A 55566-nucleotide genomic window follows, 5' to 3' on the forward strand; every position below is an offset into this window, starting at 1 on the left:
CCCGTTCAGGAGGCGTTGCTACGCAACAAGAGAGATGCAAGAAGACTGAGTTGAAACCGTGACCATCAGAGGTCGAATGCGGAGGCGGCGCGGTGGCCGCCGACCAGTCCTTACTTCTCTGAAGGATTGAGCAGCCGGTGCATGTGGACGATGAAGTAACGCATATGGGCGTTGTCGACCGTCTCCTGTGCCTTGGCCTTCCAGGCGACAAGCGCGCTGGCATAGTCCGGGAAAATGCCGACGATATCGAGCTTGGTCAGATCACGGAACTGCACCTGTTCAAGGTTTGACAATTCACCGCCAAAAACGAGATGGAGAAGCTGCTTGTTTTCGTTGGATTCCGTCATGTTTGCGGCCTTTTTCTCATTCCTAGTCTGTTGGGAACCATCTGCGCGATTTCGCCCCAAAGGTCAACTCCGGGGAATTCGGGAGATGTTCTTGAGCAAGGCTGGAAGTAGCTCTCGCGATGCTGCGCAGAGCACCGGATGCGTCACCTCTTGCCTGTTGTATACGAGCGCTTCGCCGTCGAGATCGGTGATCGCCCCGCCGGCACGCGCAAGGATCAGATCGGCAGCGGCAAGATCCCAGTCATGGCTGCTCTTCTTCACCAACGTCGCATCGATGCGGCCGTCGGCCACCAGCGCCAGCCGGTAGGCGAGCGAGGGTATGTGATCGACGCGCTCGATGCGGGGTCTGATCGCCGAACTGAAACTTGCCACCATGTCCTGCGCCGAGGCGAACTTCAGGCTGCCCTCGATGCCGGCCGTCGAGACCGAAATGTCCTGGCCGTTGCGGCGCGCGGGGCCCTCGATCGTTGCGGTAAACTCTTCGCCCAGCGACGGCGCGACCAGAATACCGGCGACGGGCGCTCCCTTGTGGACGACGGCCACCGAGACGCACCAGGTATTCTTGCCTGCGAGGAAAGCCCGGGTGCCATCGATCGGGTCGATGACGAAAAGCGTGTCGCAGGAGAGCCGTGCCGGATCGTCGTCCGTTTCTTCCGACAGCCAGCCGTAATTCGGCCGCGCCTGACGGAGGATCTCCTCCAGGATGCGGTTCGCGGCATAGTCGGCTGCGCTGACCGGGGAGCGACCCTCGTTCTTCCACCAGACCTCGGGCGACTGGCCGAAATGCGCCATTGCCACCTTGCCAGCCTCGCGGGCAGCGTCCGTGATCAGCGCAAGGTCCGCCTGCCAGTCGAAGTGCGGCATGGCCTCGGGCTTTAGATCAGGTTCCGGCAAGGGTCATGCCCTCGATGGCAAGTGTGGGAGCTGCGACACCGAACTTGCGGTCGATGTCATTGGCCACCGTGATCCGCATGAACATGTCCTTCAGGTTGGACGCGATCGTGATCTCGGAGACCGGATAGGTGAGTTCACCGTTTTCGATCCAGAAGCCACTCGCACCACGGCTATATTCGCCGGTGATCATATCGACGCCACTGCCGATCATATCGGTGATGTAGAGACCCGTGCCGACGCTGCGGATCAGTTCATCAGGCGAAATGTCGCCAGGCTCCAGGGCGAGATTGGTTGAAGACGGCGAGACCGAAGTGCCGCCGCGTACGCCACGGCCATTGGTCTTGAGGCCAAGCTCCCGAGCGGCAGACGAGGACAGGAACCAGTGTTTCAGCACACCGTCCTCGATCATCGTCAGCGGCTTGCCTGAGATGCCCTCACCATCGAAGGGGCGCGACGATGATCCGCGGACCTTCAGCGGATCATCGGTGATGTTGAGGCCAGCCTTCAAAACCTGCTGTCCCATCTTGTCGCGCAGGAAGGAGGTCTTGCGGGCGACCGACGCACCATTGATGGCGCCGGCGATCGTGCCCGCGAAGCCTCTGGCGACGCGCGGGTCGAAGACGACGGTGAGGTTGGAGGCAGTCGGCACCTGGCGCGGGTTCAGCCGCCGGATCGCGCGCTCGGCGGCGCGGCGACCGATTTCTTCCGGGCTGTGGAGATCGGCGAAATAGAGGCGGCTGTCGAAATCGTGGTCGCGCTCCATCTTGGTCCCCTCGCCGGCGATGACGCCAACCGAGCTGGAGAAGCGCGAACCGGCATAACTGCCGGAAAAGCCATGTGAGGTGACGAGCACGAGGCCACCCATGCCGGCCGAGGCTCCGGCGCCCAGAGAATTGCTGACGCCGCTGACCGAACGAGCCGCTTCTTCCATGGCGAGTGCGCTTTCGCGCAACTGGTCGCCAGAGACTTCCGTCTCATCAAAGAGCTGCAGGTCGGGAATGTCACGGGCGAGATCGCTCTCGTCGGCAAGACCGGCAAATGGATCTTCGGGCGAGACCTTGGCCATCGCGACGGCGCGTTCGGCGAGCGCCTTGAGGTCGAAGCCGGGATTGGCCGACACGCTTGCTACCTGGCGACCGATGAAGACGCGCAGCGAAAAGTCGTCACTCTCGGATGCTTCAGTCGACTCGACCTTGCCGAGCCGGACACTGACCCCCTTGGAACGAGAGCGCACGACGACCGCATCTGCCTTGTCGGCCCCTGCCTTGACGGCGAGGTCGACGAGTTGCTCGGCGCGTTCGAGGAGGTTGGCGGAATCGATTTGATTGGGCATAGGTTGGCCTTTCCTTCAAGCTCCATTTATTGTGCCTGTGAAGGGGCATCAAGGGTGGATCGGGCTTTTCCGTTCACGAGCCCGGCATAGGTCCATTTCAGGGTCAGCCAGATCCGGCAAAACGAGGAGAAAGAACTCTTGGCCAGCGCAACCGAAGCACTGTTCGCCCAACCCCTGCTTCTCCTTGGAGGGGCTGTCATTGCAGCCCCGATCTTCCGCAAGCTCGGGCTTGGAACCGTGCTCGGCTATCTCGCCGCCGGCGTGGTGATCGGCCCGGTCCTGCACCTGATCGGAGGCTCGGGAGAAATCCTGGCCGTCGCCGAACTCGGTGTGGTGCTGCTGCTCTTCATCATCGGGCTCGAACTGAAGCCCAGCCGATTGTGGCACATGCGACGCGACATTTTCGGGCTTGGGACCAGCCAGGTCGTGCTCACGGGCCTCCTGCTGACGGCGCTGGTCTATGCGGCAGGTCTGCTCGACTGGCGCGGCGCGTTGGTTGCCGGCTTCGGACTTGCGCTGTCGTCGACCGCCTTTGCGCTGCAATTGCTCGAAGACTATGGCGACATGAACAGCCGCTACGGACAGCGCTCCTTCTCCATCCTGCTCTTCCAGGACCTCGCCATCGTGCCACTGCTGGCCATGGTGACGGTCCTGAGCTCCCAGGGTGGCGAAGCGCAGCAATCCCCGCTGATCGAGATCGGGATCGCGGTTGGCGCGGTGATCGGCATGATCCTGGCCGGGCGCTACCTGCTCACCCCGATGTTCCAGATCATCGCGCGGACGGGTGCGCGCGAGGTGATGATCGCGGCAGCCCTCTTCGTCGTTCTCGGATCGGCCTATCTCATGCAGGTGGCTGGCCTTTCGATGGCCATGGGCGCCTTCCTCGCCGGCGTGATGCTGGCCGAGTCTTCCTATCGCCACGAGCTGGAGGCCGATATCGAGCCCTTCCGAGGACTGCTGCTGGCGCTCTTCTTCATCGCTGTCGGCCTGTCGATGGAGCTGCAGGTCATCGTTGACAATCTGGTCCTGATTGCCATTGCGGTACCGGTGCTGATGGCGGTGAAGGCGCTGGTGATCTACGCGATCTGCCGCGTCTCGGGCTCGTCGCGCAACGATGCGATCCGTATCGGCATGTTGTTGCCGCAAGGTGGCGAGTTCGGTTTCGTGCTCTTCACCACGGCTGCGGCCGCCGGCCTCTTTTCGGGCGCGCAGTCATCCCTGCTCATTTCCATCGTCACCCTGTCCATGGCCCTAACACCGTTGACGGCGCTGCTTGGCCAACGCCTGCTGGCGCGCGAAACGTCGGACAAGGAGGAGATGGACGAGGATTTCGAAGGCGCCGGATCGGATGTGCTGATGGTCGGCTTCTCCCGCTTTGGTCAGATCGCCGCGCAAATCCTGCTCGCGAGCGGGCGGGACGTGACCATTCTCGACGACAGTCCGGATCGGGTGCGCCAGGCGGCAACCTTCGGCTTCCGAATCTATTTCGGCGACGGCACGCGCTTGGACATGCTGCGGGCGGCCGGGATCGAAAAGGCGAAGATTGTCGCCGTTTGTACCCACAGGAAGGATATCACCGACAAGATCGTCGATCTCATCCGCTCCGAATATCCCGATGTGCGCCTTTTTGTACGGTCCTATGACCGCATCCACAGCCTGGAACTGCGGGCCCGAGACGTGGAATACGAGCTGCGTGAAACCTTCGAGTCCGGTCTGCTCTTCGGGCGCCGGACACTGCAAGGTCTCGGCGCCACGGAAGACGAGGCCTATGAGATCGGCGAGGACATCCGACGCCGCGACGAGGAGCGCTTAAGGCTTCAGGCGCAGGAAGGCATCCTCGCGGGCCGGGAACTCATGCACAAACGACCGGTCAAGCCGGAGCCGCTGATCAAGCCGAAGAAGCAGATCCACGCCGTCGAAGACGAAGAAAAGGCACCGGCTGCCTGATCCTCACCGGCGGACAAAATCCTCGATGCGGGCGGAAAGATCTCGCTTCAGCGGCTCCTTCATGCGGTCGCAGATTTCAAGGATCTGCCGGGCCTTGAAGAAATCGAGGACCTTGTAGCTGTTGACCTCCGGCCGGATATAGATGTCCGGCTGGCAGATCTTCATCTTCAGCGCTATATGCGACTGCATCATCAGCTGCGATGCCCCGAAGAGACTGTCGATACGGTTCGGCATCAGCGAACCATCGCCTTCCGGCGCGCCGATCACATCAATAGCGACCATGATGTCGACCTTGCCGACGAGGTGGTCGTAAGGCACCGGATTGAAGATGCCGCCGTCGATCATCAGGCGGCCACCGATAGTGACGGGAGCAAAGAGCGCGGGAATGGCGGCCGAGGCAGATAGCGCCTCGTGAAGATCGCCCTCGGTTCGGACCAGTTCGCACTGGCCGTAATAATCGGTGGCGATGACGGTCAGCGGTAGCCGCAGCTCCGCAAAGTTCTCGGGGATCTCAGGCGGCAGGAAGGCGCGCAAAAGCCGCGGCAGGTTGAACTGCCCGAGGCGGACGCCACCGAGCGCCCGAATGCTTGCCGGGCGCATGCCCCAGAAGCGGTTGAGCACAAGGCCCCTGTTGTCGGCAAGTTCGAGCGTATAGTCCCTGATGTCGCGGCCGCTCATGCCGGCGGCATAACCGGCGCCGAGGATTGCGCCCATGGAGGAGCCGGCGATCAGCGTTGGCTTAATGCCGAGTTCGTCGAAGACTTCGAGCACCGGGATATGGGCAAAGCCGCGCGCGCCCCCTGCCCCGAGTGCCAGACCGATGGTCGGGTCGGCCTTGACAGCTTCGGAGGGAATGGGCGTTTCGGCGACGAGATCCATGGGCTGAGCCTTTTTCCGCTGAGGGGATCAGGACTGCCTATAGGAAAAGAAGTACATTTTCGTGTCACCGAAGGTCCGCTCCTCGATGAAGGCGAAAACCGGGTCGACAGAAACCTGAACATCGGCGCGCTCTTCGAGGATGACGAGAGCATCTTTCGCCAGCCAACCGCCCAGATGGGCCGAAAGCAGCGCCTTCTCACCCTGCCCCTTGCCATAGGGTGGATCAGCAAAAACCAGTTCGAAGGGTTCGATGTTGTTGGATGGGCCGAGATCGGTGGCGTCGCGTCTCAACATGCGGGCGCGGCCATGCAGGCCGAACGCATCGATATTCTCCCAGAGCAGGCTGCGACCCTCGACGCTGTTTTCGACGAAAAGCGCCGACTTGCAGCCGCGCGACAGCGCCTCGATGCCGACAGCACCGGTGCCGGCAAAGAGATCGAGGATGCGGGTGCCATCGAGCACGCCCGGATGGGCATGCGCGAGGATGTTGAACAGGCTTTCCCGCGTCCGATCGACGGTCGGCCGGATGTCATTCGACTTCGGCGTGGCCAGGTTACGGCCACGAAACTCACCGCCGACGATGCGCATGACGGCTTACCTCTTGCCCTTGGGCGCGCCCGTGCGGGGACCGGAGGGCTTGCCACCCGGGCCGCCGGAGCGTGGGCCACCTGCAGGGCGTCCGCCCGGCTTGCCGCCGAAGCTTTTGCCGCCACCAGGCTTGCCGCCAAATGACTTGCCAGCAGGTTTGCCAGCCGGCTTGCCGAAGGACTTGCCAGCGGGCCGATCACCAAAGGGACGATCGCCCGCAGGTCTCGCGCCGCGCGGCTTGTCACTGAAAGGCCTGTCGCCGGCCGGACGCTCGCCCCGGGGGCGATCATCACGGGGACGGTCATCACGCGGTCTGGCGTCACGAGGGCGGTCATCACGGGCGCGGTCTGGCGTGAACCGTTCCGTACGCGGACGATCCGGTTTGTCGCCGAAAGGTTTGCGAGGACCACGATCGCCAAAATCCTTGCGGGGTCCGCGGTCGCCGAAGTCCTTGCGCGGACCTCGATCTGCACCCTCGCGACGTGGACCGCCGGGCGCGCCTTCGCGGCGAGGGCCGCGGTCTTCGCCTTCACGACGCGGTGCGCGCTCGGCGCGATCGCCGAAATCGCGCTTGGGGCCGCGATCCGCCCCCTCACGACGAGGTGCACGATCATCACCGTCGCGGCGGGGCGCACGCGCGCCAAAACCACCGGGCTTTGCACCACGATCACCACCGCGACCGCCGGGCTTCTGATCCGGGCCGTCGGCGCGGATCCAATCGCCCTCCTCGTCCCGGGCGCGGGTAATCTGAACGGTGGACGTCGGACGATCGTCGAAGCGTTCGGCAGGCTTTGCGCCGCGCGGATCGGGCTTGCGACGGGCAGCCGCTGCTGCCGCCTTCTCGCCGAGCGGACGAGCGCCAGGCGCCATCCAGACATTGGCGGTGCGGCCCTTGGTGTTGCCTGCCGGGCGCTTCGGCTTGTCGGAGAACTTGTCGCCTGTTTTCGCACCCTCGTCGCGGCGGGTGTCGAGGCGTCCGAGTACCTTCTCGCGGCGGTCGCCCTTGTCGGACCAGTCTTTCGGCGCGCGCTTCTTTTCGGCCGGACGCTCGTCGCGGCCCCAATCCGGCTTCGCCTCGCGGCCAGGCTTCTTCGCCGACGCTGCAGGAGAGTCCTCTTCGTCGATCTCGGCCCCATGGGCATAGATCGGAGCATCGAAATTGGCCTTGGATTCCTCGATCAGGCGCGGGCCCAGCTGGTCGCGCAACATGCGGCCGCGGACTTCGAGCACCTTGCCTTCCGGCAGGTCGCCAAGCTGGAACGGGCCATAGGAGATGCGGATCAGGCGGTTGACCTCGAGACCGAGTGCGCCGAGCACGTTCTTGATCTCGCGGTTCTTGCCTTCGCGCAGACCCATCGTGATCCAGACATTGTGGCCCTGCTTGCGGTCGAGGGTCGCATCGATCGCGCCGTAGAGCACGCCGTCGACGGCAATGCCTTCCTTCAGCGCATCCAATGCCGGCTGGTCGACCTCACCATAGGCGCGCACGCGGTAGCGGCGCAGCCAGCCGGTGGTCGGAAGTTCGAGCACGCGGGCAAGGCCGCCGTCATTGGTCAGAAGCAGCAGGCCCTCTGTGTTGATATCGAGGCGGCCTATCGACATGACGCGCGGCAGCTCTTCCGGCAGGTTCTCGAACACTGTCGGGCGGCCTTCCGGATCGGAATTGGTGGTCACCAGGCCGGCTGGCTTGTGATAGAGCCAGAGGCGCGTGCGCTCGATGCCGCGGATCGGCTGGCCATCGACCTCGATCGTGTCGGCAAGCGTGGCGTTGTGGACCGGGGTCTCCAGCACCTTGCCGTTCACGGAAACGCGGCCTTCCATGATCATGCGCTCGATATCACGGCGCGACGCGACGCCGGCGCGGGCGAGCAGCTTGGAAATGCGTTCGGGCTTCATCGTCTCTTCGCCGGCGGGCGCATCGGCGCGCGGCGCGCGGGCGGGCTTGTCTGCTGCGGCTTGGGACGGCTTGGCGGACGGTTTTCTGGTTTGCGGCTTGCCGCTGCGGTCGGAGGACTGTGCCCCCGGACGCCTGGACTTGTCTTTGAATGTCATTTGTTGTTTGCCTGTCGTTTGGGCTGTCGTATCAGGTCGCGCGGCTCTGGTTAAGTGGAAAGTTCGTGCATGGGGAAGACAAACGGCTTCATGGAGGCGGCCTTCGAGGAGGCGCGTGCGGCCGGCGCGCGCGGCGAGGTTCCCATCGGCGCCGTGGTGGTGCGCGACGGCGAGATCCTCGGGCGGGCGGGCAATGAGTCCCGGGCGCTCAGCGACGTGACCGCCCACGCGGAAATCCTCGCCATTCGCCGCGCGGCAGCAGCTGTCGGAGACGAGCGTCTCATCGATGCCGATCTCTATGTTACGCTCGAGCCCTGCACGATGTGTGCGGCCGCGATCTCCTTTGCCCGAATTCGCCGACTCTATTATGCTGCGCAGGATATCAAGGGCGGCGGTGTCGAGAACGGCGTGCGCTTTTACCAGCAGCCGACATGCCACCATATTCCGGAGGTCTATTCCGGCATTCGCGAAAGCGAGGCCGCGGACCTGTTGCGGAACTTCTTTCAGGAAAGAAGGGATTGATGATCTATGTCCTGCTTCCCGTGTCGATTGCGGCCATGGCTGGTATCGCGATCTGGGCCTATCGCAACGTCGCTCCCGATGCCGAGCGGCTGCCGATGCAGTGGTCTTTACGCGGCGAGATCAACTGGCGGGCGCCGCGCCTGATTGCGATCGCGGTAACCCCGCTGCTGATGCTGGCACTGATCGTCGCGATTTTCATCTTCTCGCGCCATGATCATGCCGAGCGGAACATGGCACTCCTGTGGATCTCCGTTCTGGGGCCGGCGCTTCAGGCCCTGCACATGGCATTGGTGGCGCGGACGGCCGAGAACGGGGAGTGAGCCAACCTCACTCGGCGCCGGCAAAGGCTTTCAGCTTGTCGCCGGCCAGGCGGTAGCGGATCCATTCGTTCTGCGGCTCGGCACCGACAGCGTCGTAGACGCGAATGGCAGGTTCGTTCCAGTCGAGCACGCTCCATTCGAAGCGGCCGCAGCCTTTCGCCACCGCAACCTTTGCCAAATACCGGAGCAGAAGCTTGCCGGCGCCTGATCCGCGGTGATCGGGCGAAACATAGAGATCCTCAAGATAAAGGCCGTTTTTCGCCTGCCAGGTGGAATAGCTGTAGAACCAGACGGCAAAACCCGCCGGGCGTCCATCATGCTCCAGAATCACCGCTTCGGTGACCGAGCCCTCGCCGAAAATCGAGGCGCGGATCGTTTCCTCCGTCGCCTCCACCTCATGGCCCGCCTTTTCATAGACGGCAAGTTCGGTGATGAAGCCGAGAATGATCGCGGCATCGTCTGGAGTTGCTGGACGGATGGTAAAGGACATGGGTCTACCTCAAGCAAAAGGGCAGGTCGTTTCCGCCCTGCCCTGAAATTCACGATGTCGGAGAAAACTTACTGAAAGGGCATCCACCAGGAGCTGCCCTGACGCGCTGCCTTGGCTTCGGCCTTGCGGCGCTTTTCCTTCTTCAGTTCCGGTTCGCCCAGATCGCTCAGAGCCACGTCCTGGGTCTGACGATATTCGGTCGGCGGATCGGAGAGAAGACGACGCTGGTCGATATAGGCGCCCTTCTGCAGCGCGCGCGCATCACGGAAGGCCTGCCATTTCTGGGTCTCGGTCATCGTGCCGGCCGTGCCGTAACCGGCAAGCAACGGCGAGCGATAACGCGGGTTGTCGGCATTGGCGTCGGCCTCGGCAACGAGACGTTCGCGGGCCTCTTCCGGCGATTCAACCCATTCAGGATTATTCTCGCGGCTGGCAACCGACTGCTGCGGCGCGACGAGCCCGGCCGTCTGCGCACCACCCGGTGGCAGCACGAGATCCGGGCGCGGATTGTACTTGGTGCCCTTGTTGGCGGGCTCGCGCGGCGCGAGCGACACGGCCGAGCCAACGTCGTCCACCAGCTGCTCCATCGCCGTCTTGTCGGTGCCATAGGTCGGGCTTCCGACGCAGCCGGACAAGCCTGCCGTGACGCCGAAGAGGCCAACCAGACCGAGGCCAACTCTGAACAGATATGCCGAATTCATGAATGCCTACCAGCCTCGCCGCAGTTTCATCAGTCATGCCGAATGCTAGCGACCAGCCCTGCCGGTCGATTTCGGCCAATTTCAGGCAGTTTTACCGGATGACCCGCAAAAGCGCAAATCATCCGGTCACATTTCCTCAACCTGCCCTTACCCGGCCGTCTGAGCCAGTTCGCGCAGCGCCTGAGCATCACGGGTCGAGACGTCAGGATAGTCAGGATCGGAACCGACATCCCTAGTGATCTTCCAGGAGCGGGCGCACTTGGTGCCTTCGGCCAGCTTCGGCTCAACAGCGACCTTGGTGCCATCGTCCAGACGGAAGGCTTGATCAGGGCCTTCACCCGAGACAACCTGGATATCCGAGGTGATGCAGATCTCGGCGAAGTCGAGACCGTCGAGCGCCTTCAGGAGCTCGGCATCCGCCACATGCACAACCGGGGCTGCTTCCAGCGAGGAGCCGATGCGCTTTTCCTTGCGCTCGATTTCCAGGGCACCAGTGACGGCACGACGGATGGCGCGAACGCCCTTCCACTTTTCAGCAACCGCGTCGTTCGACCAGTCGGCCGGCACGGTCGAGAACTGTTCGAGATGGACCGACTCGGCGTTCGGATCGCGCGAGAGCCAGGCCTCTTCGGTGGTGAAGGGCATCATCGGCGCAAACCAAAGAACCAGGCAGTCGAAGAGCTTGCGAATGACGAAGAGGGCCGAGCGGCGCTTCAGGCTGGACGGGGCGTCGCAGTAGAGCGTGTCCTTGCGGATGTCGAAGTAGAAGGCCGAGAGCTCGACATTGGCGAAGTCGCTGAGAGCGCGGACGATGCGCTTGAAGTCGAATTCGTCGTAACCCTTGCGGACGATCTGATCCAACTCGGAGAGCCGATGCAGCATCAGCTTTTCGAGTTCCGGCAGATCGGCATAGGCAATCTCGTCGCCATGGTCGTGGGCGAGCGTGCCGAGCATCCAACGAACAGTGTTGCGGATCTTGCGGTAGCTGTCGATATTGGTCTGGATGATCGTCTTGCCGAGGCGCTGGTCTTCCCAGTAGTCGGTGTTCATCACCCAGAGGCGCAGGATATCGGCGCCGGACTGGCTCATGACTTCCTGCGGCGTCACCGTGTTGCCGAGCGACTTCGACATTTTGCGGCCGTCTTCCGCCATCGTGAACCCGTGGGTCACAACGGCATTGTAAGGCGCGCGGCCGCGGGTGGCGCAGCTTTCCAGCAGCGAGGAATGGAACCAGCCGCGATGCTGGTCGGAGCCTTCGAGATAAACATCGGCCGGCCACTTCAGATCCGGGCGATCTTCCAGCGTGAAGGTGTGGGTCGAGCCAGAATCGAACCAGACGTCGAGGATATCAGTGACCATCTGCCACTTCTCGCCGTCATGCTCGCCGGCGAGGAAGCGGTCCTTGGCGCCTTCGGCAAACCAGGCATCGGCACCTTCGACTTCGAAGGCTTCGAGGATGCGGGCGTTGACCTTCTCATCCTGCAGCACATTGCCTTCGGCATCGGCGAAGACGCAGATCGGCACGCCCCATGCTCTTTGACGAGAAAGAACCCAGTCCGGGCGCTGCTCGATCATGGCGCGGAGACGGTTCTGGCCACCAGCGGGGACAAAACGGGTCTGGTCGATAGCGTTAAGTGCGCGGGTGCGCAGCGTCGTGCCGTCGGCAAGGTCCTTGTCCATGTAGACGAACCACTGCGGCGTGTTGCGGAAGATGACCGGCTTCTTGGAGCGCCAGGAATGCGGGTATTCGTGCTTGATGCGGCCACGGGCAAAGAGGTTGTTCGCCTTGATAAGAGCGTCCATGACGCGCTTGTTGGCGTCGCCCTTCTTGCCGTTATCGTCAAGCACGCGGGCGGCACCGCCTTCGGCGGACGGGCCGAAACCGGGAGCGTCTTCGGTGTAGAAGCCGGCGTCATCCACCGGGAACGGGATCTTGGTGTCGATGCCACGGGCTTCGAGGGCGCGGACATTGGCCATCCAGGCTTCAAAGTCTTCGCGACCGTGGCTTGGTGCGGTGTGGACGAAGCCGGTACCGGCGTCATCGGTGACGTGGTCGCCGTCGAGCATGGGGACGGCGAAGGTGTAGCCGAGGTCGGCCAGCGGATGGGCGCAGGTGATCGCGCCGAGTTCAGCACCGGTCACATCGCGGACGAGCTTGAAGATCACCTTGGCCTTGGTCGCGGCATCTTCGGCAAGGCGCTTGGCGAAGATCAGCTTCTCGCCCGGCTGCGGGCCGAAATCGTTCGTGGCCTCGGTGATTTCGTAGAGACCGTATTCGATCTTCGACGAATAGGAGATCGCGCGGTTGCCCGGGATGGTCCAGGGCGTGGTGGTCCAGATGACGACGGAGGCGGATTTCAGCTCGTCAGCGCCTTCAACCACTGGGAACTTCACCCAGATCGTGTCGCTCTCGACTTCGGCATATTCCACTTCGGCTTCGGCGAGCGCCGTGCGCTCGACAACCGACCACATGATGGGCTTGGAGCCGCGATAGAGCTGGCCGGACATGGCGATCTTCAGGAGTTCGCCGGCGATGCGGGCTTCCGAGTGGAAGGCCATGGTGGTGTAGGGATTGTCGAAGTCACCCTCGATGCCGAGGCGGCGGAACTCGTCCGACTGGATGTTGATCCAGCCTTGCGCGAACTCACGGCATTCCTTGCGGAATTCGTTGACCGGGACTTCGTTCTTGTCCTTGCCCTTCTCGCGATACTTTTCCTCGATCTTCCACTCGATCGGAAGACCATGGCAGTCCCAGCCAGGCACGTAGTTCGAGTCAAAGCCGCGCATCTGGAAGGAGCGGGTGATGACGTCCTTCAGCACCTTGTTCAGCGCATGGCCGATATGGATGTTGCCGTTGGCGTAAGGAGGGCCGTCATGCAGGACGAATTTCTCGCGGCCGGCGGCAGAGGCGCGCAGGCGCTTGTAGAGACCCATCTCCTTCCACTTCGCCGCCATTTCCGGCTCCTTCTGGGGAAGGCCGGCGCGCATCGGGAATTCGGTTTCGGGCAGGTAGAGGGTCTTGGAGTAGTCGGGTTTCTCAGGGGTATCGGTCATGGATCAGCCATCGGATGGGGCGACCTCAAGCGGTCGCGGAATTATGTCATGGATTGGCGGCAAGCGGGCGATGGGCTTGAAACCCAGCGCCAAAAACCCGGACCTTCCCGCAGCTCTTCAAGCCGCCGGGAGGGCCGGGCCAATAATTCGAATGATCCGGGCCGCCGAAAGATACGTCATGGCCGCGTTCTTTAGGGGTTTTTCGCGCCAAAAGGAAGGGGCAAGATGGGCGAGATGGACAGGTCGACGGGACATGCCTAGACTGTGTTCATCACCCCATGTCAGCGGGCCACACAGGATCAGGGCGGAGATGGCATGACACGCAAAGCGCAGCTCCAGGTCCACCTAGACGCCAAGCTCGCCGATGATTTTGCTGCTGCGGTCACAACCGCACAGACGTCGGAAAGTGAAGTTCTGCGGGAAATGGTGCAGGATTATGTCGAACGGCAGAAGATCGACAGCAACTATCGTCAATTTTTGGAGGCCAAGGTTGCGCGTGGTCGCGACGAAGTGGCAGCAGGAGAGGTCGTCGCGGCGGACGATGCCGAGCGGATGTTTGCGGAGCGCAGGGACCTGGCTCTCAAAGCGAGCCGCTCATGATCGTTCGATGGACGCGCCAGGCCATTCGTGACCGCGCTTCCATCTTCGACTACCTCGTGGCGAAGAATCCGCTGGCCGCACTGTCCATCGACCACAGCTTCGAACAGGCTGCCATCCAACTTGGCCAATTTCCCCATTCCGGCAAAATCGGCCTGATCCCTGGCACCCGCGAACTTCTGCCGCATCCCAGCTATCGTCTCATTTATGAGGTGACTAACGGCCAGCTGGCCATCCTCGCGATCGTCCAGACCTCACGGCAATGGCCACCGACTGGCCGCGACTGACGCAAACCGCCGCTTTTACTCGCCGCCGTCTGCCTCGACGACCGCGCGCAGGGCATCGTTGATGCGGTCCTGCCAGCCGGGGCCGTCCTTCTGGAAATGGGCGAGCACTGCGCTGTCGAGCTTGATCGAGACGAGTTCCTTGACGTCGGGTGCCGCGCGGCGCTCGACCACCGGGGCTGCCGGCTTTTTCACGGGCTTAAACAGTGCCTCGGCGGCATCCTTGGGGTTCACGGGTCTGCGCGGCGTCATGGCCATGGGGTGCCTTTCGGGCTGTCTGAAGTGATTTGCTGGGCCGCACTAGGCGTCAATGTGTCCCGGGCGTCAAGCCGTGATGGCCGCCTTGCCATCCGACCCTCTCAGCTCGACCGGCCGACCGCATCGGCAAAAAAATCTGCCTTGGCGAGCCTACGGGCGATCAGAATGCCGACGAGCAGGGCGGCCACGAAGATGGCGGCCGACGCGTGCCCGAGGCCGAGTACGGGGATCGAGGCGCCGGGGCAAAAGCCGGCAATACCCCAGCCAATGCCGAAGATGGCGGAGCCGCCGATCAGCTTCGCATCGATGGCGCTTGCCTTGGGCAGACGGAAAGACTGGTCGAAGAGCGGCTTCTCGCGCATCCGGAAGAGGATAGCATAGCCGGGAGCTGCGACAGTGAGCGCTCCGGCCATGACGAAGGCGAGGCTCGGGTCGAAGCCACCAGCGAAGTCGAAGAAGTTCAGCACCTTGGCGGGATTCGCCATGCCCGAAAGGGCGATGCCGGTTCCGAAGAGGGCACCGATGAGGAAGACGAGAAGGAAACGCATCAGATTGCGACCCCGAAGACGTGACGGATGACGAAGACGGTGAGCACGGCGAATGCCATGAAGGTGGCGGTTGCTGCAATCGAGCGACGCGACAGGCGCGCCATGCCGCAAATGCCGTGGCCCGAGGTGCAGCCGGAGCCGAAGGTGACGCCGATGCCGGCCATCAGGCCGCCGATCACCAGGGCGGTGGTGGAAACCGGAACCGAATACTCGACCTCATAGCCGCCGAGCGTCAGGGCAAGCGGCGCTAGGATCGCCCCGGCGAGGAAGGCGGCCTTCCATTTCCAGTCCGAGCCGAGCGGCGGAAGGATACCGCCGATGATCGCGGTCATGCCGGCAATCCGGCCCCAGGTGAGCATCAGGAGAAGTGCCGAGAGGCCGATCAGCAGGCCGCCGGCAAAGGACATCAGGGGGGTGAATTCGGTCAAGACAAACTCCGGAATTGCCGTTTCGACACGGGGATCAATCACATAGGGGCATCCATATGTGAGGCAATGCCGGGCGGCAATTCAAATTGGCGAGACCGAGTTGCCTCAGAACGCGATGGCAGCGTCGAGGGCGCCAATTGGCTTGACGCCTGAAAGCAATGCCCTCGCTTCGTCCGCATCCTTGCGGATCTGTGCCACCAGGGGATCCAGCCCGTCGAACTTCCATTCATCGCGCAGGAAGCCGAAGAGCGAGACCGAACAGATTTCGCCGTAGAGATCGCCGGAGAAGTCGAAGACGAAGGTTTCCAGCCAGGGATCGCCATTGCTGGTGACGGTCGGGCGATAGCCGAAGCTTGCGACACCGTCTCGGATGATGCCGTCGGGACGGCGGAAGCGCACGGCATAGATGCCGGGCCGGAGCGTCGCTTCCGGTGGGAGATGCATGTTGGCGGTCGGGAAGCCGAGCGTACGGCCAAGCTGCTGGCCCTTCATGATTTCCGCCTCGACCGTATAGCGATATCCGAGGAGACCAGCGGCTTCCGAAACGTCGCCCTCGGCGATCAGGCCGCGGATGCGGCTCGAGGAGATGACTTCGGTTCCCTCGTCGCGGAAGGCATCCACAAGGCAGACACCAAAGCCGTGACGGCTGCCAGCCTGCATGAGATAGGCGGGGCCGCCTTCCCTGCCCTTGCCAAAATGGAAATCGAAGCCGGTCACGACTTCTTTTGCACCCAGCCAGTCGCCCAGGATCGACTGGACGAAATCCTCGGCCGAGCGCTGCGAGAACTCCCGGTCGAACGGATATTCGATGACCGAATGGAAGCCCATGGCTTCCAGGATGCGGGCGCGAAGAGGCGGCGGCGTCAGACGGAAGACCGGCTTGTCGGGATTGAAGACAGTGCGCGGATGCGGCTCAAAGGTGAGGACCAAGGCGGGAACGCCAAGCGCTTCCGCGCGCTCCAGCGCACGGCTCAAGACTGCCTGATGACCGCGATGCACGCCATCGAAATTGCCGATCGCCACCACGCCACCGCGCAGGGCAGCCGGCACCGGCTCTTTCTTCTCATTGCGGTGAAAGACGGTCATCGCAGGTCCCGCCTCATGCCAGCCTGTGCATCCAGTATTGCGGCGCGACCTTCTCGCGGTCGAGGAAGAGCTTGAGCCTCGCCTCGTCGGTCACGTTGTTCGTCGCGTAGTCGGCGGCGTGGATGCCGCCCGAGATGTAGAGAAGGTCGATGCCTGCATCCACCGCGCCCTTGACGTCGGTCGGCATGCCGTCGCCGATGGCGAGCACGCGGGACTTGTCGAACTCGCCGCGAGCTTCGCGGGCAGCCGCCAGCGTCGCGTCATAAATCGGGCTGTGGGGCTTGCCGGCAATGCGGGTCTCGCCGTCGAGTGCGGTGTAGAAGGCAGCGACTGCGCCAGCGCAAGGGATGATGCGGTGGCCACGCTCGACCACGAGATCGGGATTGGCGCAGATAAACGGCACCTTGCGGGCGACGAAGGCGGTCAGCATGTCGCGGTAATCTTCCGGCGTCTCGACTTCATCGTCGAAGAAACCGGTGCAGACGACGCAATCGGCTTCTTCCTTTGACACCACCTCGACGTCGAGACCGTCGAAGAGCGGCATGTCACGCTCGGGGCCGAGCAGGAAAACCTTCTTCGGGCCGGCGGCAATCAGTGTCCGGGTCACGTCACCCGAGGTGACGATGCGGTCATAGGCGGTATCCGGCACGCCGATGGCGCGCAATTGCGGGATGACGCCGATGGCCGGTCGGGGCGAGTTGGTGATCAGCACCACCGTCAGCCCCTTTTCGCGCGCCGCCGTCAGCGCTTCGCCGGCAAGCGGAAAGGCATCGATGCCGTTGTGCAGCACGCCCCAGACATCACAGAGAATGACGTCATAGGAGCCGGTCACGTCGCCGAGGGTGGAAATGCTGCGGGTCATCGTCTGTCCTGACTGGTCAAAGTGTGACCGTTGACATGGCAAAGGACGGGCGGCAAGGCAAGGGGCAAGCGTGATGGAGATCGAAATTGCTCCGGCTTCTCGCACCGCTTCAGAGCAGGAAACGCGCCGCAAGGCCAAGCGCTGCGGCGGCCAGAAGCGTCTTGCCGATGCCAAGGTGGAAGCGGAAAATCATCACTGCAGAGAGGACGGCGATGACCAATGCCTGCCAATCGAGGGTCGACCAGACGGGTTGGGGTACCGATAGCGTGAGTGGTCCGAAACTGGCGATCTTGGTCGGTTCCACCTGCATGAAGATCACGTGCAGCGCGAACCAGACCGCCAGGTTGAGGATGACGCCGACCACGGCAGCGGTGATGGCGGAGAGCGCTGCGCTGAGGAGCCGATTGCCGCGCAGTCGCTCGATGTAGGGGGCGCCGGCGAAGATCCAGATGAAGCTTGGGATGAAGGTGGCCCAGGCGGCGATCAGGCCGCCGAGGAGACCGCCAATCAACGGGTCGAGCCCGCCGCTTTCGCGGAAGCCGGCGAGAAAGCCGACATAGGAGAGCACGAGCACCAGCGGTCCTGGCGTCGTTTCCGCCAGCGCCAGGCCATCGAGCATTTCGCCGGGTTTCAGCCAGGCATAGTGATCGACGGCGACCTGGGCGACATAGGCGAGCACAGCATAGGCGCCGCCGAAGGTGACGAGCGCCATCTTCGAGAAGAAGCTCTGGATTTCGGGAAGTGCCGTTTCCGGCAGCAGCAGCCACAGAAGTGGCAGGGGTGCGAGCCAGACGGCGACCCAGAAGAGGAGCGTTGCGAGTTGGCTGAACAGAGGCGGACGGACGCCAATCTCTTGCGAGTTCTCTTCCGCCGCAGATGACGCGCCCCGCGCATGGAGCAGGCCGATCAGGGCAGCCGCAAGCACGACGAGGGGGAACGGCACCGAGAAGAGGAAAAGGGCAAGGAATGCACCTGCGGCCAGCCATCGGTGGAAGCTTGTCTTCAGGGCCCGCTTGCCGATGCGGATGACGGCTTCCACGACGATTGCAAGCACTGCGGCCTTCAGGCCGAAGAACAGGCCGGCGACAAGGCTCGCCTCCTGATAGAGCGCATAGAGCGTCGAGAGGCCGAGGATGACGGCGAGGCCTGGCAGAACGAAAAGAAGGCCGGCAACGATGCCGCCGCGCACGCCATGCAAGAGCCAGCCGATATAGGTGGCGAGCTGCTGGGCTTCGGGGCCAGGCAGGAGCATGCAGTAGTTCAGGGCATGGAGATAACGGGCCTCGTCGACCCAGCGTTTTTCCTCGACGCAGATTTTATGCATCAGCGCGATCTGCGCCGCCGGGCCGCCGAAGGACATCAGGCCGATACGGGCGAAGGCGGAGACGAGTTCGGGAAATGTCGGCTTGATGTCGCTGATCTTGTCCGGGGTTCCGACCGCAATGCTCATGGCTTTCCCTCACTGCGCGGACCGCGAACGATCCAGTCATGCTTTTCATCCATGGCGTCACGTGCCCATCGATAAAGGGCATCATAGATCACGAGCCCCTGCTCCAATTGTTGAAGGTCGTTGGCATGAAGCCTCGACAGCCCAAGCGATACCGCCAGCAGGCCGGCGGCCTCCGGCGCGAGATCGAGCCGGTTGGTATCGGCGGCACGGACGATGCGTGCCAGTGTCTGAAGCGCGGGCGTTTCCAGCCCGAATTCGGCAAGCATGGTGTCAAAGGTGCAAAGCTCGCCACGATGGCTCCAGAAGCCTCCCTCCATATCGAAAGGTAGCCCGTCAAACCTCTCGGCAACGGCGTCCACCTCCGAGGGAGACACGAAGAGGAAGCGGGCGAAAGGATCAACGAAACGGCGGATCAGCCAGGGACAGGCGATCCGGTCGATCTTTGGCCGGTGGCGCGTAACCCAGAGTGTCCCACCGGTGTGGATCGGAAGACGCGCCAAGGGAACGCACGGAAGGCCGGCCTCAGCCCAGCCCAGCGTGCCGCCCTCCAGAATTTCTGCAGATATGCCCTGCAGGCGGAGATGGGCTGCCACGCCCTCACTGAGCTTTCGCCCCTTCTGGCAGATGACCACGACCGGGGATTTGATCTCTGTCGCCCAGCGCTCGACCGTCCTGTAATCACGGCGTACGGCGGTGGGCAAAAGGAAGGGATCGGCTTCGACATCCTCGTCGACGCGCACGTCCACGAGAAGGGGCGACTGGGATGATCCAAGCAAGCGAAAGAGTTTGTCTGCGAAAATTGCGCCAAAGGGTGCCATGGTCGAGGTCCGTTGTCTGGAGAAGGACGGATGCGAAATTCCGGCATGGCGCCTCATGGAGGTTTCGCGCACTCCACGACTGAACTTTTTCAGATCTGGATGGGACTGTCAAACAGTTCAACGGCTTGCATGGCCATCGCATTGGCCCTCAGCATCAGGGTGCTGCCGCCCACCGCGTTCGTCGGCTGAAGGCGTCTCAGAAAAGAGCACGGAGCGCGGATGATTTTCATCGACGCGCTTGACTCGTCCGCAGGCTGTTCTTATCTCAGCCTCGCTGGCACTCTCCAGGGGGGAGTGCTAACAAATTCCGATGCGATGCCCTCCAGGGATCGCGAGTGTCATTTGATCGAGGGATTAGACAATGGCAAGCACCAATTTCCGTCCGCTGCACGACCGCGTTGTAGTCAAGCGCGTCGAGTCCGAAGAAAAGACCAAGGGCGGCATCATCATTCCTGACACTGCCAAGGAAAAGCCGGCTGAAGGCGAAGTCATCGCTGTTGGCCCGGGCGCCCGCGACGAAAGCGGCAAGCAGGTTGCTCTCGACGTCAAGGTCGGCGACCGCGTCCTGTTCGGCAAGTGGTCCGGCACCGAGGTCAAGCTCGATGGCGTCGACCTGCTGATCATGAAGGAAGCCGACATCATGGGCGTCATCGGCTGATTTCAGCGCGATCACCCCTCTTCCTTTTTAACCAAGTCAACAATGGGCTAGAAGCCCGGGAGTTTGAACATGGCTGCTAAAGAAATCAAGTTTGGCCGCACCGCGCGCGAAAAGATGCTGCATGGCGTCGACATCCTCGCAGACGCCGTGAAGGTAACGCTCGGCCCGAAGGGTCGTAACGTCATCATCGACAAGTCCTTCGGCGCACCGCGCATCACCAAGGACGGTGTATCGGTTGCCAAGGAAATCGAACTGGAAGACAAGTTCGAGAACATGGGCGCCCAGATGGTCCGCGAAGTTGCTTCGAAGACCAACGACATCGCCGGCGACGGCACCACGACCGCAACCGTTCTTGCCCAGGCCATCGTTCGCGAAGGCAACAAGGCCGTTGCTGCCGGCATGAACCCGATGGACCTGAAGCGCGGTATCGATCTGGCCGTTCTCGAAGTCGTCAAGGACCTTCAGGCCAAGGCCAAGAAGATCTCGACTTCGGAAGAAGTTGCCCAGGTCGGCACGATCTCGGCAAACGGCGATACGCAGGTCGGCAAAGACATTGCCGAAGCCATGCAGAAGGTCGGCAACGAAGGCGTTATCACCGTCGAAGAAGCCAAGACCGCTGAAACCGAACTCGAAGTCGTCGAAGGCATGCAGTTCGACCGCGGCTACCTGTCGCCCTACTTCGTGACCAACCCGGAAAAGATGGTCGCCGATCTCGACGACGCTTACATCCTGCTGCACGAAAAGAAGCTCTCGAACCTCCAGGCCATGCTGCCGGTTCTCGAAGCCGTCGTTCAGACCGGCAAGCCGCTCGTCATCATCGCTGAAGACGTCGAAGGCGAAGCTCTTGCTACGCTCGTCGTCAACAAGCTGCGTGGCGGCCTGAAGATCGCTGCCGTCAAGGCTCCTGGCTTCGGCGATCGCCGCAAGGCCATGCTGGAAGACATCGCCATCCTGTCGGGCGGCACTGTCATCTCGGAAGACCTCGGCATCAAGCTCGAGTTTGTTACCCTCGACATGCTCGGCCGCGCCAAGAAGGTCTCGATCACCAAGGAAAACACCACCATCGTTGATGGTGCTGGCCAGAAGTCGGACATCGAAGGCCGCGTTGCCCAGATCAAGGCGCAGATCGAAGAAACCTCTTCGGACTACGACCGCGAAAAGCTGCAGGAACGTCTTGCCAAGCTCGCTGGTGGCGTTGCCGTCATCCGCGTTGGCGGCTCGACCGAGATCGAAGTCAAGGAACGCAAGGACCGCATCGACGACGCGCTGAACGCAACGCGCGCCGCCGTTCAGGAAGGCATCGTACCGGGCGGTGGTACCGCTCTGCTGCGTTCTTCCACGAAGATCACCGTCAAGGGTGCAAACGACGACCAGGAAGCCGGCATCAACATCGTTCGCCGCGCTCTCCAGTCGCTGGTTCGCCAGATCGCCACCAACGCTGGTGACGAAGCTTCGATCATCGTCGGCAAGATCCTCGACAAGAACGAAGAGAACTACGGCTACAACGCCCAGACCGGCGAATTCGGCGACATGATCGCCATGGGTATCGTCGATCCGGTCAAGGTTGTCCGTACGGCTCTGCAGAACGCAGCTTCGGTTGCTTCGCTGCTGATCACGACCGAAGCCATGATTGCCGAGCTTCCGAAGAAGGAATCTGCTGGCGGCATGCCGGGCGGCATGGGCGGTATGGGCGGCATGGACATGATGTAAGACCCATCGGGTCTTACCATCGGGTCCATCAAAGCCGCCCATCACTCTAAGTGGTTCAGCGCGTCAAGCGCGCTGAACAGGCGGCATGGACATGATGTAGGACCCATCGGGTCTGACATCTGAGCCATCCGGTTCAGTCTTTCGGAAGGGCGGCCCTTGGGCCGCCCTTTTGCTTGGGTGCCGCGCAAATGCCCAAAATTGGAGCGGCGACTATTGGCTCAGTGCGCTTGACACAAAACTGTCCCCTACTTCATGGTACGCACAATCACTCGGAAGAAGTGCCCCCTAACGGGAACGACCTCTTCTCTTAAATCTCTTATTTTATTTTATTCTAATATTTGTCTATATTGCATGGCTCAAGAGTCTTGTGCCAAATTCAGACATGAGCCGTTTTCAGGCGAAATAAATCATGGTATCCATTCTATTACTTCCGGGGCACTCAACGTGTTCTTCTTTGACCTTCTTGTGGGGGAAGGTCAAAAACCTGGCGGGTGCAGCAAGCGTCGCCACGGTCAAAGACATGGCTGCGGTCGGATCAATTTGCGGCGATTGACTTCGTCCAGGTCTGTCGGTCGGTCGGCCGCCGGATCTGGATCACGATGCTGTGCAGGCTCGATCAGGGGCGAGTGGGCACGGTGATTGCGGTGGCCGATTTCACCGCGCGATGACCTGAGAGGCGGGATCGTTCTTTCGGGGGGTGCCGGCCGAGGCCGGATGGGGTTCGGCTGCGGGGTTCACACACTCCGGGCCGGGGAAATTGGGGCCAGCGCTGGCTATCGACTTGGGGAACGCCTTGTTCAAAATAGCAAATGCCAATCTTGCGACCACCTTCAGGGTGAGCGAACAGGATGGAAACGGCCTGCTGGGGCAGCACGCCTGCCGCTTCGGGCTGTCCGAGGACTGGACCGGCGACCTGACCAACGGCCTGCTGAAACTCGGGAACCATGCACGCAACCTGCATGGCCTCGAAAACCATGAATGCGGTCTGCTGACCGTGATGCGCTGCTATGATCAGGCCGATCGCGGCCACATCCTTCGACTGTTCGAGCAGGCGGCCACGCAGCCGTCGCGCTTCTGCTATTCGACGACCATCGTGGCTGGCGCACAGCACCGGCAACCGGTGTTCTGTATCGGCGAATCCTCCGGATTCGAAGGCAGCGGCGGCAACATGGTCGGGCTGTTCATCTTCCCGCGTTTCCAACTGCCAACGACAGCATCCGTCATGCCGAGCTGAGCGCTCGCAGAGATACGGGAGAAGGCGCCGCGTCCGGCACCTTCTCTCATATAGTCAGTCTCGCGCCGGAATGTTCAACCCCTTCTGGCTTGCGGGACGCGCTTCGGCACGCGCCCACCAGTCTAGCACTTGCGGGAAGTCGGCAAGGCCGAGATCGGTTTCACCGGCATAGAAGATCTTGAGCGCACGCACCCAGGGCCATGTGGCGATATCGGCGATCGTATAGTCCTCGCCCGTCAACCACGGTGCCTTTTCGAGCTGAGCCTCCAGCACGCCCAGGAGGCGGCGGGTCTCGTCACGGTAGCGCTCCGCCGGATAGGGATTGTTCTTCACCTTGTCGGCGGCGAACTTATAGAAGTGGCCATACTGGCCGAACATCGGCCCGACACCGCCCATCTGGAACATCAACCATTGCAGGACCTTGTAACGGGCAGCCCCGTCCTTGGGCAGCAACTTGCCGGTCTTGTCCGCGAGGTAGATCAGGATCGCGCCGGATTCAAAGATGCCGATCGGCTCGCCGTCCGGGCCATTGGGGTCGATCAGGGCCGGTATGCGACCATTCGGATTGAGCGAGACGAATTCAGGGCTCTTCTGCGCGTTACTGCCGAAGTCCACCAGATGCGGTTCATAGGCGAGCCCGAGCTCTTCCAGAGCGATGGAGACCTTCACACCGTTCGGCGTCGGCAGGGAATAGAGCTGGATAATGCCGGGATCGGCGGGCGGCCATATGGCGGTGATGGGAAAGGTCGAAAGATCTGCCATGGGGGAGGCTCCGTTGCGGTTTGAACAGGACAGAGGTAGGGAGCGCGGGTGGCGGCGGAAAGGGTTCGCGGAGAACGAAACCGCCGTGAGCGTTTCATTTTTGTGAACGATCAGTCAAAGACTGTTTACCTATGCCTGCGACAAAAAAGCATGCATCAAGGCGGCACTGACTGAGGCCGCCACCGATGGGGGTTTCAGCGTCAACGCTCAACGGAGTTCCCCCATGTCCGCGACCAATAACGGCCTTCTCGTTCTCGTCCGTATCCTTCTCTCCTTCATGTTCATCATGTCCGGCTTCGGCAAGCTGACCGATCCGGCCGGCACTGCCGGCATGATCTCCGGCGCCGGCCTGCCTGCCGCCGACCTCCTGGCCTATGCCGCCGGCCTCTATGAGCTGGTTGCCGGTCTCTTCATCCTCGTTGGCTTCCAGACCAAGGTCACTGCCTGGACCATTGCACTCTTCTGTGTGTTCACCGGTCTCGTCTTCCATTCCGGTACGGTTGCCATCGAAGGCTGGCCGGAAGGTGCTCTCGGCTGGATCAACACGCTGAACCAGATCATGATGATGAAGAACATCACGCTGGCCGGCGGCTATATCGCGCTCGCCATCGTCGGCGCCGGCGCCTACTCGCTCGACGCCCGCCGCGGTTCGGCCCAGGCCGTCGCTGCCTGATATCCCTGCCCCACAAGGCAAAAAGAAACCCGCTGGAGCGATCCGGCGGGTTTTTTTTCGTGTCGTGTGGTTGAAGCCCCTCATCCGCCTGTCGGCACCTTCTCCCCGCAAGCGGGGAGAAGGCAGCTAGCCCGACCGTGTCCGTCAGAGGGTCAGGGTGAGGGGCAATCTCAAGTGAGATTTAAAGCGCGCCGCGCACGGCCTCAACAATCCGCCCGATCATCGCATTACCCTCGTGCTCCGGCTTTCTCGCCCTGACAAGGCAGGCTTCGGAGCGCAGGATCACGCCATCGGACAGCACCTTCAGGTGGTTGGCGCGCAGCGTCGAGCCCGTCGACGTGATGTCGACGATGATGTCGGCCTGGCCGGCAGCGGGCGCGCCTTCGGTCGCTCCTAAGCTTTCGACGATGCGATAGAGCTGGATGCCGTGCTGGCGCGAAAAGTGCTGCTGCGTCAGGCGCCAGTATTTGGTGGCGATCGCGAGGCGCCGGCCATGGCGTGTACGGAATTCGGCGGCGACATCGCCGAGGTCGGCCATGGTGTCGACGTCGTACCAGACCTCGGGAACGGCAACGATGACATCGGCATGGCCGAAGCCCAGGCGGGCGGAGATTTCGACACGGGCGTCTGCTTCGGCAAGCCCCTCGCGGATCAGGTCTTCGCCGGTGACGCCGAAATCGACGGTGCCATTGCCAATCTCGCGCGAGATTTCGGAGGCCGAGAGATAGGCGATCTCGACATCGTCGAAACCTTCGACGCGGCCGCGATAGGAGCGATCATTGCCGACGGCAACGATCTTCATGCCGGCCTTTTCGAAGATGGCGGAGGCATCGTCCTTCATGCGGCCCTTGGAGGGCAGACCGATGGTGATGGTCATGACGCGCTCCTCTCGCTCTCAATTCGATCCAGCCAAAGCGAGAAGCCGACGGCCGGGATATGCGTCTCGGCGCCAAGTAGGGTGAGTAGCCGGTCGAAACGACCGCCACCGGCGAGGACGGCGGGTTTGTCCTTCACCGCCACCTCGAAAACGAGGCCGGTGTAATAGTCGAGCGGGCGACCGAAGGCGGCGCGGTAGGTGATCAGGTCGAGATCGACGCCGGTGCTGGCGAGTGCCGCAACGCGCTCGTCGAAGCGGCTGAGAGCTTGCCCGAGCTTCAGGCCGGCGGCATCGGCAAAGCCGGCAAGGGCTGCGGAGGCATCGGCAAGCGGCAGTTCGAGCGAGAGGAATTCTCGCAGCAGCAGCAGGGCCGCACCATCGAGCCGCGTCTCCGAGAGCTCCAGCTTCTCCTTCAGGCGACGGGCGATTTCGGCGGGCGTGCGGCTGGCATTGGTGAGATAGCCGGTTTCCTGCATGGTCGCATCGATATGGGCGATCAGAGCCTCCTGGTCGCCGCTTGCGAGCAGGGCGGAAACCTCTGGGTCGAGCCCTGGAACCGGCGTCGGGGTCGCAAGCCGGCGCAGGAGTTGGTCGATCTGATCGGGATTGCCAAAGGCCTGGATCAGGCGCTTCTGCCAGCCGGCCGGCAGGCCGAGAGCCTTGACCACGGCTTCGAACACTGACTGATCGCCGAGCGTGACCGCCAGCGGCTTGGTCGGTAGCAGGCGGGTGAGGATGGCGACGCTGTCTGAAATCGCGCGGGCATCCGAGGCGGCAACGGCGATGTCCCCGAGATCCTCGATGCCGGCCTGATAGAATTCCTGGGGGCCTTCGCGGCGCTGGCGGAAGACCTCGCCGAGATAGGCATAACGCTTCGGGGTGCCGGTCGCGGTTTCGATGTGGCGCAGGCAGACGGGGATGGTGAATTCCGGGCGCAGGCAAAGGCTTTCGCCGCGCTCATTTTCGGTGAGGAAAATGCGCCGGCGCAGATCCTCGCCCGCCATGTCGAGGAAGGGGGCAGCCGGCTGGATCACGGGCGTGTCCACCCGCGTGGTGCCGCGCGAGACGAATTCCTGCAGGATGGTGCCGGCGAAATCGGGCATGTCGGTCAGGGGCATTCTTGGCGTCCTGCGATTTGGGAAAGTTGCCCCTCATCCGCCTGCCGGCACCTTCTCCCCGCATGCGGGGAGAAGACGAAGGCCGCAGCGTTCCGGCCAAGCACCTTCGGCGCTTGGGGCACGTCCCCTCTCCCCGCTTGCGGGGAGAGGGTTAGGGTGAGGGGCAAGCTTCGCATAGGGTGCTTTATCCCTTCGCCCGACGACGATCTTCCGCCTGGGCGGCCAGGATTTCCTTGACCTTGGCCACCAGCTCGGCCTCGGCCACGACTTCCTGCGCCACGCGGGCCTCGCGCCATTCGGCGTTGTCGGTGATCTCGCCGGAGAGACGCTTGCCCTCGATCAGGTCCTTGATCTGGACGACGCCTTGCGCGCGCTCGTCGCCGCCCTGGATGATGGCGATGGGGGCGCCACGGCGGTCGGCATATTTCAGCTGGTTGCCGAACTTCTTCCAGTTGCCCTGGTACATTTCGGCGCGGATGCCTTCGGCCCGCAGCTGCTGCGTGAAGCGCTGATAGCGGCCCATGCTCTCGACATCGCCATCCATGACGGTGACGAGGACCGGCCCCAGAACGTCGTCCTGGCCGAGCTTGCCGAGGTTCTTCAGCGCCGTCATCAGACGCGAGACGCCGATGGAAAAGCCCGTGGCCGGCACCGGCTGGCCCATGAAGCGCGAGACCAGGCCATCGTAGCGACCACCGCCGCCGACCGAGCCGAAGACGACCTTTTCGCCCTTTTCGTTTGTGACGTCGAAGGTGAGTTCGGCTTCGAAGACGGGGCCGGTGTAGTATTCGAGACCGCGGACGCAAGACGGATCCAACCGGATCCGATCCGAACCGTATCCGGCGGCCTCGACCAATTGGCCGATGTTGTCGAGTTCCTCAACACCCTGCCGACCAACTTCGGATCCCATTACGGAACCATACAATATGTGGAGAAGGCCGTCGTGATCGCTCCCAATGGGCTCAAGAAGTTTGATGATCCTGTTGATGTGCACTTCGGCTAGTTGCACACCCTTTGTGAAATCACCGGACTCATCTTTTCGACCATCTCCGAGAAGCAGACGGACGCCCGGTTCTCCAAATTTGTCAAATTTATCCATGGCCCGCAGCACGCCCAGGCGACGTCCCGCATTCTCCTCGCCGCCGAGGCCGATGGCCTCCATCACGCCATCCAAAACCTTGCGGTTGTTGACCCGGATCACATAGTCGCCGCGCTTGATGCCGAGCGCTTCCAGCGTGTCGGCCATCATCATGCACATCTCGGCGTCGGACTGGACGCCCGGCGCGCCGACGGTGTCGGCATCGAACTGCATGAACTGGCGGAAACGGCCCGGGCCGGGCTTCTCGTTGCGGAAGACGTAGCCGGCGCGATAGGTGCGGAACGGCAGCTGGATTTCCTGGAAGTTCTCCGCGACATGACGGGCCATGGGCGCGGTCAGGTCATAGCGGAGCGACATCCACTGTTCGTCATCGTCCTGCAGCGAAAAGACGCCTTCGTTCGGGCGGTCGCTGTCGGGAAGGAACTTGCCGAGCGCATCGGTGTATTCAAAGAGCGGGGTCTCGATCGGGTCGAAGCCGTAGCGCTCATAGACCTCGCGAATGGTCTCCATCATCTGGTTGGCGGCGCGGATGTCGGCAGCCTCGCGATCGACGAAGCCGCGCGGCAGGCGGGCCTTCAGCTTCTGGGGCTTCTTGTTCTTATCGCTCATGATGACAACCGGAATTCTCGTTTCAAAAAGGTGCCGGTGTCTTAGAGGATCAAGGATTTGGCGGCAAGGGCGAAGGCGGGCGGGGACGAGGCCCGATGCTGGAAAATGGGCGGGTGCGGTGGTATGTTTGCACGCGAAACCAGAGGCTGGACCGATGAACAAGCGCGTTACCATCCAAATTCCGGGTGATCTGTATCGGGTTATCTCCCGGTATGGAGACCTTCATGGGCTCGATCCGGATGACTACGCGACGATGGCGCTGCAGCGACATCTGGAGGACCTCCAGGATATCGCCGCCGCAGAAGCGGCGATGAAGGCCATTCAGAGCGGTGAAGACCGCGTTGTGAGTTCGAAAGAATTCTGGCATGGCCTGGACGATTGAGTATCGCCAGCCAGTTCGGAAATCACTGGAAAACTTGACCCAGTTTCTCGCAAGCGCATCCGGAAATTCCCAGAAGAGCGCGTGGCCGGGCTCGATGATCCCAGACAAATCGCCGATCGCCTGCAGGGCTCTGAGCTGGGTCAGTTCTGGCGTTACCGTGTTGGCGACTACCGCATCATCTGCGATATCCAGGACGGCAAACTCATCGTGCTTGTGGTCGAGATCGGCGATCGCAGCACCGTCTATCGGTAAGACATGATCCTTGAAGCTCTGAATTACGCCGCGACATGGCCGCTGACCTCGGCTGGCCATCGTCCGTTCATCCGTTCCTCCGTCAATCTCTGGGCGCGTGCCAATCGCTGTCGTGCGGCGTGGGCCGAGCACGAGCGCCGGACGAAGGCGGCCATTCTCGAGGCTGCGCAGGCGTGCCGGCAGCGGCGGACGGTGGTGGTGCTCGGTTCCGGGCTGTTGCGGGATGTGCCAGTGACCGAGCTTTCACGGCTGTTCGACACGGTCGTGCTGGTCGATCTCGTGCATCTAGCCAGCGTAAGAAGCTGGCTCACGGTCAAGCGGTTGAAGAATATCCGGCTGATCGAGCGGGATCTTTCCGGGCTGGATGCGCTGCTTGCCGGCCAGCCTTTGGAGCCGCTCGCGTTTCTCCGACAGGTGCCCTATCTCGATCTCGTCGTCTCAGCCAATCTGCTGTCGCAGATCGGGATCGGCATGAGCCGGCGTCTCGAAGGTCACGCCGAGGAAGAAGCGCTGATCCGTCAGGCGATCGCCGCGCATGTCGAGGGGCTGGCACAGGTTTCGGCCGAGACCTGCCTTGTGACAGACGTGAGCTGCACCGTAAACGACCGCTCCGGAGATGCGCAGGAGACTGTAGACCTGATGCACGGCGTCGATACGGGCGCAGTTCGGGAGCGTTGGGACTGGCCGGTGGTTCCCTTCGGTGAGGAAAGCCGCGACTATCAGATCGTGCATCACGTGATTGCGCATTGAGCGGCGGCACTGTCGGCCTTGTATTCGCCTCGATCCAGCATCATCTTCATCGCATGCAATTGCTCGCCCGCCTCCTGCTGCTGATCGCGGCTTTCGCCTATGGCACCATGCCGATGACCGGCATGTCGGTGATGGCAATGCCCGTGGCACATGCGATGGACGCCAGCGATCCGCATGGGACGGTTTCCGCACCCACGATCCAAGCCATGGTCGATGTCGATTGTCCTCATTCGGTCAGCCGTATGACGGTTGCCGATGGTGGTGATGCTAGTGAGCACAGCTCCAAGCCGATGAAGATAAGCTGGCATTGCTCAGCCTGTCTGACGCTGCCGGCCCTTCCCGTCGTTGCCGACAGCGGAAAGCCGGCGCGCGCCGCCGAAGCAGCCACTCTTGCGCCAAGGCTCGTGTCACAGCTGATGGCACCGCAGACGCCCCCTCCCCGCGCCTGATCCGATACACCGCGCGGCCTTGAGGCTTGCGCATTTCTCTCATCAGATCACTACAGGAGACTTCAATGCTTAGGAACATTCTCGTTGCGGCGTCGCTTGCGACCGCGCTTTCCGCCTCTGTCCTTGTTGCGCAGGACAATACCATGCATCAGGGGCATGACATGTCAGCCATGGGCCACGGCATGATGGATGAAAGCCCATCCTCCAAGGCCTTTGCCGAGGCCAATGCCAAGATGCACAAGGACATGGCCGTGCCGCTCACCGGCAATGCCGATGTCGATTTCGTGCAGGGCATGATTCCGCACCATCAGGGTGCCATCGACATGGCGAAGATCGTACTCGAGCACGGCAAGGATCCCGAGATCCGCAAGCTGGCCGAAGAGGTGATCGCTGCCCAGGAAGGTGAGATCGCCATGATGAAGGCCTGGCTTGCCAAGAACGGGCAGTAAGCTCTCAAACCCATATAGAAACTGTGATGGCGCCTTCGGGCGCCATTGCTTTGCCCGAGAGAGGGAATAGTCTCTCGCTTCCTGATCGAAAAAGGAGGCGTCATGTCCAACCGCCCTGTCTCCGTCATCGGCTTCGACGCCGACGACACGCTCTGGCAGAACGAGCAATACTACAAGCTGACGGAGCACCATTTTCGCAGTCTGCTCTCCGAGTTTGCCGAGGGCGAACATGTGTCCGAGCGCTTGCTTGAGGCCGAGAAGCGCAATCTTGCCCACTACGGCTTCGGCATCAAAGGCTTCACGCTATCGATGATCGAGACGGCGCTGGAGATCACCGAGGGGCGCGTGCCCTCTTCCGTGATCAGCGAAATCCTTGGCATCGGACGCGATCTGCTCAGCCACCCCGTCGAATGCCTGCCGCATGCGCGTGATACGCTGGAGGCGCTTTCGGGCAAATATTTCCTGGTGCTGATCACCAAAGGCGACCTTTTCGACCAGGAACGCAAGCTCGCACAATCCGGCCTCGGCGACTATTTCGATGCGGTCGAGATCGTCTCGGACAAGACGGCCACCACCTATCGGCGGGTCTTCGGTAAACATGGCGAGGGACCTGAGCGCTCGATGATGATCGGAAATTCGCTGAAATCCGACATCGTGCCGGCCATCGCGGCGGGCGCCTGGGGTGTCTTCGTGCCGCATGAACTGACCTGGGTGCTGGAGCATGTCGACAAGCCCGAGGAGGCGCCGCGCTTTCGCGAGATCCCGGATCTCGGCCATGTGCCAGATCTCGTGATGAGCCTTGCCTGATCAGGGACGAACGAGCCGGGAACGAAGTTCCTCGGTCGGCGCGCGACGGCAGCAGCCCTCGATGTGGTCATTGACCAGGCCCATGGCCTGCATGAAGGCATAGACGGTGGTCGGGCCGACGAAGGTCCAGCCGCGTCTCTTCAGATCCTTCGACAGGCGGATCGAGGTGGGCGATGTCGGATTGGCCCTTAGAGTGGCATAGTCCATCCGCTCCGGGCGTTCCGAGGCGTCGGGTTCGTAACTCCAGAAGTAACCAGACAGCGAGCCGAATTCCGCCGTGAGGTCGATCGCGCGGCGGGCGTTGTTGATCGTTGAGACGATCTTGCCGCGATGGCGGATGATGCCGGCATCGGCGAGGCATCGGGCGATGTCGTCATCGCCAAACGCGGCCACTGCGTGAAAGTCGAAACCGGCAAAGGCTGCTCGGAAATTTTCCCGCTTCCTGAGGATCGTCAGCCAGGACAGGCCGGACTGGAAACCTTCGAGGCAGATCTTCTCGAACAGCCTCACATCGTCGGTGACCGGTCGCCCCCATTCCTCGTCATGGTAGTGGCGATAGTCTTCGAGGCCGCCATGCCAGAAGCAACGGTCAAGGCCGTCGTCTCCCCGGATCAGGCCTTCCGCGATCATGTCCATGCGATTCTCTCCGATGCGGAAATTCGTTTACCATTTGTTCACGAGCTTTCCAAACCGGACGCTAACCCTTCCGAAAGGTTTACAGCCTTGATCGCATTTTCATGAACGCCTCTTTACCAATTGGCGGCCTTCGCTCTGGCACCATCGGCTCGAATTGGCGGCATGTTGTGCCGCCGCATCCGGTCCCTAGTTCGTGAGTTGTCCGATGTCGAAGAGTTCCCTGTTACTGGCCTTGCTGACCAGCCTGTCGATTGCCCTGCCTGTCCATGCGAGTGATCGCTACAAGAGCCGTCCGCCTGTGATGGTCAGTCCCGACCTCCAGGCATCCTGGGTCCTGCAACTCGGCGGCGTTCCGGCACAGACGCGCAGTTCTGCCACGCCACAGCGCATGCGTCAGGCCGTTCCGGCAGGGCGTCAGCGGGTGGTGCAGCAGCCGCAACAGGTGCTGCGTCAGCAGCCGGTGCAGCAGCAGCGTCGTCTCGTGCAGCAGCGGCGTGTTCTTTTCCCGCAGCAGCAGCCGGCGCCGCAACAGGTCGCGATGCGGCCGGACAAGCCGGTGCGCACCCAGATCGAGCCGAAATTCCTGCCGCAGATGGTCCAGTACCAGACCAAGCACAAGCCGGGTACGATCGTCATCGATACGCGCGAGCGCTTCCTGTACCTGGTGATGGCCGACGGTATGGCCAAGCGCTACGGTGTCGGCGTCGGCAAGCCAGGTTTCGAATGGGCCGGCACGCACAAGGTGACCGCGAAGCGCGAATGGCCGGACTGGCGCCCGCCGCAGGAGATGATCGCCCGCGAGGCAGCCAAGGGCCACTTCCTGCCTGCCCACATGCCGGGCGGCCCGGAAAATCCGCTGGGTGCCCGCGCGCTCTATCTCGGCTCGACGCTGTATCGCATTCATGGAACCAACGCGCCTTGGTCGATCGGCAACGGCGTTTCCTCCGGCTGCATCCGCATGCGCAACGAGGATGTGACGGATCTCTACGAGCGCGTGAAGGTCGGCACCAGGGTCATTGTGATCTAAGGCACAGGCAATATCACAATACATCGATTAGCGCTTGCTTTGATAGGCGAAGCGGCTAGGCTTTCAGCCCTGAAAATCAGGGGGATTGTCTATGTTCAACACGACTCTTCGCAAGGCGGCGGTGGCGGTCATCGCGCTTACCATCGCCTTGCCGGCGCCCGCCAGCGCCATCAGCCTTAATCGCATTCAGACGACCAGCGATGTGACGCTTGTTGCCCAGCAGCGCAAGGAAGTGCCTGAAAAATTCAAGCGCAAGGTCGTGCGCCTGACAACGGACGAAAAGCCGGGCACGATCATCATCGATACGAACAACAAGTTTCTCTACTATGTAGAAGGCAACAACCGCGCGACCCGTTACGGCGTCGGCGTCGGCCGCGAAGGCTTCGGCTGGTCGGGCGTGGTGAAGATCGGCCGCAAGGCGGAATGGCCGTCATGGCGCCCGCCGGCAGAAATGCGCCGCCGCGAAGCGGCCAAGGGCCATATCCTGCCGGTCGTACAGGAAGGCGGACCGGACAATCCGCTCGGCGCGCGCGCCATGTATCTCTACAAGGGTGGCCGTGACACGATCTTCCGCATCCATGGCACGAACCAGCCCTGGACCATCGGCCTCAACATGTCATCCGGCTGCATTCGCATGATGAACAAGGATGTCGAGCATCTCTACGAGCGCGCCGATATCGGCTCCAAGGTGATCGTGATCGGCCCGGGCAATCGCCAGGGCGACGTCTCCTTCGACGACAAGGGCGTGGACATCCTGCGCACGATCTTCGGCGGCTGAGCCCAAACATTACTCATGAAATGCAGACGGCCGCATCGCCAAGATGCGGCCGTTGTCGTTTCGGTTCGTGTTACTCGGTCAACGCTTGATGTCGCAGAAGATATCACCCTCGTGGGAGAGGATCTGCTCGCCGCCGACGGCGCTGCCCATCTTCAGCTTGACGACTTTCAGGTCGTAGCGCCCCGTAAACCGCTTTGTGGTGCTCGAATTACGGTCGGTGATCATCGCCACAGACACGCGATAGAGCGGCTCCCTTTCCGGGGCAAAGGCATGGATGCTGAAGCGCAGGTCGCGCTCATCGATCCAGTATTGCTTCAGCATTTTCGAGGTGATCTGGAAGCGCTGGAAGCCCGCTGGCGCCGCCTTGTCCTTCACGCCAGCCATGCCGCGGAAATGGACGATCCTTTCCTGATCCTTGTTGCTGAAGCCACTTTCCAGCGACATGTCGAGGATCGGGTCGGAACTGGCGCAATAGATGCGCTCTATGGCTGCAGCCGGCACCGCCATGGGACACAGAAACAGGAATACAAAGGGCAGTGTTCTCTTGGCCATGACGATCTCCCGGGATGCTTCATCCCGGGACAAGTCTTACAGAAACCGCTTAACAATTCGCCTAAACCGCCGTGCGGCGATCCAGCGCTTTCGGACGAGGACCGCCATAGGCCCAGTTCAGAAGCTCGACCGTATGGACGACGGGAATGCCGGTCGCCGAGCCGATCTGGGTCATGCAGCCGATGTTGCCGGCAGAGATTATATCGGGTTTCGTCGCCTCGATATTCTTCACCTTGCGGGCCTTCAGCCTGGCTGAAATCTCAGGCTGCATGATGTTGTAGGTGCCGGCTGAACCGCAGCAGAGATGGCCTTCCGGCGGATCCTTGACCGTGAAGCCGGCCGACTTCAACAGAAGTTTTGGCGCCATCGTCACCTTCTGGCCATGCTGCAGCGAGCAGGCGGAATGATAGGCGACGGTCAGCCCCTTCGTCTCCGCGAGAGGCAGATCGAGGGTCGAAAGATACTCGGTGACGTCCTTGGCGAGTGCCGAAACGCGCGCTGCCTTTTCGGCATAGGCCGGATCGACGCGCAGCATGTGGCCGTAGTCCTTGATCGTCGTGCCGCAGCCCGAGGTCGTGACGATGATCGCGTCGAGACCGCCCGCTTCGCTCGCGCGGGTCCAGACGTCGACATTGCGGCGAGCGCTGTCGAGAGCCTGCTCCTCGCGGCCCATATGGTGGACAAGTGCGCCACAGCAGCCCTCGCCTTGCGGTACAACGACTTCGACGCCAAGACGAGTGAGCAGCGAGATCGCGGCTTCGTTGATACCGGGATCGAGGACGGGCTGGGCGCAGCCTGTGAGGATCGCGACACGGCCACGGCGGGTTGCAGCTGGGGCATGGATAGCGGGCTTGGCGAAGTCGGAGGGTGGCGCGACCTTGGAAGGCGCGAGCCTCAACATTGCGGCCATCGGCTTGAGTGACTTTACCTGATCGAAGATGCCGGCGAAGGGGCGTCCGAGGGCGGCGAGCTTCAAGGCCAGACGGAAGCGGCCCGGATAGGGCAGAACCATGGCCAGCATATTGCGCGTCAGCCGGTTCATCAGCGGGCGGCGATAGGTCTTTTCGATATGGATGCGGGCATGATCGACCAGATGCATGTAGTCGACGCCGGAGGGACATGTCGTCGTACAGGCAAGGCAGGAGAGACAGCGGTCGATATGGGTGACGATCTGGTCATCCGCCGGACGGCCGTTCTCCAACATGTCCTTGATCAGGTAGATGCGGCCGCGCGGGCTGTCGAGCTCGTTGCCAAGCGTCACATAGGTGGGACAGGTGGCAGTGCAGAAGCCGCAATGCACGCATTTGCGCAAGATGGCTTCGGCTTCCGCGACATGGGGATCGGCGAGCTGCTCGGCGGTGAAATTGGTCTGCACGCAAATCCTCCCAAAGCGCGGCCGGCAGGGCCGCTCCCTTCATTCGTTTTCAGATCCACCAGCTGGTGGGACGGGCGATCGGCTCGCCGGCCGAGGCCTTCTGCAGGCCGATGACGCAGCGGACGACGATCCAGATGGCGACGCCGAAAATCAGGATGACGCCGACGGCAACAAGCATCAGGATGCTTGATATCAGCGCATAGAGCAGCCCGATCCAGAAGGTTCTGATGGCATAGGTATAATGGGTGTCGACCCAAGGCTCGCTCTTGCCGCGGTTCACATAGGCCATGATCAGCCCGACGATGCCGGTGAGGCCGACGACGAAGCTGACGAGATAGAGGCAGTAGACCACCTGCACATTCATACGCCCAGGGGAGAACCAGCCCTCGCCGGATGAAACGGGCGGCTGGTAATTCGGATCAGTCATGACAAAACTCCTTCATGCAATCAGTCCGGGATTGAAAATCCCGTGAGGATCGAGTTTTGCCCTGACCCGGCCCGAAAGCAAGGCAACCGCCGGAGCCTGCGGCTCGAAGCTGGCCACTTCGGCGCGGATCTGAGGTGCTGCCCGGAGCAGCGTCGCATGGCCGCCGCCAAGGGTGCGGATGCCATGGCGCAAGACCTCTGCCTCGGGATCAGCCTCCATACGCATCCAGACGAGACCGCCCTGCCAGTCGTAATAGGCGTCGATGCCGGCGCGGAGCCTGAGGCCCGCGACCAGCTTCCAGGCTTGCGACGGAGCCATGGACAGGCGCCAGAGCGGCCGGGCCGTGCCATCGGCATAGGGCATGACATCGCGGATTTCTGCCCAGAGCGCTTTGGTGTCTTCAGCGTCGAGACGGCTGACCGGGCCGAAACCAGCAACGGCGGCCATCAGCTTTTCCGCACGCACGGCTACCGAGGCTTCGAGCCCCTCCAGGCGCATGACCGTGGCCGCACCTTGAGGAAGCTTGCCGCCAATGAATTGGCCACGCACGCTTTCCGGCAGATGGGCCGCACCGGAGACCTCGACGGAGAGCGACAGGGCAGCGGCGAGCGCCTTCATCGCCTGCTCGTCTTCCAGGCCCGAGAGAACGATGGTGGTCGCCGTTTTCGGCACGGGCAGAACCTTGAAAGTGACTTCGGTGAGGAAACCGAGCGTGCCGTGGGAGCCGGCGAGCAGCTTGACGAGATCGAGGCCCGTGACGTTCTTCATCACCTTGCCACCGGCCTTCACGACGTCCCCTGCCCCGTTGACGAAGCGCACACCGAGCAGATGGTCACGGGCGGCACCTGCCGTGAAGCGACGCGGACCGGAGCTGTTGACCGCGAACAGGCCGCCAATGGTGGGCGTGCCCGAGGTGCCCATGGCACCCCGATGGTCCATGGGTTCGAAGGCCATGCCTTGCCCGTTTTCGGCAAGGGCCGCCTCGATCTCCGCAACGGGTGTGCCGGCACGGGCCGTGATGACCATTTCGGCGGGATTGTATTCGACGATGCCGGTGAGGGCTGCGGAAGAGAGAGTGGCGTCTGCGGCTGTAGGATTGCCAAAGCCCGCACGGCTGCCACCGCCGCGGATGTGGAGCGGGGTCTTGCGGGAGGCATGATCGCGGATGACGTCGGCGGCTTCGATTTCGGTCGAGGGGTTCAGCATACTCGTCATCATCCTCTCCCCTCCAGCGGAAAGACCTTCGACGGATTGAGAATCCAGTCCGCATCGAACGCCGAGCGCACGGCCATCTGCTGGTCAAGGTCGACTTGGGTGAACTGGTGCAGCATCAGGTCTCGCTTCTCAATGCCGACGCCGTGTTCGCCGGTGAGGCAACCGCCGGCGTCGACGCAGAGTTTGAGGATCTCCATGCCGGCGGCTTCGGCCTTCGCTGCGTCATCAGGGTCGTTGATGTTGTAGAGGATCAGTGGGTGCATATTGCCGTCACCGGCGTGGAAGACATTGGCTACGCGCAGGCCGTAGCGGTCGATGATCTCGGAGGTCTTGCGCAACACGTAAGCGAGCTGGCTGAGCGGCACGGTTCCGTCCATGCAGATGTAATCGGCGATGCGGCCGGTGGCGCCGAAGGCGGATTTGCGGCCTTTCCAGATGAGGGCGGCCTCGTTGGCGGACTGGCTTTCTCGCACGGTCTTGACCCCATGGCGTTTGGCGATCTCGACGATGGCGGCCAGCATCGCGTCCATCTCGGCTTCGGAGCCCTCGACCTCGACGATCAGCAGGGCCTCCACGTCGAGCGGATATCCGGCCTTGGCGAAGGCCTCGCAGATCTCGATCGCGGGCTTGTCCATAAATTCGATGGCGACCGGAATGATGCCGGCGCCGATGACATCGGCGACGCAGGAGCCGGCTTCCTCGGCGCTGTCGAAACCGAAGAGCACGGGGCGCGCGCCTTCGGGTTTGGCGAGGAGGCGAACGGTGGCTTCGGTGACGATACCGAGCTGGCCCTCGGAGCCGCAGACGAGGCCGAGCAGGTCATACCCCTCCGCGTCCAGATGTTTGCCGCCGAGATCGACCACCGTGCCGTCGACGAGAACCATTTTCACGCCGAGCAGGTTGTTGGTGGTCACACCGTATTTCAAACAGTGGGCACCGCCGGAATTCATCGCGATATTGCCGCCGATGGTGCAGGCGAGCTGCGAGCTTGGATCGGGAGCGTAGAAATAGCCGTCAGAGCCAACGGCATCCGATATCGCGAGATTGGTGACGCCGGCCTGAACGGTCGCGCAGCGATTGGCGTAGTCGACCTCAAGGATCCGGGTCATGGCGGAGAGGCCGAGCACGACGGCATCTTCCTGCGGAATGGCACCACCCGAGAGCGAGGTGCCAGCGCCACGGGGCACGACGGGGATGCCGTAGCGATGGCAGTATTTCATGACGGCGGCCACCTGGGCTGTCGTCTCGGGCAGGACGACCGCGAGCGGGCGGCGGCGATAGGCGATGAAGCCGTCGGTCTCGAAGGGGACGAGTGCGTTTCGCTCCTCGACGAGGCGCCCTTGCGGCACCAGCTCCTTCAAGTCGGCGAGGATCTCGGCGCGGCGCGACAGGACGTCGGGCCTCGGCGGCAGAAAGGCGATGGCTTCGCTCATGAAATGTCTCCCCTCTTTGCCCAGATCCTAGCTGCGCAGCGCCCGCCGCTCAACTGGTCTATTTTTATTACCACTAGGACTTTCGTGGAGCAAATGCTATGCACTTATGACCAAATCGGAAACAGTGGCGCTCACTCATGACCAATCTCGGTGATCTCGAAGTCTTCGTCCGTGTGATTGCGGCCGGCAGCATGTCGACCGCGGCACGCGACCTCGGCCTGTCGCCCGCCGTTGTGTCCAAACGCATCAAGCGGCTGGAGGACAAGCTCGGCACACGGCTCCTGCAGCGCACAACCCGGCAGATCTCGCTGACGGAAGCCGGCCAGGGATTTCACGAGCGGGTGCTGACCGTGCTGGGCGGACTGGAAGAGGCCGAAGCCTTCGCGTCGGGTCGCTCCTCGGAGGTCAACGGCACGCTGAAGATCTCGGCATCGACCTCGTTTGGCCGCATGCATGTTGCGCCGCACTTGAAGCCCTTCATGGAGGCGCATCCGGACCTCGCCATCCATCTGGTGCTGTCGGATGACTTCACCGACATCGTCGGTGGAGGCTTCGATCTCGCGATCCGCATCGCGGAGTTGAACGATTCGTCGCTCGTTGCGCGCAGGCTCGCACCGGTGCGCCGCGTGCTCTGCGCGGCTCCCAGCTATCTTGCTGCGCACGGGACGCCTGAAACCCTCGACGACCTGAAGAAGCATCGCTGCCTGCCAGCACACAATCACGATTCATGGCGCCTGGAAGGTCCGACCGGGCCGGTGACACTCAGGCCCGAGGGCATGCTGATCACGAATTCCAGCGAGGTGCTCCGCGAAGCAGTCATTGCGGGCCTCGGGATCGCGCTGCGCTCCACCTGGGATATCGGCGCGGAACTGAAGAGCGGCAAGCTGGTGCAGGTGCTGCCGCAGTATGAAAGCTCGCGCAACGTGGCGCTGTCGGCCGTCTATCCGAGCCGACAGTTTTTGCCCGCGAAAGTACGGCTATTCATTGATTATCTGGCGGAGCTTTATGGGCCCGTGCCCTATTGGGAGCGTTAGCACTAGCCCGATAGCCCGCCCGGCACCGAACTCCAGAACCCGTATTTCTTCGAATGATTGCGCCGCAATTCGGCGAGGAAGGCGGCGTGGGTCGAGAGGCCGAGACCTTCGGGCAGGTTCGGCATGAGGCGCGCGAGCTCGCCGACGTAACGGCCAGCATGGGGATAGGCCATGCCGATGCCGCGCCTGAGGATATCTTCAACTAGTACACGGTAGAGCACGACGGCGGCCAGCGGCTCCTTTGCCGACAGCGCTTCGGCGGCTGGGGCGAGATCGTCGTAGTGGCGGCCTTCCCAATCATGCTGGTGGCGCAGGACGTGGGCGGCGGCAAGATCGAGACGCGGCCAGGCGAGGAAGAAATCAAGCGCGAGATAGATGTCCTCGTGCTCTTTCGCCAGCGCCAGTGCCCGGTCGAGCTCATCGAATTCGGCGAAATCGTCGAGCTTCGACAGGTAGAGTTTCAGTACGGATGGATCGAGGGTTTCGCCGAATTCGCGCCAGCGCAGTTCCTGCGCGTCTTCGCGGCGCTTCAGCTTTTCGAGGATCTCGGCTTCCAGCAGACGGCGCTCATGGGCGCCATAATCCGGACCGACGGAGGCAAGAACTCCGTTGACCGGGATCAGGCGGACGCCACGCGGGCGCTCGCGCACCCATTCCAGCGCGGCCTCGAAACGACCGGCCTGATGCAGCAATTCGGCGACAGCGAGCGTATCGCGGCGGTTTTCGGGCTTCTGGCGTTCGAGCACCAGGAAATCGTCGATATCGCCCTGATGCAAAGCGAGCGATTGCAGGAGGTCAAGAGCGCCGAGCTTCAGGGGTTCGGAGGGCAGGACTTCGGCCAGCACCGTTCGCCATGCCTTCGCGGCCGGGCCTGAGACGACGCCGGTCAGCGCACGCAGGAAACCGGTGTGCTCACCGTAGCGATCGCGCAACCGCAGGCGCTCGATATGCGGCACGAGAAGGACCTGCTCCTCGGCCCCGACGGTCTTGATGAGGTCGAGTGTCGCCAGTTCCGTGTCGTCAAAAACCTTCCACAGGCGAGCATTGTCCGTGGCCAAACGTGCGGAGACCGGAAACCGCAGGCCGAGGAAACGAACAATACGCTCGGCTGCGACCTGAGGATCGGCTGACCCAAGTTCGGAGAGGATGTTGCGGGCAAGGGCTGCAAATTCCCCGGCGAGATCACGGGCGCGTGCCTTGTTGATCCGCGTCGTCGCCTGGTCGATCGCATCGAGGCGCTTGTCGATCAGGCGGGCCATCTCATCCGGCCCGGTTTCGCCGGCGAGCGCCGTCTGGAGGCGTGCCTTCAGCGCCTTGTTGGCCGCGGATTCCTCCAAGAGGATATCGACCAGTTTCTCGAGCCCAAGGCCTGACAGCCCCTTCTTGTCGAGTTTCGCCTTGGTCTGCTTCGCCATTCTGCCTGTCATCCGCCGCTTGTCTGCGATCATATATCGATCCGCAGGGCGCGTCAGCAAGAGCTGATCAGCCTTGCCGTTCGTGGCTCCTACGGATCCGTCGAACCACCCACCAGACGCCAAGCACGGAGAGCGGCACCGAAATACCGGTGATGATGGCCGTGTCGAAGGGTAGGAGGTCGTGCGGGATGGCTTTGGCGGCATAACCGACGAGGCCGACGACATAGTAGGAGATGGCGGCGACCGAGAGGCCTTCGACGGTCTGCTGCAGGCGCAGCTGCATTTCGGCGCGGCTGTTCATGGCGGTCAGCAGGTCGGAATTCTGCCGTTCCAGCTCGACATCGATCCAGGACCGGACGAGAGCCGTAGCACGCGAGAGTTTCCGCGAGAGGTTGGCCTGACGTTCCTCGATCGACTGGCAGGTGCGCATGGCGGGCGCGAGGCGGCGTTCGAGGAAGGAGCCCAGCGTCTCGTGACCGGGCACCGGCGTTTCATCCAGCGTCTTGATGCGCTCGCGCACGATGCCGTCATAGGCGCGGCTGGCCCCAAACCGATAGAGGCTCAAGGCGGCATTGGCTTCAAGCTCGGCGGCAAGGCGTGTAAGCTCGGAGAGCATCTCGTCGGACTCGTCGCGGGCATGGGCCTTCATCCGCTGGGTGACGGCGGTCAGACCGTCCTCGATGCGGCGGATCTCCGGTGACAGTGTCTGGGCGAGCGGCAGGCCGAGCATAGCCATGGTGCGATAGGTTTCGATGTCGAGCAGGCGCTGGACCACGGCGCCGCGGCCAGCTTCGGTCATGCCTCTGTCAATGACGAGGATCTGGGTGAGGCCATGACCGTCCTGGCGAAAGTCGGTGAGCACAGCCGCCTGGCCGTTCTTCAACTCGCTATAGCAAAGGCTTGCCGGATCGAAGGCGGCATGGGCATCGGCGATTTCGGGACCATCAGGGCGAAGTTCGAGGCGGATCCCCGAAATCAGCGGACCGGGGGCGATGAAGCCGTCGCCGAAGGGATGGATCGGCACTTCGCCACCGAAGCTCTCCGGCAGCGGGCCGTCCCAGAACCAGGTGGAAAACTCGGTATGCCTTTCCCAACGAAGCGTCCCCTGCCCCCAGGCGAGCGAATGATAGCGTCCATTCTTCTCCGGCGGGGCGACGCCGCGGGCGCGGGACAGTTCGGAAATGGCCGCGTGATGCACGGCCGAACCGCCATCCATCATGAAGGCAAGTTGGAAGATGACCCGGCCGGATTTGACCAGCGCATAGGGTCTGGCATGGATTTCTCCGAGCGCCAGCGCCCGCTCCGGCGCCATTGGAAATGCAAAATCACCCTTTGCCACGCCGACCGCCTCCCTTGCCCTATCGCAAGCTAGCAGTGCGCTCGCGTCAGCGCAAAGGTGCAAACGTCACAGCCCCGCTTTCGACGAATTCCGCAGCAGTCAACTGGACAACAAAGTTGACCACTTGTCATTCCGCTTGCTATGAAACGGCATGGAGAGGGTAATGATCGAGAGCGACCAGACACTGTTTTCCGGCGTCAGCCACAGCCGCACCGCCGACGAGGTGGTGCAGCAGATCGAGCTTTTGATCCTCGACGGCGTGTTGCGTGATGGTGACCGGCTGCCGGGCGAGCGGGAATTGTCCCAGTCGCTCGAGGTGTCGCGGCCAATCCTTCGCGATGCGCTCAAGGAGCTGGAAAACCGGGGACTGCTGATCAGCCATCATGGCGGCGGCACCTTCGTTGCCGACATCATCGGCCAGGTGTTTTCCAAGCCGATCACCGATCTCATTTCTCGGCATGCCCGCGCCACGCGCGACTATCTCGAATATCGCCGTGAACTCGAGGGCCTGACGGCAGAGTTGGCGGCCCAGCGGGCGACGGAGACCGACAAGGCGCTGTTGTCCCGGATCATCGAGGACATGCGTCACGCCCACGGGACCCAGGAGCCGGAAGACGAACTCGCGGCCGACGTGGAATTCCACAATGCCGTCGGCGAAGCGGCGCACAACATCATTCTCCTGCACACCATGCGGGCCTGCTACCGGCTCCTGTCGGAGGGCATCTTCTTCAACCGCAAGGCCGTCTTTTCGCTGCCCAATGCGCGGGAGAGGCTTCTTGATCAGCATGTAGCGATCCATGACGCAATCCTCGCCGGCGATCCGGAAGCGGCCAAGGCTGCAGCTCAGGCGCATATCGATTTCGTCATGCGGGCGGCCGACGAAAGCGCGCGAGCCGGCGAATGGGGACGGGTCGCGAAACTCAGGCTCATCCGGCGCGACGGCGGTCGCACGGGCCGTACGGCTAACCTTTCGAAAACGGAGACAAAAGCGTGAGCCAAGCCCAAATCCGGCCGAAGGTCGGCCTCTTCGCGACTTGTCTTGTGGACCTCTTCCGGCCGAGCGTCGGCTTTTCTGCGGCAAAGCTGATCGAGGATGCCGGCTGCGACGTGCACGTGCCGATCGCCCAGACCTGTTGCGGTCAACCGGCCTACAATTCCGGTGACACCAAGGATACGCGTGATCTGGCAAAGCAGGTGATCGAGCAGTTCGAAGGCTTCGACTATGTCGTTCTCCCCTCCGGGTCCTGCGGGGCCATGCTGAAGATGCATTATCCCGAGCTCTTCAAGGGCGATCCGCTCTGGGAGGAGCGCTGTCGGCGCTTCTCGGACAAGGTGTTCGAACTCGTTTCCTTTCTTACTGATGTCAGAGGGATGACCGAGGTCAAGGTCCAGCTCGACAAGAGCGTGACCTATCACGACAGCTGTTCTGGCCTCAGGGAACTCGGCATCGCAAAGCAACCGCGCGCGCTTCTGTCCAGCGTCGAGGGGCTGGAACTGAAAGAGATGACAGGCTCGGATGTCTGCTGTGGCTTCGGCGGCACCTTCTGCGTCAAATATCCCGATATCTCAGGCAAGATCGTGTCGAAGAAGACGGCGATGATTGGGGAGACCGGCGCCGATCTGCTGCTCGCCGGCGACATGGGCTGTCTGATGAACATGGCGGGCAAGCTCAAGCGCGAGGGCTCATCCATCGAGGTTCGGCATGTCGCGGAAGTGTTGGCCGGGATGACCGACAGCCGGCCGATTGCCGGCAGCGGCAAGTAACGGACACAAAGGGAGGAGGAAGGCATGCAATTCACCGCCCCGCAGTTCAAGGACAATGCAGCCCGAGCGCTGGCCGACGGCCAGTTGCAGAAGGCGCTGACCAATGTCGAGAAGGGTTTCATCGCAAAACGTGCGGCCGCAGTCGCTGCCCTTCCCGAATTCGACGCCCTGCGTGACAAGGGCCGCGAGATCAAGAACCACACGCTCGCCCATCTCGACCTCTATCTCGAAGCCTATGAGCGCAAGGTGACGGAAACCGGCGGCCATGTGCACTGGGCCGAGAGCGCCGAGGATGCGCGCCAGCTGGTGCTCGACATCTGCCGGCGGGTCGGGGCAAAGACCGTGACCAAGGGCAAATCGATGATCACGGAGGAGATCAATCTCAACGACTTCCTCTCCGAACACGCGATCGAGCCGGTCGAGACCGATCTCGGCGAATACATCATCCAGCTTCGCGGCGAGCATCCGAGCCATATCATTGCGCCTGCGGTGCATCTCAACAAGGAGCAGGTGGAAGAGGATTTCCGCCGGGTGCACACGCATCTCGACCCGAAGCGCGACCTCACAGCACCGGAAACGCTCTTGTCCGAAGCGCGGCAGGTGCTGCGCAAGCGTTACTTCCAGGCAGATGTCGGGATCACCGGCGCCAACTTCCTGATCGTCGAGACCGGCACCTCCGTGATCGTCACCAACGAGGGCAATGGCGACCTGACACAATCGCTGCCCAAGGTGCACATCGTCGTCGCCTCGATCGAGAAGCTGGTGCCGACGCTTGAAGACTGTTCGCAGATCCTCAGGCTTCTCGCCCGCTCCGCGACGGGGCAGGACATCTCGGTCTACACGACCTTCTCCACCGGGCCGCGCCGGGCCGAAGATCCTGATGGGCCGGAGGAGTATCACGTCATCCTGCTCGACAATGGCCGTACCGCCATGCTCGGCAGCGAGTTCCAGGACATGCTGCGCTGTATCCGCTGCGGCGCCTGCATGAACCACTGTCCGGTCTATCACGCCGTCGGTGGCCATGCCTATGGCTCGGTCTATCCGGGTCCCATGGGGGCGGTGCTGACGCCGTCGCTGTTCGGTGTCGACATTTCAGGGCATCTGCCGAATGCCTCGACCTTCTGCGGGCGCTGCGAAAGCGTCTGTCCGATGCACATCCCACTGCCGAAGATGATGCGGCACTGGCGCGAGCGCGAGTTCGAGAACCATCTCAACCCCGCGACGGCGCGCTATGGACTGGGTGTCTGGGCCTTCTTTGCCAAGCGACCGAAGCTCTATCGTATGGCGACATCGATCGGCGCGCGTATGCTGAGCTTGATCGGCGGCAGTCGGGGACGGATCGCGTCCCTGCCCTTTGCCTCGGGCTGGACCGACATTCGCGATCTGCCGGCACCGGAGGGGCAGACCTTTGCCCAGCAATGGGCCGCACGCCAGAAGCAGGGAGCCTGAACCATGGACAGCCGCCAGGCCATTCTTTCCCGCATCCGTACCTCGCTGAAAGCGACCGGAGGCGACGGCGAGCGAGCAGCAGTCGTAGCAAATCGCCTTGTCGAGCGCCCGCAAGGAATCATTCCGAAGCGCGGCCAGCTTCCGGCCGATGAGCGGCTCGCCCTCTTCATCGCCATGGCGGAAAAATACAATGCGACCACGGAGCGGCTCGGGACATCCGGCAGCCTGCCGGCTGCCGTCGCGGAGTATCTGAAGCAGCGCAACCTGCCGGCCTCCATCCGCATCGGTGGCGATCCCCGTTTGACATCACTTTCCTGGCAAACAGCCGGCACGCTGGAGGTCCGATCTGGCGCGTCCGACGGCAATGACCTTGTCGCGGTCAGTCACGCCTTCGGCGGGATCGCCGAGACGGGTACGCTCTGCGTTCTCTCTGGGCCCGACAACCCGGTGACACTCAACTTCCTGCCCGACCATCACATCGTCGTCGTCGAGGCGGCCGCGATTGTCGGGGATATGGAAAGCCTCTGGGCGAACCTCCGGAAGGCTCAGGGCGAGACGATGCCGCGCACGGTGAACATGATCACCGGGCCGTCTCGCTCTGCCGATATCGAACAGACATTGCTGCTGGGTGCCCACGGCCCACGGGCACTCCATATCGTCATCGTCGGGACGACGGCGTGAGCGCTTGCGAAGGCCCGGACGTAAAGGTTCCGGGTCATCGCGAAAATTTCATCTAAAAAACGAAACAATTCCCGACCTAGTGCGTTACTATTCCCGCTTCTTAAGAACGAAATTTTCAGAAGGTGGGGATTATGGCACTTCAAACGGATCCGCATGAGACGCCGCGCATCGCGCTCGTCTCAACGCATGGCTACGTCGCAGCCCAGCCGCCACTCGGAGCCGCCGATACCGGCGGCCAGGTGGTCTATGTTCTCGAACTTGCAAAGAAACTCGCCCAGCTCGGCCACAAGGTCGATATCTTCACCCGCCGCTTTGAAGACCAGCCTGAGATCGACGAGGTGGACGAAAACGTGCGCGTCGTGCGCATTCCCTGTGGCGGACGGGATTTCATTCCCAAGGAATATCTGCACCGGCATCTGACCGAATGGAACGAAAAGGCCCTGCGCTGGATCAAGCGCGAGGGACTGACCTATCTCTTCATCAACAGCCACTACTGGGATGCCGGCGTTGCCGGACAGCGTCTGTCAGAAGCGCTTCGCGTGCCGCATATCCACACGCCGCATTCGCTTGGGATGTGGAAAAAGCGGCAGATGGAAACCGACTATCCGGAGCGCGCCGACAGGTTCGACGAGGAATTCAACTTCAAGGAACGCATCCAGCACGAGTTGATCGTCTATCGCAGCTGCCAGCTGGTGATTGCCACCACGCCGATCCAGCTGGACATGCTGACCGAGGATTATGGACTGGCACGCAATCGCGTGCACATGATCCCGCCTGGCTATGACGACAATCGCTTCTATCCGGTCTCGGAATCCTCTCGGCAGATGGTGCGCCAACGCTTCGGCTTCGAAGGCAAAACGGTTCTGGCACTCGGGCGACTGGCAACCAACAAGGGCTATGATCTCCTGATCGACGGCTTTGCCGTCATGGCGGAGCGCGTGCCGGACGCGCGGTTGCGGCTGGCGCTCGGTGGGGAAAGCCTCGATGCGCAGGAAGAGACGATCCTAGCCCAGCTCAAGCAGCAGGTGACCGATCTCGGCATCTCAGACAAGGTAGAATTCTCCGGCTTCATTCCCGACGAAGACCTGCCTGACATGTATCGCGCCGCCGATCTCTTCGTACTCTCCAGTCGCTACGAGCCCTTCGGCATGACGGCCATCGAGGCCATGGCGAGCGGCACGCCGACGATCGTCACCATCCATGGCGGCCTCTTCCGCGCCGTCAGTTATGGTCGTCATGCGCTGTTTGCCGACCCCTTCGACAAATATGATCTCGGCATCACCATGATGAAGCCCTTCAAGCATCCGAGGCTTTACGGGCGGTTGTCGCGCATGGGTGCGCACAAGGCTCGCAGTCTTTTCACCTGGACCGGGATCGCTCAGCAACTCGTGGCTCTTGTGGAAGGCCGTCCGGTGGCGCAAGCTCTTGAAGAAAGCGACTGGGCAGAACCATGGAACGACGGGGATTGAAACCGATCCGGCTCTTTTCGTCCGATCTCGACGGAACGCTCGCGGGGGACCGCGATGCGTCAGTCGAGTTCGCGCGGCTGTGGCAGACCTTGCCGGACGGCGAGCGACCGCTGTTGGTCTACAACAGTGGCCGCCTGATCGAGGACATCATGGAATTCACATGGGAACAAGGTTTGCCGCAAGCCGATTTTCTGATCGGCGGCGTCGGCACCATGGTGCATTCGTATGACCATCCTCATCTGTCGGACCAGTATACGGCGCTGATCGCTGATGGCTTCGATGTCGACCTGATCGAGGCGGAACTCGTGATGATGGAGCGGCTGACGCGGCAACCGGCACAGTATCAGCATGACTACAAGTCGAGCTGGTATCTCCATGATGCGACAGCGCAGGATATTCTGGAACTGGAACAGATGCTCGCCAGTTCTGGTCATCGAGCACGGGTCGTCTATTCCAGCGCCCGCGATCTCGACGTTCTGCCTGATGTCGCCGACAAGGGAAAGGCGCTCACCTGGCTCTGCGGCGAGCTTGAGATCGGCCTGGACGAGGTGGTGGTTGCGGGCGACACCGGCAATGACAGGGCGATGTTCGAGCTCGATGGCGTGCGCGGCATCATGCCGGGCAATGCGCTTCCCGAACTCGTCAGCCTCGCGCAGGCACGGCCGGGCATGATCGCCACTCAAGGGACCGCGGCCCGCGGCGTGATTGACGGGCTGCAGGAATTCGGCGTGTTTGCGACGTCGAAAGACAACTAGATGTCGGCAAATGCGACTTTCGAGTACCGAATGTCGCATTGAATTGAACACATGGCGCCTACACCTGATAGGCAGCGATAACCATCGTGTGAAAAGCGTATCATCCACGCAAGATTGGCCGCAAGCGCGCGGCGTTTTGGCGTAGCCTTAAAAACGAATTGAGGTGCAAGTTCATTGGGTATCATTGGCCGTATCACATCTGACCTCAGGCTCATGCTGCAGCGTCCGCCGCGGCAGCAGTTTGCTGCGATCTGTCACCGGACGCGCAAGAAGACCGGCGAGCTCGAGGTTCTGCTGATCACAAGCCGGGATACCGGGCGTTGGGTCATTCCGAAGGGTTGGCACATGCCGGGCAAGCAGCCCCATGCCATCGCCGAACGTGAGGCCTTTGAAGAGGCTGGCGTCAAGGGCAAGGCGGGCATCGAGCCCGTCGGCTATTATACCTACATGAAGAAGATGCGTGGCGGGCACAAGGTGCCGACCCGCGTTCAGGTCCACGCGCTCGACGTGAAAGGCTTCGTCAAGGAGTTCCCCGAGAAGGGCGTTCGTCGTCTCGAGTGGGTCAGTTGCGCGGAAGCAGCCACCCGCGTCGAGGAACAGGAACTCAAGTCACTGTTCCTGGAATTCCCGAAGCTGACACAAATGCCCGCGCCAATCCCAGAAAAGGCTGTAAAACGGGCCTGAAAGCGACTGTCACAAAACTGTCATATTGCAGCGCAGCCCCTTTGTCGCTAGGGGCTTCTGCGACCCGATGAGATATGCCGTGACGTGCCTGTGGCCCACGGACTATGCGTCATCATCTGCCGCTACAACAAGAGAATGAGGAAACCGGACAGGGACCCTCTTCCGGAGACACCCGCCATGGGCAAGCCAAAGCCAAAACTCGTGAAGCCGACGCTCGACAAGGATCTCGACAAGATCGCCCATGTCGAGGAAGCGGCGCAGCACGTCTCACGAGGTTTTGCACCGCTTGGCATCGCGCTTATCTTCATGGTGCTCGCCACCGTGTTTGCCGGAGCGCTCGCCATGGACCGGCCGGGCGCGTGGATCATCGTCGCGGCGGCCGCGATCGGCGCCTATATGGCGATGAATATCGGCGCCAATGATGTGACCAACAATGTCGGACCTGCCGTTGGATCACGCGCCATGACCATGGGCGTGGCTCTGACCATCGCCGTGATCTTCGAAACGGCAGGGGCGCTGATTGCCGGCGGTGACGTCGTGTCAACGATCTCACGCGGGATCGTGGATCCGGCCAAGATGCCGAGTGCCGATGTCTTCATCTGGGCGATGATGGCGTCGCTGCTCTCCTCGGCGCTCTGGGTCAACCTTGCGACCTGGATCGGCGCACCTGTATCCACGACCCATGCCGTGGTGGGCGGCGTGCTGGGCGCAGGTGTCGCGGCAGCGGGCATGTCTGCCGTCGACTGGGGCGTCATGGGCGGCATCGCGGCAAGCTGGGTCGTTTCGCCTATCCTCGGCGGTGTGATCGCGGCGCTCTTCCTCGCCTTCATCAAGGAATTCATCGTCTACCGCGAGGACAAGATCTTGGCGGCACAACGCTGGGTGCCCTTGCTGATCGGGATCATGACAGGCTCCTTCACTGCCTATCTGGCGCTCAAGGGCCTCAACAAGCTCATTTCCATCAGCCTGTTGCAGGCCTGCCTGATCGGCCTTGCCTTCGGCTTCCTGTCGTGGTGGCTCAGCGTGCCGCTGATCCGCAGACAGTCGCGCGGGCTGGAGAACCGAAACCAGTCGCTGCGCAAGCTCTTCCAGTTGCCGCTGATCTTTGCAGCTGCCCTGCTTTCCTTCGCCCATGGCGCAAACGACGTGGCGAACGCCATCGGTCCGCTGTCTGCCATCGTGCATGCGGCGCAGGACAGCGAGATTTCCGGGCAGGTCACAGTGCCTTTCTGGGTTATGATCATCGGTGCTGCCGGCATCTCGCTCGGACTGCTGCTTTTCGGTCCTCGTCTGATCCGGCTCGTCGGCGAACAGATCACCAAACTCAACCCGATGCGCGCCTTTTGCGTCTCGCTCTCGGCAGCCATCACCGTCATCGTTGCCTCGGCGCTTGGCTTGCCCGTCAGCTCCACCCACATCGCCGTCGGTGCCGTCTTCGGCGTCGGCTTCTTCCGTGAGTGGTACACGCGCAATTCCAAGCGCCGCATGGAATACATGCGCAGCAAAGCCGAGCGTTTCGTCATCGAGCCGAAGCCGGAGCGCAATCCGGAAGAGATCCGTCGTCGCTATCTGGTGCGCCGCTCACACTTCATGACGATCGTGGCGGCGTGGATCATCACCGTTCCGGCGTCGGCTGGCCTTGCAGCCGTGCTGTATTGGGTTATGTCTCTGATCGCTCTTTGATCCCGGAGACGAGACCATCATGCGTGCCAATTACCGGATGCAGCGGCTCTACGTGACCGCCGACCTTGCTCTTGACCAAGCCTTCGAGGCGACGGCGGAGCAGTTCAACTACCTCGCCAATGTTCTGCGTTTCGAAGAGGGTGGCGAATTGCTCGTCTTCAATGGACGGCATGGCGAGTGGAAGGCGCGCGTGCATTTTCCGACACGCAAAAAGATCATGATCACGCCGGCCGAAGAGACGCGTCCGCAGCCTGATGATTGCGATCTGCATTTCCTGTTTGCGCCGCTCAAGGTCGGTCGTATGGACTATCTGGTGCAGAAAGCGGTCGAGATGGGCGCCGGTATCCTGCAGCCCGTGATGACACAACACGTGCAGGGCAAGATCGGCAGCATCGAACGCTTGCAGGCGAATGCCGTGGAAGCCGCCGAGCAATGCGGCATTCTCGCCATTCCCAAGGTCGTCGAGCCGGTCAAGCTGCGCGATCTGCTCGAACGCTGGCCCTCGGACCGGCGGATCATCTATTGCGACGAGGACAGCGCCACGCAAAATCCCCTGCCCGCGCTCTCGCGGATCGAGGAAAAGTCGCTCGCGCTGCTGGTCGGCCCGGAAGGCGGCTTCTCGGAAGACGAGCGGGCTCTGCTGCGGTCCCTGCCCTTCGTGACGGCCATTCCGCTCGGCCCCCGCATCCTGAGAGCCGACACGGCAGCGGTCGCCGCGATGGCCGTCGTGCAGGCCGGGATCGGCGACTGGCGCTAGCCTTTATTTCCGCTTCACTTCGTTCCAGTTTTTTGAGCCGTGCATGAGAGATTTTCACTTGCACGGCACAGAAATCCGGTTCAATCAGCCTCAGTGATGGGCCTCTATCGAGCCCACTCGGCGACGCCCAGCAAGGTAGCTTCCATGGCCCGTGACACCACCGACCAGACCCCTCTCGGCACTCTCGACGACATGGCAGCCTATATGGCGGCTGGGTCCAAGCCGAAGGAGCAGTTCCGGATCGGCACGGAGCACGAAAAGTTCGCCTTCTTCCGGGCCGACAACAGCCCTGTTCCCTATCATGGGGAAGCCAGCATCTCCGCTCTGCTCAAGGGTATGCAGCAGAAGCTCGGCTGGGAGCCGATCATGGACGGCGAGAACATCATCGGTCTTGGCGAGCAAGACGGCATGGGCGCGATCTCGATCGAGCCGGGCGGCCAGTTCGAACTGTCCGGCGCCCCCGTCGAGACACTGCACCAGACCTGCAAGGAATTGAACCAGCATCTTGCCGTGCTGCGGGAAGTCGCAGAACCCATGGGCATCCGCTTCCTCGGGATCGGCGGCAGCCCGAAATGGACGCTGGCGGACACCCCGCGCATGCCGAAGTCACGCTACGACATCATGACCCGCTACATGCCGAAGGTCGGCAGCCAGGGTCTGGACATGATGTACCGGACCTGCACGATCCAGGTGAATCTCGACTTCTCCTCGGAAGCCGACATGCGGCAGAAGATGCGGGTGTCGATGAAGCTGCAGTCGCTGGCAACCGCGCTGTTCGCCTCCTCGCCGTTTACGGAAGGCAAGCCGAACGGGCTTCTCTCCTGGCGGGGCGACATCTGGCGCGACACCGACAATCGCCGTGCCGGCGTGCTGCCCTTCACCTTCTCGAAGGACTTCTCTTTCGGCGATTACGTTGCCTGGGCCATCGATGCCCCGATGTATTTCATCGTGCGCGACGGGCGCTACCACGACTGCACCCACATCACCTTCCGCCAGTTCATGGACGGCGCACTCAAGGGCGAAGTCGCCGAGTGGGAGCCGCAGCTTGGTGACTGGACCAACCACCTTTCCACCCTCTTCCCCGATGTGCGGTTGAAGCGCTTCCTTGAAATGCGTGGCGCTGATGGCGGCCCATGGCGACGCATCTGTGCGCTGCCAGCGCTCTGGGTCGGCCTGCTCTACGACGAAACGGCGCTCGCTGCGGCCGACGATCTGACCGCAAACTGGACCGTCGAGGATGTAATCGCCATGCGCGATGCCGTCCCGGCCCAGGGGCTCAAGGCTTCGGTCGCGGGGCGCCCGCTGATGGAAGTGGCACGCGAGGTCGTGGAAATGTCCCGCGCGGGGCTCAAGGCACGCGGCCAATTGAATTCCGAAGGCCAGGACGAGACGGTGTTCCTGAACACGCTGGACGAGGTCCTCGCCAAGCGGATGACGCTGGCCGATGACCTGCTGGCTCTCTACCACGGACGCTGGAACGGGTCGGTCGAGCCCGTTTTCGAGGAATATCAGTACTGAGCACGCCGTTGCGCCACCCATGGCATTGAGCCATCAGGCAAAAAGCGGTTTGCCTGATGGCCATTCCGGATATAGTGCTGAATCATCTGCACGCATCCGGGGAGAAATGCCATGCTGCCACTGTTCGACATGATGCTGCAGGCCCAAAACGGCATGGCGATGGACGCCATGGCCAAACAATATGGTCTGGCGCAGGAACAGGCCGCCAAGGCAGTTGCGGCGCTGATGCCGGCCTTCGCCTCGGGCTTCAAGCGCAACACCACCAATCCTTACGATTTCTCAGCGCTCGTCCAGGCGATGACTTCGGGCAACTATGCCAAATATTTCGAGGACATGAGCTCGGCCTTCACGCCACAGGGCATCGCCGACGGCAATCAGGTTCTGCAGCAACTCTTCGGCTCCAAGGAAGTGTCGCGGGCCATCGCCGCGCAGGCCGCCCAACTGACGGGCGTTGGGCAGGACATCCTGAAACAGATGATGCCTGTCATGGCGGATACATTGATGGGTGGACTCTTCAAGCAGACCACCGGGCAGTTCTCTGGCGCCAATGCCTTTGCCGGAACACCGATGGGCGCGATGATGCAGCAATGGCTGGAAAATACCGGGCTGCAGCCGAAGCCTCAGCCCCAACCGGCGGCAATGGCAGCGGCGATGTTCGACAATCCATTCATGCGCGCCTTCCAGGACATGATGGGCGGACAGAAGAAGCCGGAACCACAGGCAGCCGCCAACCCCTTCATCGACAACCCCTTCACCAAGGCCTTCCAGGACATGGCGGCCGCCTATACTGCGCAAATGACCGGGCAACCGACCGGGGCAGTGAAAGCTCAGCCAGAGCCGGCAAAGGCTCCGGAGAAGGAAGCGCAGGAAAGCTTTGCGGCCATGGTCAACACCATGTTCGACAGCGGGCTTGAAGTGCAGAAGAGCTACCAGAAGAGCATGGAGCAGATCTTCGACACCTATCTTTCCGCTTCGCGCAAGGAAACGCCCGAGCCTTCCGATCAGGCTCCGGTCGACAAGGCCTGAGCGGCCGAAGCATCGCAGGCAAACGAAAACGGCGCGGTTTCCCGCGCCGTTGTGCATTTTAGCTGTTGTAGCGGCTCAGAATTCTTCCCATTCGCCGTCCGGCTTGCCGTCCTTCGCCTGGTTCAGCTTGGCGCCAAGGCCGATCGAGATCTTGTCCATCAGCGAGCGCGCCGGAGAGGCAACGGCACGGCTTCCGGCTTCTGCCGGTGCCACCTTCGGCTTGAGGAAAGATCGCGTTGCGGGTTTCGCCGCGCTTCCGGCAACAGGCGCCGGCTGCGGCGCTGACGGCGGAACAGGGCGGCCGAAGCTCGTGTCGCGCTGGTCGGCGAAGCGGTTCTGAATGGTCGTGGCATTTGCTTCGAGGGTGAACTGCCCCACGAGACCGGAGAGCATCTCGGCATCACGGGTCAGCCCCGCCATGTCGGCATTGGTCTGCTCAGCCGCCCGTGCGTTCTGCTGGGTGACGTTCTCCATGCGGGCAACCGCATCATTGATCTCGTTGAGGCTTGCCGACTGCTGCTTGGCAGCCGAGGCGATCGAGTGGATGTGATCGCCGATCTGCACCACCTGGCCTGCGATCGAGGAAAGCACAGTGCCGGTCTCGCGAACCATTCCGACCCCGGTTGCCACTTCCTCACCCGACTTGGTGATCAGCGCCTTGATGTCCTTGGCTGCGGTCGCCGAACGCTGCGCGAGTTCGCGGACCTCCTGGGCAACGACGGCAAAGCCCTTGCCGGCTTCGCCGGCACGGGCTGCCTCGACACCTGCGTTCAGGGCCAGCAGATTGGTCTGGAAAGCGATCTCGTCGATGACGTTGATGATCTTGGAGATCTCGCTTGAGGCATTCTCGATGCGCTGCATGGCATCGACGGCGCCGCCGACGATTTCGCCCGAGCGGTCGGAATTGGCACGCGCTTCGCGGGCGAGACGCGAGGCATTCTCAGCGCGTTCCGACGAATGGCGGATCGCATCCATGATCTGCCGGATTGCGGTCGAGGTCTCGACCAGAGCGGCAGCCTGCTGTTCGGTGCGCTGGCTGAGGTCGGCTGTGGACGAGCTGACGGTGCTGCTCTTGCGGTTGATCTCGATGACGTTGCCGTGCACGGCGGCAACGGTGCCCGACAAGCGTTCGAGCGAGGCATTGAAGTCGAGACGCAAGCGGTCAAGATTGCCGGCGAGCGGCTTGCGGATCGTTCCGGTCAGATCACCGTTGGCCAGACGCTGCAGCCCTGCTCCGAGCACGTCGATCGCTTCGGTCAGCT

Annotated in this window: 57 protein-coding genes and 1 pseudogene (1 of these 58 running past the window's edge); 29 read left to right on the plus strand and 29 right to left on the minus strand. The window is 62.2% G+C overall.

Going from position 1 to position 55566, the window contains the following annotated elements; all coding sequences use genetic code 11:
* Window positions 1-110: 110 nt before the first annotated feature.
* The 3 genes from SJY08_RS13535 to SJY08_RS13545 form a co-directional block, all read right to left on the minus strand.
* Window positions 111-347: a DUF4170 domain-containing protein gene (locus tag SJY08_RS13535; protein ID WP_006726614.1), complete on the minus strand. Its 237-nt coding sequence runs from the start codon at window positions 345-347 to the stop codon at window positions 111-113.
* A 63-nt stretch (window positions 348-410) separates the two neighbouring features.
* Window positions 411-1211 carry a 3'(2'),5'-bisphosphate nucleotidase CysQ gene (locus SJY08_RS13540; RefSeq protein WP_377278597.1) on the minus strand — a complete coding sequence of 267 codons (801 nt, stop codon included), beginning with the start codon at window positions 1209-1211 and terminating at the stop codon, window positions 411-413.
* 16 nt (window positions 1212-1227) lie between these two features.
* Entirely contained in the window at window positions 1228-2574 is a 1347-nt protein-coding gene (locus tag SJY08_RS13545) for a TldD/PmbA family protein (RefSeq protein WP_377276235.1), read from the minus strand.
* 138 nt (window positions 2575-2712) lie between these two features.
* On the opposite strand from SJY08_RS13545, the gene SJY08_RS13550 reads away from it, so the two are divergent.
* The gene (locus SJY08_RS13550; RefSeq protein WP_377276237.1) at window positions 2713-4521 is read left to right on the plus strand and encodes a monovalent cation:proton antiporter-2 (CPA2) family protein; all 1809 of its coding nucleotides are present in this window, start codon (window positions 2713-2715) and stop codon (window positions 4519-4521) included.
* A 3-nt stretch (window positions 4522-4524) separates the two neighbouring features.
* On the opposite strand, the gene SJY08_RS13555 is transcribed toward SJY08_RS13550, so the two are convergent.
* The 3 genes from SJY08_RS13555 to SJY08_RS13565 are packed head-to-tail and all read right to left on the minus strand — an operon-like array spanning window position 4525 to window position 8040.
* Complete coding sequence (locus tag SJY08_RS13555) at window positions 4525-5400, minus strand: patatin-like phospholipase family protein (protein ID WP_054148816.1); 876 nt, start codon at window positions 5398-5400, stop codon at window positions 4525-4527.
* A 27-nt stretch (window positions 5401-5427) separates the two neighbouring features.
* Window positions 5428-5988 carry a 16S rRNA (guanine(966)-N(2))-methyltransferase RsmD gene (rsmD, locus tag SJY08_RS13560; RefSeq protein WP_377276239.1) on the minus strand — a complete coding sequence of 187 codons (561 nt, stop codon included), beginning with the start codon at window positions 5986-5988 and terminating at the stop codon, window positions 5428-5430.
* Between the two features lie 6 nt (window positions 5989-5994).
* Entirely contained in the window at window positions 5995-8040 is a 2046-nt protein-coding gene (locus SJY08_RS13565; protein WP_377276241.1) for a pseudouridine synthase, read from the minus strand.
* Between the two features lie 69 nt (window positions 8041-8109).
* Here SJY08_RS13565 and SJY08_RS13570 point away from each other — a divergent pair, with 69 nt between their 5' ends.
* Both SJY08_RS13570 and SJY08_RS13575 read left to right on the plus strand, forming a co-directional pair.
* Window positions 8110-8562 (plus strand): nucleoside deaminase, encoded by a 453-nt coding sequence (locus SJY08_RS13570; RefSeq protein WP_069042050.1) that lies wholly within the window; start codon window positions 8110-8112, stop codon window positions 8560-8562.
* Complete coding sequence (locus tag SJY08_RS13575) at window positions 8562-8882, plus strand: hypothetical protein (protein WP_069042051.1); 321 nt, start codon at window positions 8562-8564, stop codon at window positions 8880-8882. Before SJY08_RS13570 ends, SJY08_RS13575 begins: the two co-directional genes overlap by 1 nt.
* A gap of 7 nt (window positions 8883-8889) precedes the next feature.
* Here the strand turns inward: SJY08_RS13575 and SJY08_RS13580 are convergent, their stop codons facing one another.
* The 3 genes from SJY08_RS13580 to ileS all read right to left on the minus strand — a co-directional run bounded on the left by SJY08_RS13580 (window position 8890) and on the right by ileS (window position 13127).
* Complete coding sequence (locus SJY08_RS13580; protein ID WP_300888799.1) at window positions 8890-9372, minus strand: GNAT family N-acetyltransferase; 483 nt, start codon at window positions 9370-9372, stop codon at window positions 8890-8892.
* A 68-nt stretch (window positions 9373-9440) separates the two neighbouring features.
* On the minus strand, window positions 9441-10073 hold the full coding sequence (locus tag SJY08_RS13585) for a hypothetical protein (RefSeq protein ID WP_069042053.1): 633 nt from the start codon (window positions 10071-10073) through the stop codon (window positions 9441-9443).
* A 147-nt stretch (window positions 10074-10220) separates the two neighbouring features.
* Window positions 10221-13127 (minus strand): isoleucine--tRNA ligase, encoded by a 2907-nt coding sequence (gene ileS / locus SJY08_RS13590; RefSeq protein ID WP_377276245.1) that lies wholly within the window; start codon window positions 13125-13127, stop codon window positions 10221-10223.
* A 315-nt stretch (window positions 13128-13442) separates the two neighbouring features.
* On the opposite strand from ileS, the gene SJY08_RS13595 reads away from it, so the two are divergent.
* Both SJY08_RS13595 and SJY08_RS13600 read left to right on the plus strand, forming a co-directional pair.
* Window positions 13443-13727, plus strand: coding sequence for a ribbon-helix-helix protein, CopG family (locus tag SJY08_RS13595; RefSeq protein WP_377276247.1), 285 nt, complete (start codon window positions 13443-13445; stop codon window positions 13725-13727).
* Complete coding sequence (locus tag SJY08_RS13600; protein WP_377276249.1) at window positions 13724-14011, plus strand: type II toxin-antitoxin system RelE/ParE family toxin; 288 nt, start codon at window positions 13724-13726, stop codon at window positions 14009-14011. The genes SJY08_RS13595 and SJY08_RS13600 overlap by 4 nt, the downstream gene beginning before the upstream one ends.
* A 15-nt stretch (window positions 14012-14026) precedes the next feature.
* Here the strand turns inward: SJY08_RS13600 and SJY08_RS13605 are convergent, their stop codons facing one another.
* From SJY08_RS13605 to SJY08_RS13635, 7 genes are all read right to left on the minus strand, one after another.
* Entirely contained in the window at window positions 14027-14266 is a 240-nt protein-coding gene (locus SJY08_RS13605) for a BrnA antitoxin family protein (RefSeq protein WP_006726600.1), read from the minus strand.
* A gap of 101 nt (window positions 14267-14367) precedes the next feature.
* Entirely contained in the window at window positions 14368-14814 is a 447-nt protein-coding gene (locus tag SJY08_RS13610; RefSeq protein WP_377276251.1) for a DUF6691 family protein, read from the minus strand.
* Entirely contained in the window at window positions 14814-15242 is a 429-nt protein-coding gene (locus SJY08_RS13615) for a YeeE/YedE family protein (protein ID WP_377276253.1), read from the minus strand. The genes SJY08_RS13610 and SJY08_RS13615 overlap by 1 nt, the downstream gene beginning before the upstream one ends.
* A 105-nt stretch (window positions 15243-15347) precedes the next feature.
* On the minus strand, window positions 15348-16328 hold the full coding sequence (locus SJY08_RS13620; RefSeq protein WP_377276255.1) for a bifunctional riboflavin kinase/FAD synthetase: 981 nt from the start codon (window positions 16326-16328) through the stop codon (window positions 15348-15350).
* A gap of 13 nt (window positions 16329-16341) precedes the next feature.
* Window positions 16342-17190 (minus strand): TIGR01459 family HAD-type hydrolase, encoded by an 849-nt coding sequence (locus SJY08_RS13625; protein ID WP_377276257.1) that lies wholly within the window; start codon window positions 17188-17190, stop codon window positions 16342-16344.
* A 109-nt stretch (window positions 17191-17299) separates the two neighbouring features.
* Complete coding sequence (gene chrA / locus SJY08_RS13630) at window positions 17300-18640, minus strand: chromate efflux transporter (protein WP_377276259.1); 1341 nt, start codon at window positions 18638-18640, stop codon at window positions 17300-17302.
* Window positions 18637-19458: a chromate resistance protein ChrB domain-containing protein gene (locus SJY08_RS13635; RefSeq protein ID WP_377276261.1), complete on the minus strand. Its 822-nt coding sequence runs from the start codon at window positions 19456-19458 to the stop codon at window positions 18637-18639. The genes chrA and SJY08_RS13635 overlap by 4 nt, the downstream gene beginning before the upstream one ends.
* A 361-nt stretch (window positions 19459-19819) precedes the next feature.
* Between SJY08_RS13635 and groES the strand changes: the two genes are divergently transcribed.
* The 3 genes from groES (at window position 19820) to SJY08_RS13650 (ending at window position 23060) form a co-directional block, all read left to right on the plus strand.
* Window positions 19820-20116, plus strand: a complete 297-nt coding sequence (gene groES, locus SJY08_RS13640; RefSeq protein ID WP_054148802.1) for a co-chaperone GroES — start codon at window positions 19820-19822, stop codon at window positions 20114-20116.
* Window positions 20117-20185: 69 nt separating this feature from the next.
* Complete coding sequence (groL, locus tag SJY08_RS13645; RefSeq protein WP_377276263.1) at window positions 20186-21826, plus strand: chaperonin GroEL; 1641 nt, start codon at window positions 20186-20188, stop codon at window positions 21824-21826.
* A gap of 793 nt (window positions 21827-22619) precedes the next feature.
* Window positions 22620-23060 (plus strand): hypothetical protein, encoded by a 441-nt coding sequence (locus tag SJY08_RS13650; RefSeq protein WP_082347604.1) that lies wholly within the window; start codon window positions 22620-22622, stop codon window positions 23058-23060.
* A gap of 54 nt (window positions 23061-23114) precedes the next feature.
* On the opposite strand, the gene SJY08_RS13655 is transcribed toward SJY08_RS13650, so the two are convergent.
* Window positions 23115-23822, minus strand: coding sequence for a glutathione binding-like protein (locus SJY08_RS13655; RefSeq protein WP_377276266.1), 708 nt, complete (start codon window positions 23820-23822; stop codon window positions 23115-23117).
* A gap of 223 nt (window positions 23823-24045) precedes the next feature.
* Between SJY08_RS13655 and SJY08_RS13660 the strand changes: the two genes are divergently transcribed.
* Window positions 24046-24495 carry a DoxX family protein gene (locus tag SJY08_RS13660; protein WP_054148798.1) on the plus strand — a complete coding sequence of 150 codons (450 nt, stop codon included), beginning with the start codon at window positions 24046-24048 and terminating at the stop codon, window positions 24493-24495.
* Between the two features lie 181 nt (window positions 24496-24676).
* Here the strand turns inward: SJY08_RS13660 and hisG are convergent, their stop codons facing one another.
* From hisG to hisS, 3 genes are all read right to left on the minus strand, one after another.
* Entirely contained in the window at window positions 24677-25372 is a 696-nt protein-coding gene (hisG, locus tag SJY08_RS13665) for an ATP phosphoribosyltransferase (RefSeq protein ID WP_377276268.1), read from the minus strand.
* Window positions 25369-26490, minus strand: coding sequence for an ATP phosphoribosyltransferase regulatory subunit (locus tag SJY08_RS13670; protein WP_377276270.1), 1122 nt, complete (start codon window positions 26488-26490; stop codon window positions 25369-25371). Before SJY08_RS13670 ends, hisG begins: the two co-directional genes overlap by 4 nt.
* Before the next feature lie 184 nt (window positions 26491-26674).
* Entirely contained in the window at window positions 26675-28198 is a 1524-nt protein-coding gene (gene hisS / locus SJY08_RS13675) for a histidine--tRNA ligase (protein ID WP_377276272.1), read from the minus strand.
* A gap of 154 nt (window positions 28199-28352) precedes the next feature.
* Here hisS and SJY08_RS13680 point away from each other — a divergent pair, with 154 nt between their 5' ends.
* From SJY08_RS13680 to SJY08_RS13705, 6 genes and pseudogenes are all read left to right on the plus strand, one after another.
* Window positions 28353-28580 carry a CopG family transcriptional regulator gene (locus tag SJY08_RS13680; protein ID WP_377276274.1) on the plus strand — a complete coding sequence of 76 codons (228 nt, stop codon included), beginning with the start codon at window positions 28353-28355 and terminating at the stop codon, window positions 28578-28580.
* A pseudogene (locus tag SJY08_RS13685) lies at window positions 28564-28832 on the plus strand (type II toxin-antitoxin system RelE/ParE family toxin). The gene SJY08_RS13680 and the pseudogene SJY08_RS13685 overlap by 17 nt, the downstream one beginning before the upstream one ends.
* Window positions 28833-28835: 3 nt before the next feature.
* On the plus strand, window positions 28836-29582 hold the full coding sequence (locus tag SJY08_RS13690; protein WP_377276276.1) for a hypothetical protein: 747 nt from the start codon (window positions 28836-28838) through the stop codon (window positions 29580-29582).
* Window positions 29579-30031 carry a hypothetical protein gene (locus SJY08_RS13695; protein WP_377276278.1) on the plus strand — a complete coding sequence of 151 codons (453 nt, stop codon included), beginning with the start codon at window positions 29579-29581 and terminating at the stop codon, window positions 30029-30031. Before SJY08_RS13690 ends, SJY08_RS13695 begins: the two co-directional genes overlap by 4 nt.
* A gap of 65 nt (window positions 30032-30096) precedes the next feature.
* Window positions 30097-30480: a DUF305 domain-containing protein gene (locus SJY08_RS13700; RefSeq protein ID WP_069042072.1), complete on the plus strand. Its 384-nt coding sequence runs from the start codon at window positions 30097-30099 to the stop codon at window positions 30478-30480.
* A gap of 102 nt (window positions 30481-30582) precedes the next feature.
* Window positions 30583-31287: an HAD family hydrolase gene (locus SJY08_RS13705; protein WP_300888778.1), complete on the plus strand. Its 705-nt coding sequence runs from the start codon at window positions 30583-30585 to the stop codon at window positions 31285-31287.
* Here SJY08_RS13705 and SJY08_RS13710 read toward each other — a convergent pair whose 3' ends face one another.
* Window positions 31288-31917, minus strand: a complete 630-nt coding sequence (locus tag SJY08_RS13710; protein WP_377278599.1) for a DNA-3-methyladenine glycosylase I — start codon at window positions 31915-31917, stop codon at window positions 31288-31290.
* A 211-nt stretch (window positions 31918-32128) separates the two neighbouring features.
* Here SJY08_RS13710 and SJY08_RS13715 point away from each other — a divergent pair, with 211 nt between their 5' ends.
* Both SJY08_RS13715 and SJY08_RS13720 read left to right on the plus strand, forming a co-directional pair.
* Complete coding sequence (locus SJY08_RS13715) at window positions 32129-32950, plus strand: L,D-transpeptidase (RefSeq protein ID WP_069042074.1); 822 nt, start codon at window positions 32129-32131, stop codon at window positions 32948-32950.
* 91 nt (window positions 32951-33041) lie between these two features.
* Window positions 33042-33728, plus strand: a complete 687-nt coding sequence (locus SJY08_RS13720) for a L,D-transpeptidase (RefSeq protein ID WP_069042075.1) — start codon at window positions 33042-33044, stop codon at window positions 33726-33728.
* A 78-nt stretch (window positions 33729-33806) separates the two neighbouring features.
* Here the strand turns inward: SJY08_RS13720 and SJY08_RS13725 are convergent, their stop codons facing one another.
* The 5 genes from SJY08_RS13725 to SJY08_RS13745 all read right to left on the minus strand — a co-directional run bounded on the left by SJY08_RS13725 (window position 33807) and on the right by SJY08_RS13745 (window position 38730).
* Window positions 33807-34280, minus strand: coding sequence for a hypothetical protein (locus SJY08_RS13725; protein WP_054148785.1), 474 nt, complete (start codon window positions 34278-34280; stop codon window positions 33807-33809).
* Window positions 34281-34341: 61 nt separating this feature from the next.
* A complete protein-coding gene (gene glcF, locus SJY08_RS13730) occupies window positions 34342-35655 on the minus strand; it encodes a glycolate oxidase subunit GlcF (protein ID WP_377276282.1) in 1314 nt (437 codons plus the stop codon).
* Between the two features lie 49 nt (window positions 35656-35704).
* A complete protein-coding gene (locus tag SJY08_RS13735) occupies window positions 35705-36082 on the minus strand; it encodes a DUF4870 domain-containing protein (RefSeq protein ID WP_054148783.1) in 378 nt (125 codons plus the stop codon).
* 12 nt (window positions 36083-36094) lie between these two features.
* A complete protein-coding gene (gene glcE / locus SJY08_RS13740) occupies window positions 36095-37288 on the minus strand; it encodes a glycolate oxidase subunit GlcE (protein ID WP_377278601.1) in 1194 nt (397 codons plus the stop codon).
* Window positions 37289-37296: 8 nt separating this feature from the next.
* Complete coding sequence (locus SJY08_RS13745; protein ID WP_377276284.1) at window positions 37297-38730, minus strand: FAD-linked oxidase C-terminal domain-containing protein; 1434 nt, start codon at window positions 38728-38730, stop codon at window positions 37297-37299.
* A 137-nt stretch (window positions 38731-38867) separates the two neighbouring features.
* Here SJY08_RS13745 and SJY08_RS13750 point away from each other — a divergent pair, with 137 nt between their 5' ends.
* Entirely contained in the window at window positions 38868-39764 is an 897-nt protein-coding gene (locus tag SJY08_RS13750; protein WP_054148781.1) for a LysR family transcriptional regulator, read from the plus strand.
* Between the two features lie 2 nt (window positions 39765-39766).
* Here SJY08_RS13750 and SJY08_RS13755 read toward each other — a convergent pair whose 3' ends face one another.
* Window positions 39767-41179, minus strand: a complete 1413-nt coding sequence (locus SJY08_RS13755) for a DUF6880 family protein (protein ID WP_377276287.1) — start codon at window positions 41177-41179, stop codon at window positions 39767-39769.
* 67 nt (window positions 41180-41246) lie between these two features.
* A complete protein-coding gene (locus tag SJY08_RS13760; protein ID WP_054148779.1) occupies window positions 41247-42518 on the minus strand; it encodes a DUF3422 family protein in 1272 nt (423 codons plus the stop codon).
* 163 nt (window positions 42519-42681) lie between these two features.
* On the opposite strand from SJY08_RS13760, the gene SJY08_RS13765 reads away from it, so the two are divergent.
* The 11 genes from SJY08_RS13765 to SJY08_RS13815 all read left to right on the plus strand — a co-directional run bounded on the left by SJY08_RS13765 (window position 42682) and on the right by SJY08_RS13815 (window position 54304).
* Window positions 42682-43512, plus strand: coding sequence for a FadR/GntR family transcriptional regulator (locus tag SJY08_RS13765; RefSeq protein WP_054148778.1), 831 nt, complete (start codon window positions 42682-42684; stop codon window positions 43510-43512).
* A complete protein-coding gene (locus tag SJY08_RS13770) occupies window positions 43509-44282 on the plus strand; it encodes a (Fe-S)-binding protein (protein WP_054148777.1) in 774 nt (257 codons plus the stop codon). Before SJY08_RS13765 ends, SJY08_RS13770 begins: the two co-directional genes overlap by 4 nt.
* 24 nt (window positions 44283-44306) lie before the next feature.
* Entirely contained in the window at window positions 44307-45731 is a 1425-nt protein-coding gene (locus tag SJY08_RS13775) for a LutB/LldF family L-lactate oxidation iron-sulfur protein (RefSeq protein ID WP_377276290.1), read from the plus strand.
* A 3-nt stretch (window positions 45732-45734) separates the two neighbouring features.
* Entirely contained in the window at window positions 45735-46412 is a 678-nt protein-coding gene (locus tag SJY08_RS13780; protein ID WP_377276292.1) for a lactate utilization protein C, read from the plus strand.
* 131 nt (window positions 46413-46543) lie between these two features.
* Complete coding sequence (locus SJY08_RS13785; protein WP_153761549.1) at window positions 46544-47881, plus strand: glycosyltransferase family 1 protein; 1338 nt, start codon at window positions 46544-46546, stop codon at window positions 47879-47881.
* On the plus strand, window positions 47878-48636 hold the full coding sequence (locus SJY08_RS13790; RefSeq protein ID WP_377276294.1) for an HAD-IIB family hydrolase: 759 nt from the start codon (window positions 47878-47880) through the stop codon (window positions 48634-48636). Before SJY08_RS13785 ends, SJY08_RS13790 begins: the two co-directional genes overlap by 4 nt.
* Window positions 48637-48810: 174 nt before the next feature.
* Window positions 48811-49320, plus strand: coding sequence for an NUDIX hydrolase (locus tag SJY08_RS13795; protein ID WP_377276296.1), 510 nt, complete (start codon window positions 48811-48813; stop codon window positions 49318-49320).
* Between the two features lie 177 nt (window positions 49321-49497).
* Window positions 49498-51003, plus strand: coding sequence for an inorganic phosphate transporter (locus SJY08_RS13800; RefSeq protein ID WP_377276298.1), 1506 nt, complete (start codon window positions 49498-49500; stop codon window positions 51001-51003).
* 19 nt (window positions 51004-51022) lie between these two features.
* On the plus strand, window positions 51023-51760 hold the full coding sequence (locus SJY08_RS13805; protein WP_377276300.1) for a 16S rRNA (uracil(1498)-N(3))-methyltransferase: 738 nt from the start codon (window positions 51023-51025) through the stop codon (window positions 51758-51760).
* Between the two features lie 144 nt (window positions 51761-51904).
* Window positions 51905-53278, plus strand: a complete 1374-nt coding sequence (locus SJY08_RS13810; RefSeq protein WP_377276302.1) for a glutamate--cysteine ligase — start codon at window positions 51905-51907, stop codon at window positions 53276-53278.
* Between the two features lie 111 nt (window positions 53279-53389).
* The gene (locus tag SJY08_RS13815; protein ID WP_377276304.1) at window positions 53390-54304 is read left to right on the plus strand and encodes a DUF937 domain-containing protein; all 915 of its coding nucleotides are present in this window, start codon (window positions 53390-53392) and stop codon (window positions 54302-54304) included.
* Between the two features lie 75 nt (window positions 54305-54379).
* On the opposite strand, the gene SJY08_RS13820 is transcribed toward SJY08_RS13815, so the two are convergent.
* Window positions 54380-55566, minus strand: partial view of a methyl-accepting chemotaxis protein gene (locus tag SJY08_RS13820; protein ID WP_054148768.1) — the 3' portion only. It continues 1321 nt past the right edge of the window; 1187 of the gene's 2508 nt are visible here — the last part of the coding sequence; its start codon lies beyond the right edge, outside the window; it ends in the stop codon at window positions 54380-54382.

It is taken from the genome of Rhizobium sp. R86522, from assembly GCF_042466255.1.
Lineage (GTDB): Bacteria > Pseudomonadota > Alphaproteobacteria > Rhizobiales > Rhizobiaceae > Allorhizobium.

What these genes read in the sequence shown, in the direction of transcription:
- SJY08_RS13535 (WP_006726614.1), bottom strand. Translation starts at nt 347, where the DNA reads ATGACGGAATCCAACGAAAACAAGCAGCTTCTCCATCTCGTTTTTGGC.
- SJY08_RS13540 (WP_377278597.1), bottom strand. Translation starts at nt 1,211, where the DNA reads ATGCCGCACTTCGACTGGCAGGCGGACCTTGCGCTGATCACGGACGCT.
- SJY08_RS13545 (WP_377276235.1), bottom strand. Translation starts at nt 2,574, where the DNA reads ATGCCCAATCAAATCGATTCCGCCAACCTCCTCGAACGCGCCGAGCAA.
- SJY08_RS13555 (WP_054148816.1), bottom strand. Translation starts at nt 5,400, where the DNA reads ATGGATCTCGTCGCCGAAACGCCCATTCCCTCCGAAGCTGTCAAGGCC.
- rsmD (WP_377276239.1), bottom strand. Translation starts at nt 5,988, where the DNA reads ATGCGCATCGTCGGCGGTGAGTTTCGTGGCCGTAACCTGGCCACGCCG.
- SJY08_RS13565 (WP_377276241.1), bottom strand. Translation starts at nt 8,040, where the DNA reads ATGACATTCAAAGACAAGTCCAGGCGTCCGGGGGCACAGTCCTCCGAC.
- SJY08_RS13570 (WP_069042050.1), top strand. Translation starts at nt 8,110, where the DNA reads ATGGGGAAGACAAACGGCTTCATGGAGGCGGCCTTCGAGGAGGCGCGT.
- SJY08_RS13575 (WP_069042051.1), top strand. Translation starts at nt 8,562, where the DNA reads ATGATCTATGTCCTGCTTCCCGTGTCGATTGCGGCCATGGCTGGTATC.
- SJY08_RS13580 (WP_300888799.1), bottom strand. Translation starts at nt 9,372, where the DNA reads ATGTCCTTTACCATCCGTCCAGCAACTCCAGACGATGCCGCGATCATT.
- SJY08_RS13585 (WP_069042053.1), bottom strand. Translation starts at nt 10,073, where the DNA reads ATGAATTCGGCATATCTGTTCAGAGTTGGCCTCGGTCTGGTTGGCCTC.
- ileS (WP_377276245.1), bottom strand. Translation starts at nt 13,127, where the DNA reads ATGACCGATACCCCTGAGAAACCCGACTACTCCAAGACCCTCTACCTG.
- SJY08_RS13595 (WP_377276247.1), top strand. Translation starts at nt 13,443, where the DNA reads ATGACACGCAAAGCGCAGCTCCAGGTCCACCTAGACGCCAAGCTCGCC.
- SJY08_RS13600 (WP_377276249.1), top strand. Translation starts at nt 13,724, where the DNA reads ATGATCGTTCGATGGACGCGCCAGGCCATTCGTGACCGCGCTTCCATC.
- SJY08_RS13605 (WP_006726600.1), bottom strand. Translation starts at nt 14,266, where the DNA reads ATGGCCATGACGCCGCGCAGACCCGTGAACCCCAAGGATGCCGCCGAG.
- SJY08_RS13610 (WP_377276251.1), bottom strand. Translation starts at nt 14,814, where the DNA reads ATGCGTTTCCTTCTCGTCTTCCTCATCGGTGCCCTCTTCGGAACCGGC.
- SJY08_RS13620 (WP_377276255.1), bottom strand. Translation starts at nt 16,328, where the DNA reads ATGACCGTCTTTCACCGCAATGAGAAGAAAGAGCCGGTGCCGGCTGCC.
- SJY08_RS13625 (WP_377276257.1), bottom strand. Translation starts at nt 17,190, where the DNA reads ATGACCCGCAGCATTTCCACCCTCGGCGACGTGACCGGCTCCTATGAC.
- chrA (WP_377276259.1), bottom strand. Translation starts at nt 18,640, where the DNA reads ATGAGCATTGCGGTCGGAACCCCGGACAAGATCAGCGACATCAAGCCG.
- SJY08_RS13635 (WP_377276261.1), bottom strand. Translation starts at nt 19,458, where the DNA reads ATGGCACCCTTTGGCGCAATTTTCGCAGACAAACTCTTTCGCTTGCTT.
- groES (WP_054148802.1), top strand. Translation starts at nt 19,820, where the DNA reads ATGGCAAGCACCAATTTCCGTCCGCTGCACGACCGCGTTGTAGTCAAG.
- groL (WP_377276263.1), top strand. Translation starts at nt 20,186, where the DNA reads ATGGCTGCTAAAGAAATCAAGTTTGGCCGCACCGCGCGCGAAAAGATG.
- SJY08_RS13655 (WP_377276266.1), bottom strand. Translation starts at nt 23,822, where the DNA reads ATGGCAGATCTTTCGACCTTTCCCATCACCGCCATATGGCCGCCCGCC.
- SJY08_RS13660 (WP_054148798.1), top strand. Translation starts at nt 24,046, where the DNA reads ATGTCCGCGACCAATAACGGCCTTCTCGTTCTCGTCCGTATCCTTCTC.
- hisG (WP_377276268.1), bottom strand. Translation starts at nt 25,372, where the DNA reads ATGACCATCACCATCGGTCTGCCCTCCAAGGGCCGCATGAAGGACGAT.
- SJY08_RS13670 (WP_377276270.1), bottom strand. Translation starts at nt 26,490, where the DNA reads ATGCCCCTGACCGACATGCCCGATTTCGCCGGCACCATCCTGCAGGAA.
- hisS (WP_377276272.1), bottom strand. Translation starts at nt 28,198, where the DNA reads ATGAGCGATAAGAACAAGAAGCCCCAGAAGCTGAAGGCCCGCCTGCCG.
- SJY08_RS13680 (WP_377276274.1), top strand. Translation starts at nt 28,353, where the DNA reads ATGAACAAGCGCGTTACCATCCAAATTCCGGGTGATCTGTATCGGGTT.
- SJY08_RS13690 (WP_377276276.1), top strand. Translation starts at nt 28,836, where the DNA reads ATGATCCTTGAAGCTCTGAATTACGCCGCGACATGGCCGCTGACCTCG.
- SJY08_RS13700 (WP_069042072.1), top strand. Translation starts at nt 30,097, where the DNA reads ATGCTTAGGAACATTCTCGTTGCGGCGTCGCTTGCGACCGCGCTTTCC.
- SJY08_RS13705 (WP_300888778.1), top strand. Translation starts at nt 30,583, where the DNA reads ATGTCCAACCGCCCTGTCTCCGTCATCGGCTTCGACGCCGACGACACG.
- SJY08_RS13710 (WP_377278599.1), bottom strand. Translation starts at nt 31,917, where the DNA reads ATGATCGCGGAAGGCCTGATCCGGGGAGACGACGGCCTTGACCGTTGC.
- SJY08_RS13715 (WP_069042074.1), top strand. Translation starts at nt 32,129, where the DNA reads ATGTCGAAGAGTTCCCTGTTACTGGCCTTGCTGACCAGCCTGTCGATT.
- SJY08_RS13720 (WP_069042075.1), top strand. Translation starts at nt 33,042, where the DNA reads ATGTTCAACACGACTCTTCGCAAGGCGGCGGTGGCGGTCATCGCGCTT.
- SJY08_RS13725 (WP_054148785.1), bottom strand. Translation starts at nt 34,280, where the DNA reads ATGGCCAAGAGAACACTGCCCTTTGTATTCCTGTTTCTGTGTCCCATG.
- SJY08_RS13735 (WP_054148783.1), bottom strand. Translation starts at nt 36,082, where the DNA reads ATGACTGATCCGAATTACCAGCCGCCCGTTTCATCCGGCGAGGGCTGG.
- glcE (WP_377278601.1), bottom strand. Translation starts at nt 37,288, where the DNA reads ATGCTGAACCCCTCGACCGAAATCGAAGCCGCCGACGTCATCCGCGAT.
- SJY08_RS13745 (WP_377276284.1), bottom strand. Translation starts at nt 38,730, where the DNA reads ATGAGCGAAGCCATCGCCTTTCTGCCGCCGAGGCCCGACGTCCTGTCG.
- SJY08_RS13750 (WP_054148781.1), top strand. Translation starts at nt 38,868, where the DNA reads ATGACCAATCTCGGTGATCTCGAAGTCTTCGTCCGTGTGATTGCGGCC.
- SJY08_RS13755 (WP_377276287.1), bottom strand. Translation starts at nt 41,179, where the DNA reads ATGGCGAAGCAGACCAAGGCGAAACTCGACAAGAAGGGGCTGTCAGGC.
- SJY08_RS13765 (WP_054148778.1), top strand. Translation starts at nt 42,682, where the DNA reads ATGATCGAGAGCGACCAGACACTGTTTTCCGGCGTCAGCCACAGCCGC.
- SJY08_RS13775 (WP_377276290.1), top strand. Translation starts at nt 44,307, where the DNA reads ATGCAATTCACCGCCCCGCAGTTCAAGGACAATGCAGCCCGAGCGCTG.
- SJY08_RS13780 (WP_377276292.1), top strand. Translation starts at nt 45,735, where the DNA reads ATGGACAGCCGCCAGGCCATTCTTTCCCGCATCCGTACCTCGCTGAAA.
- SJY08_RS13785 (WP_153761549.1), top strand. Translation starts at nt 46,544, where the DNA reads ATGGCACTTCAAACGGATCCGCATGAGACGCCGCGCATCGCGCTCGTC.
- SJY08_RS13800 (WP_377276298.1), top strand. Translation starts at nt 49,498, where the DNA reads ATGGGCAAGCCAAAGCCAAAACTCGTGAAGCCGACGCTCGACAAGGAT.
- SJY08_RS13805 (WP_377276300.1), top strand. Translation starts at nt 51,023, where the DNA reads ATGCGTGCCAATTACCGGATGCAGCGGCTCTACGTGACCGCCGACCTT.
- SJY08_RS13810 (WP_377276302.1), top strand. Translation starts at nt 51,905, where the DNA reads ATGGCCCGTGACACCACCGACCAGACCCCTCTCGGCACTCTCGACGAC.
- SJY08_RS13815 (WP_377276304.1), top strand. Translation starts at nt 53,390, where the DNA reads ATGCTGCCACTGTTCGACATGATGCTGCAGGCCCAAAACGGCATGGCG.